Annotated in this window: 52 protein-coding genes (1 of these 52 running past the window's edge); 15 read left to right on the top strand and 37 right to left on the bottom strand. The window is 46.0% G+C overall.

Translation table 11 applies throughout. The annotated features are described in order from the left end of the window. Both KI655_RS13560 and KI655_RS13555 read left to right on the top strand, forming a co-directional pair. Positions 1 to 500: the final stretch of an MFS transporter gene (locus KI655_RS13560; RefSeq protein WP_285405917.1), read on the top strand. The gene continues 1,375 nt to the left of window position 1, outside the view; the window shows 500 of its 1,875 coding nt (coding positions 1,376-1,875); its start codon lies off the left edge, out of view; its stop codon occupies positions 498 to 500. Positions 501 to 650: 150 nt separating this feature from the next. After that, positions 651 to 1,571, top strand: a complete 921-nt coding sequence (locus tag KI655_RS13555) for a YeiH family protein (RefSeq protein ID WP_285405915.1) — start codon at positions 651 to 653, stop codon at positions 1,569 to 1,571. A 113-nt stretch (positions 1,572 to 1,684) separates the two neighbouring features. Here KI655_RS13555 and KI655_RS13550 read toward each other — a convergent pair whose 3' ends face one another. From KI655_RS13550 to KI655_RS13520, 7 genes are all read right to left on the bottom strand, one after another. Next, positions 1,685 to 1,849, bottom strand: coding sequence for a hypothetical protein (locus tag KI655_RS13550; RefSeq protein ID WP_285405913.1), 165 nt, complete (start codon positions 1,847 to 1,849; stop codon positions 1,685 to 1,687). Between the two features lie 119 nt (positions 1,850 to 1,968). Next, positions 1,969 to 3,504 (bottom strand): o-succinylbenzoate--CoA ligase, encoded by a 1,536-nt coding sequence (gene menE, locus KI655_RS13545; RefSeq protein WP_285405911.1) that lies wholly within the window; start codon positions 3,502 to 3,504, stop codon positions 1,969 to 1,971. Then, positions 3,441 to 4,448, bottom strand: a complete 1,008-nt coding sequence (gene menC, locus KI655_RS13540) for an o-succinylbenzoate synthase (protein WP_285405910.1) — start codon at positions 4,446 to 4,448, stop codon at positions 3,441 to 3,443. Before menC ends, menE begins: the two co-directional genes overlap by 64 nt. A 75-nt stretch (positions 4,449 to 4,523) precedes the next feature. After that, a complete protein-coding gene (gene menB / locus KI655_RS13535) occupies positions 4,524 to 5,390 on the bottom strand; it encodes a 1,4-dihydroxy-2-naphthoyl-CoA synthase (protein ID WP_285405909.1) in 867 nt (288 codons plus the stop codon). 112 nt (positions 5,391 to 5,502) lie between these two features. After that, positions 5,503 to 6,303 (bottom strand): 2-succinyl-6-hydroxy-2,4-cyclohexadiene-1-carboxylate synthase, encoded by an 801-nt coding sequence (gene menH / locus KI655_RS13530; RefSeq protein ID WP_285405907.1) that lies wholly within the window; start codon positions 6,301 to 6,303, stop codon positions 5,503 to 5,505. A gap of 9 nt (positions 6,304 to 6,312) precedes the next feature. Beyond that, complete coding sequence (menD, locus tag KI655_RS13525; RefSeq protein ID WP_285405926.1) at positions 6,313 to 8,037, bottom strand: 2-succinyl-5-enolpyruvyl-6-hydroxy-3-cyclohexene-1-carboxylic-acid synthase; 1,725 nt, start codon at positions 8,035 to 8,037, stop codon at positions 6,313 to 6,315. An 11-nt stretch (positions 8,038 to 8,048) separates the two neighbouring features. Beyond that, positions 8,049 to 9,356, bottom strand: a complete 1,308-nt coding sequence (locus KI655_RS13520) for an isochorismate synthase MenF (protein ID WP_285405906.1) — start codon at positions 9,354 to 9,356, stop codon at positions 8,049 to 8,051. 291 nt (positions 9,357 to 9,647) lie between these two features. Between KI655_RS13520 and KI655_RS13515 the strand changes: the two genes are divergently transcribed. The 3 genes from KI655_RS13515 (at position 9,648) to KI655_RS13505 (ending at position 12,930) form a co-directional block, all read left to right on the top strand. After that, positions 9,648 to 10,865: a pyridoxal phosphate-dependent aminotransferase gene (locus KI655_RS13515; protein ID WP_285405904.1), complete on the top strand. Its 1,218-nt coding sequence runs from the start codon at positions 9,648 to 9,650 to the stop codon at positions 10,863 to 10,865. A gap of 91 nt (positions 10,866 to 10,956) precedes the next feature. After that, positions 10,957 to 11,541 (top strand): 5'-deoxynucleotidase, encoded by a 585-nt coding sequence (gene yfbR / locus KI655_RS13510; RefSeq protein ID WP_285405902.1) that lies wholly within the window; start codon positions 10,957 to 10,959, stop codon positions 11,539 to 11,541. Positions 11,542 to 11,613: 72 nt separating this feature from the next. Beyond that, positions 11,614 to 12,930 carry an anti-phage deoxyguanosine triphosphatase gene (locus tag KI655_RS13505; protein ID WP_285405925.1) on the top strand — a complete coding sequence of 439 codons (1,317 nt, stop codon included), beginning with the start codon at positions 11,614 to 11,616 and terminating at the stop codon, positions 12,928 to 12,930. Positions 12,931 to 12,955: 25 nt separating this feature from the next. Here KI655_RS13505 and KI655_RS13500 read toward each other — a convergent pair whose 3' ends face one another. Then, on the bottom strand, positions 12,956 to 13,573 hold the full coding sequence (locus tag KI655_RS13500; protein ID WP_285405900.1) for a tRNA-uridine aminocarboxypropyltransferase: 618 nt from the start codon (positions 13,571 to 13,573) through the stop codon (positions 12,956 to 12,958). 9 nt (positions 13,574 to 13,582) lie between these two features. Here KI655_RS13500 and rrtA point away from each other — a divergent pair, with 9 nt between their 5' ends. Next, positions 13,583 to 14,116 carry a rhombosortase gene (gene rrtA / locus KI655_RS13495; RefSeq protein ID WP_285405897.1) on the top strand — a complete coding sequence of 178 codons (534 nt, stop codon included), beginning with the start codon at positions 13,583 to 13,585 and terminating at the stop codon, positions 14,114 to 14,116. A 28-nt stretch (positions 14,117 to 14,144) separates the two neighbouring features. Here the strand turns inward: rrtA and KI655_RS13490 are convergent, their stop codons facing one another. The 7 genes from KI655_RS13490 to tig form a co-directional block, all read right to left on the bottom strand. Further along, complete coding sequence (locus KI655_RS13490; protein WP_285405894.1) at positions 14,145 to 14,441, bottom strand: helix-hairpin-helix domain-containing protein; 297 nt, start codon at positions 14,439 to 14,441, stop codon at positions 14,145 to 14,147. Between the two features lie 184 nt (positions 14,442 to 14,625). Then, on the bottom strand, positions 14,626 to 16,491 hold the full coding sequence (ppiD, locus tag KI655_RS13485) for a peptidylprolyl isomerase (protein ID WP_285405892.1): 1,866 nt from the start codon (positions 16,489 to 16,491) through the stop codon (positions 14,626 to 14,628). Between the two features lie 216 nt (positions 16,492 to 16,707). Then, complete coding sequence (locus KI655_RS13480) at positions 16,708 to 16,980, bottom strand: HU family DNA-binding protein (RefSeq protein ID WP_004736083.1); 273 nt, start codon at positions 16,978 to 16,980, stop codon at positions 16,708 to 16,710. A gap of 192 nt (positions 16,981 to 17,172) precedes the next feature. Beyond that, the gene (gene lon / locus KI655_RS13475; RefSeq protein ID WP_285405787.1) at positions 17,173 to 19,524 is read right to left on the bottom strand and encodes an endopeptidase La; all 2,352 of its coding nucleotides are present in this window, start codon (positions 19,522 to 19,524) and stop codon (positions 17,173 to 17,175) included. Positions 19,525 to 19,656: 132 nt separating this feature from the next. Next, a complete protein-coding gene (clpX, locus tag KI655_RS13470) occupies positions 19,657 to 20,937 on the bottom strand; it encodes an ATP-dependent protease ATP-binding subunit ClpX (RefSeq protein ID WP_032549603.1) in 1,281 nt (426 codons plus the stop codon). Positions 20,938 to 21,019: 82 nt separating this feature from the next. Continuing rightward, positions 21,020 to 21,646, bottom strand: coding sequence for an ATP-dependent Clp endopeptidase proteolytic subunit ClpP (gene clpP / locus KI655_RS13465; protein WP_032549604.1), 627 nt, complete (start codon positions 21,644 to 21,646; stop codon positions 21,020 to 21,022). Between the two features lie 105 nt (positions 21,647 to 21,751). Further along, complete coding sequence (gene tig, locus KI655_RS13460) at positions 21,752 to 23,050, bottom strand: trigger factor (RefSeq protein WP_032549605.1); 1,299 nt, start codon at positions 23,048 to 23,050, stop codon at positions 21,752 to 21,754. Positions 23,051 to 23,678: 628 nt separating this feature from the next. On the opposite strand from tig, the gene KI655_RS13455 reads away from it, so the two are divergent. The 3 genes from KI655_RS13455 (at position 23,679) to KI655_RS13445 (ending at position 27,114) form a co-directional block, all read left to right on the top strand. Then, entirely contained in the window at positions 23,679 to 25,493 is a 1,815-nt protein-coding gene (locus KI655_RS13455) for an ATP-binding protein (protein ID WP_285405783.1), read from the top strand. 10 nt (positions 25,494 to 25,503) lie between these two features. After that, positions 25,504 to 26,838: a sigma-54 dependent transcriptional regulator gene (locus tag KI655_RS13450; protein ID WP_285405780.1), complete on the top strand. Its 1,335-nt coding sequence runs from the start codon at positions 25,504 to 25,506 to the stop codon at positions 26,836 to 26,838. Between the two features lie 96 nt (positions 26,839 to 26,934). Next, on the top strand, positions 26,935 to 27,114 hold the full coding sequence (locus KI655_RS13445; protein ID WP_285405778.1) for a hypothetical protein: 180 nt from the start codon (positions 26,935 to 26,937) through the stop codon (positions 27,112 to 27,114). A 41-nt stretch (positions 27,115 to 27,155) separates the two neighbouring features. On the opposite strand, the gene KI655_RS13440 is transcribed toward KI655_RS13445, so the two are convergent. From KI655_RS13440 to prmB, 6 genes are all read right to left on the bottom strand, one after another. After that, on the bottom strand, positions 27,156 to 28,517 hold the full coding sequence (locus tag KI655_RS13440; RefSeq protein WP_285405776.1) for a TRAP transporter large permease: 1,362 nt from the start codon (positions 28,515 to 28,517) through the stop codon (positions 27,156 to 27,158). Between the two features lie 2 nt (positions 28,518 to 28,519). Further along, complete coding sequence (locus KI655_RS13435; protein ID WP_285405774.1) at positions 28,520 to 29,254, bottom strand: TRAP transporter small permease; 735 nt, start codon at positions 29,252 to 29,254, stop codon at positions 28,520 to 28,522. 66 nt (positions 29,255 to 29,320) lie between these two features. After that, positions 29,321 to 30,316, bottom strand: a complete 996-nt coding sequence (locus KI655_RS13430; protein ID WP_285405772.1) for a TRAP transporter substrate-binding protein — start codon at positions 30,314 to 30,316, stop codon at positions 29,321 to 29,323. 261 nt (positions 30,317 to 30,577) lie between these two features. After that, complete coding sequence (locus KI655_RS13425; RefSeq protein WP_285405771.1) at positions 30,578 to 32,041, bottom strand: protein adenylyltransferase SelO; 1,464 nt, start codon at positions 32,039 to 32,041, stop codon at positions 30,578 to 30,580. 430 nt (positions 32,042 to 32,471) lie between these two features. Continuing rightward, positions 32,472 to 33,113, bottom strand: coding sequence for a LysE family translocator (locus tag KI655_RS13420; RefSeq protein ID WP_285405769.1), 642 nt, complete (start codon positions 33,111 to 33,113; stop codon positions 32,472 to 32,474). Positions 33,114 to 33,401: 288 nt separating this feature from the next. Beyond that, positions 33,402 to 34,334, bottom strand: coding sequence for a 50S ribosomal protein L3 N(5)-glutamine methyltransferase (prmB, locus tag KI655_RS13415; RefSeq protein ID WP_285405767.1), 933 nt, complete (start codon positions 34,332 to 34,334; stop codon positions 33,402 to 33,404). Between the two features lie 62 nt (positions 34,335 to 34,396). Here prmB and smrB point away from each other — a divergent pair, with 62 nt between their 5' ends. Beyond that, entirely contained in the window at positions 34,397 to 34,927 is a 531-nt protein-coding gene (gene smrB / locus KI655_RS13410) for an endonuclease SmrB (RefSeq protein WP_285405765.1), read from the top strand. A 100-nt stretch (positions 34,928 to 35,027) separates the two neighbouring features. Here the strand turns inward: smrB and sixA are convergent, their stop codons facing one another. Continuing rightward, positions 35,028 to 35,492, bottom strand: a complete 465-nt coding sequence (sixA, locus tag KI655_RS13405) for a phosphohistidine phosphatase SixA (protein ID WP_285405763.1) — start codon at positions 35,490 to 35,492, stop codon at positions 35,028 to 35,030. Between the two features lie 305 nt (positions 35,493 to 35,797). Here sixA and KI655_RS13400 point away from each other — a divergent pair, with 305 nt between their 5' ends. Continuing rightward, positions 35,798 to 38,575, top strand: coding sequence for an insulinase family protein (locus KI655_RS13400; RefSeq protein ID WP_285405761.1), 2,778 nt, complete (start codon positions 35,798 to 35,800; stop codon positions 38,573 to 38,575). 289 nt (positions 38,576 to 38,864) lie between these two features. Here KI655_RS13400 and fadJ read toward each other — a convergent pair whose 3' ends face one another. Then, positions 38,865 to 41,030 carry a fatty acid oxidation complex subunit alpha FadJ gene (fadJ, locus tag KI655_RS13395; RefSeq protein WP_285405923.1) on the bottom strand — a complete coding sequence of 722 codons (2,166 nt, stop codon included), beginning with the start codon at positions 41,028 to 41,030 and terminating at the stop codon, positions 38,865 to 38,867. 41 nt (positions 41,031 to 41,071) lie between these two features. Continuing rightward, positions 41,072 to 42,379, bottom strand: a complete 1,308-nt coding sequence (gene fadI / locus KI655_RS13390; protein ID WP_285405759.1) for an acetyl-CoA C-acyltransferase FadI — start codon at positions 42,377 to 42,379, stop codon at positions 41,072 to 41,074. A 558-nt stretch (positions 42,380 to 42,937) separates the two neighbouring features. Here fadI and KI655_RS13385 point away from each other — a divergent pair. The 4 genes from KI655_RS13385 to KI655_RS13370 all read left to right on the top strand — a co-directional run bounded on the left by KI655_RS13385 (position 42,938) and on the right by KI655_RS13370 (position 47,301). After that, on the top strand, positions 42,938 to 43,486 hold the full coding sequence (locus tag KI655_RS13385) for a sigma-70 family RNA polymerase sigma factor (protein ID WP_285405922.1): 549 nt from the start codon (positions 42,938 to 42,940) through the stop codon (positions 43,484 to 43,486). Continuing rightward, a complete protein-coding gene (locus KI655_RS13380; RefSeq protein WP_285405757.1) occupies positions 43,479 to 44,207 on the top strand; it encodes a DUF3379 domain-containing protein in 729 nt (242 codons plus the stop codon). The genes KI655_RS13385 and KI655_RS13380 overlap by 8 nt, the downstream gene beginning before the upstream one ends. Positions 44,208 to 44,505: 298 nt before the next feature. After that, entirely contained in the window at positions 44,506 to 45,738 is a 1,233-nt protein-coding gene (locus tag KI655_RS13375; RefSeq protein ID WP_285405754.1) for an outer membrane protein transport protein, read from the top strand. A 300-nt stretch (positions 45,739 to 46,038) separates the two neighbouring features. After that, entirely contained in the window at positions 46,039 to 47,301 is a 1,263-nt protein-coding gene (locus KI655_RS13370; RefSeq protein ID WP_285405752.1) for an outer membrane protein transport protein, read from the top strand. An 80-nt stretch (positions 47,302 to 47,381) separates the two neighbouring features. Here KI655_RS13370 and KI655_RS13365 read toward each other — a convergent pair whose 3' ends face one another. From KI655_RS13365 to KI655_RS13305, 13 genes are all read right to left on the bottom strand, one after another. Beyond that, positions 47,382 to 48,170 (bottom strand): VacJ family lipoprotein, encoded by a 789-nt coding sequence (locus KI655_RS13365; protein ID WP_285405750.1) that lies wholly within the window; start codon positions 48,168 to 48,170, stop codon positions 47,382 to 47,384. A 123-nt stretch (positions 48,171 to 48,293) separates the two neighbouring features. Further along, the gene (gene ccmI, locus KI655_RS13360; RefSeq protein WP_285405748.1) at positions 48,294 to 49,514 is read right to left on the bottom strand and encodes a c-type cytochrome biogenesis protein CcmI; all 1,221 of its coding nucleotides are present in this window, start codon (positions 49,512 to 49,514) and stop codon (positions 48,294 to 48,296) included. Continuing rightward, on the bottom strand, positions 49,514 to 49,999 hold the full coding sequence (locus KI655_RS13355) for a cytochrome c-type biogenesis protein (protein ID WP_285405746.1): 486 nt from the start codon (positions 49,997 to 49,999) through the stop codon (positions 49,514 to 49,516). Before KI655_RS13355 ends, ccmI begins: the two co-directional genes overlap by 1 nt. Continuing rightward, the gene (locus KI655_RS13350; protein ID WP_285405744.1) at positions 49,996 to 50,547 is read right to left on the bottom strand and encodes a DsbE family thiol:disulfide interchange protein; all 552 of its coding nucleotides are present in this window, start codon (positions 50,545 to 50,547) and stop codon (positions 49,996 to 49,998) included. The genes KI655_RS13355 and KI655_RS13350 overlap by 4 nt, the downstream gene beginning before the upstream one ends. Then, positions 50,547 to 52,517, bottom strand: a complete 1,971-nt coding sequence (locus KI655_RS13345) for a heme lyase CcmF/NrfE family subunit (RefSeq protein ID WP_285405742.1) — start codon at positions 52,515 to 52,517, stop codon at positions 50,547 to 50,549. The genes KI655_RS13350 and KI655_RS13345 overlap by 1 nt, the downstream gene beginning before the upstream one ends. After that, complete coding sequence (gene ccmE / locus KI655_RS13340; protein WP_285405740.1) at positions 52,514 to 52,996, bottom strand: cytochrome c maturation protein CcmE; 483 nt, start codon at positions 52,994 to 52,996, stop codon at positions 52,514 to 52,516. The genes KI655_RS13345 and ccmE overlap by 4 nt, the downstream gene beginning before the upstream one ends. Beyond that, the gene (gene ccmD, locus KI655_RS13335; RefSeq protein WP_032549636.1) at positions 52,993 to 53,199 is read right to left on the bottom strand and encodes a heme exporter protein CcmD; all 207 of its coding nucleotides are present in this window, start codon (positions 53,197 to 53,199) and stop codon (positions 52,993 to 52,995) included. Before ccmD ends, ccmE begins: the two co-directional genes overlap by 4 nt. A 14-nt stretch (positions 53,200 to 53,213) precedes the next feature. Next, positions 53,214 to 53,954, bottom strand: coding sequence for a heme ABC transporter permease (locus KI655_RS13330; protein WP_285405737.1), 741 nt, complete (start codon positions 53,952 to 53,954; stop codon positions 53,214 to 53,216). Between the two features lie 134 nt (positions 53,955 to 54,088). Beyond that, complete coding sequence (ccmB, locus tag KI655_RS13325) at positions 54,089 to 54,757, bottom strand: heme exporter protein CcmB (RefSeq protein WP_285405735.1); 669 nt, start codon at positions 54,755 to 54,757, stop codon at positions 54,089 to 54,091. Between the two features lies 1 nt (position 54,758). Beyond that, complete coding sequence (gene ccmA, locus KI655_RS13320) at positions 54,759 to 55,376, bottom strand: cytochrome c biogenesis heme-transporting ATPase CcmA (RefSeq protein WP_285405733.1); 618 nt, start codon at positions 55,374 to 55,376, stop codon at positions 54,759 to 54,761. A gap of 275 nt (positions 55,377 to 55,651) precedes the next feature. Continuing rightward, positions 55,652 to 56,158, bottom strand: coding sequence for a DUF2802 domain-containing protein (locus KI655_RS13315; protein ID WP_285405731.1), 507 nt, complete (start codon positions 56,156 to 56,158; stop codon positions 55,652 to 55,654). Continuing rightward, positions 56,158 to 56,652 carry a chemotaxis protein CheW gene (locus KI655_RS13310; protein WP_032549641.1) on the bottom strand — a complete coding sequence of 165 codons (495 nt, stop codon included), beginning with the start codon at positions 56,650 to 56,652 and terminating at the stop codon, positions 56,158 to 56,160. The genes KI655_RS13315 and KI655_RS13310 overlap by 1 nt, the downstream gene beginning before the upstream one ends. 37 nt (positions 56,653 to 56,689) lie before the next feature. After that, positions 56,690 to 57,671 (bottom strand): chemotaxis protein CheW (locus KI655_RS13305; protein ID WP_285405728.1); only part of this gene is annotated, 982 nt, incomplete at its 5' end.

The raw sequence follows: 57,671 nt of genomic DNA, 5'->3' as shown, positions 1-57,671 counted from the left end.
TTTGTAACCATGTCAGCTATATGGATGCCTTGTTGTTGAGTGCGGTTTGTCCACGCTTAATCCGATTTGTGATGGAAGAAGACTACGCCAAGCTGCCTCCACTGCGCCGTTTCTTGAAACGAGCTGGCGTGATCCCTATTTCGGCGACCAACCGACGCTCTATTCGTAATGCCTTTAACGAGGTCGAACAGGCTCTGCACGATGGACACATTGTCTGCATCTTCCCAGAAGGGCGTTTAACGTCAGATGGAGAGGTCGGTGAGTTCATGCGCGGTATGGAACTGATCATCAAGCGTTCACCCGTTCCAGTCATCCCTATGGCACTAAAAGGCTTATGGGGGAGTTACTTCAGCCGTTACAAAGGACGAGCGTGCAAAGGCTTGCCAACACGATTCTGGACTAAGCTTGAAATCGAAGCGGGTGATGCCATTGACCCTAAACAAGCGTCATGCGATGTGTTGCGCGATAAGGTCGTAAAACTTCGAGGCGAATTTCGTTAAAGCTCGCTCAGATTAATAGGTACGATAGTGACAACGAACAAACGTTCAGTTTTTCTTAACGTTTGTTCAGTTCATTTAGACTTACTTATCGATCGTTTAAACGTATAGTGCTCTCTAATTCACCCTATAATAATCGAACACTGATATCACATGAGCTTCAACAAAAGCATCCCCTTTTATCTTGCTGCCCTTTTCTGCTTAACCCCGTGGGTAAGCTCCCCCACTGCGCTTGTTATCGGCTTTCTATTGGCGAGTCTGGGCTTGGTACCAGAACACCTACAGGTCGGTAAAATCACCAAAAAGTTACTTGCCTACTCCATCGTCGGACTGGGCTTTGGAATTCAATTTGAAAAAGCCCTAGCAGTCACGGGTGACGGCATTGGACTGATCATCACAACCATTATTGGCACGCTGGTTATCGGTTGGTTCTTAGCCAAGCGTATGGGCCTCGACCGCACCACTGGCTATCTGATTTCATCGGGCACGGCGATTTGTGGTGGTAGCGCAATTGCTGCAGTCGCACCTGCAATTAAAGCGGATGATGAGCAGATTGGTCTAGCTCTGGCAACTGTGTTCGTATTGAACTCAATTGCGCTGTTTATCTTCCCAATGATTGGTCACGCACTAGAGCTTAGCCAACACACCTTTGGTACTTGGGCTGCGATTGCCATTCATGATACCTCTTCAGTTGTGGGCGCAGCTTCTGCCTATGGTGAAGAAGCATTAACAACCGCAACCACACTGAAACTGGCTCGTGCTCTTTGGATCATTCCAATTGCTCTTGTCAGTGCGATGATCTTCAAGAGTGAAGAGAAGAAAATCACCATTCCTTACTTCATTTTCTTCTACTGTGCAGCCATTGCAGTCAGCGATTTACTGCCACAGTTTGAGATGGTGTATCAAGGGATCTTTGATATTTCTAAGCGTGCATTAGTTGTATGTCTGTTTTTGATTGGCTGTGGCATCTCTGTTGAGAAACTGAAAGCGGCTGGCCCGAAACCACTTATGTTTGGCATCACCATGTGGGTGTTGATCTCTGTTGGCTCGCTAAGTTGGCTCCTCTTCGCCTAACCTAAAATCCAGCTCAAAGACGCCCAGCTCAAAAACGAAAAACCCTCACCATTGTTACCACAGTGGTGAGGGTTCTTTTTTCGAGGCGCTTTCTTAGACGGATTGATTGACGCTTACTGCGTGACTGTCGTCTTGGACTGTTTTTCCTTTCTCTGCATCATCACTAATACTACCACCAATACAAATGCTGTCAGCTCAGCAAGAGAGCGAGTTAATCCATGCGAGATGAGAGCTTGTCCTAGTTGCAGCAGAACTGCAAAGATAAGAGCAATTTTCATGTCTGAAGCCTTATTCAATAGTCCCTTATAATCAGGCTTCATTATGATAGATAGTTATAAAGATAATAAATTCTGTTTTGAACTATTTCATACCCATTTCGACTAAGCTACTGCTCTGGTTAACTCGTCTTACTTTTGAGCCAGTCCGCCAACTGCTTCCTCGAAACCTTAATACCTTCTTGTTTCAGTTGTGGCATTGCATAGTAGTTCTTAGGAATTTTGAATTTCTCTAGATATTTCAACAGAAACGCCTGATAGACATCGGCACTTTCTAACTGGTCGCAGTCGATGATCGCTACTGGACGCTGTCCGAACTCTTTATCATCAACTGGAACAACAAAGGCTTGTCGTATCGCTGAGTGCTTGTTGAGGGCTGACTCTATCTCTTCACAGTGGATATTCTCACCGCCAGAAATGAATTGGTTATCCGCTCGTCCAATGATGGTGATGCGCTCACCTTCCCACCTACCGAGATCTTTGCTATCGAACCACCCCTGCTGATTTTTCAACGGCGTAATTTGCCCCTGATGATAGTAACCACTCGCTAAGGTGTCGCCGCCTATCCAAATTCGGCCTTGGTCAATCTTAATTGCGCGATTTGGCAACACGCATCCCGCATCTGAGTGTGCATCAACTGGCTTTGCCGTTACCGTTGATGCCGCTTCCGTCATGCCGTAACCGATCCAAGTTTCGATACCGCGTTGGTTGGCTTCCAAAGCAAGTTGATTTGGAATATGACTGCCACCAAGCAATACATAACTCAGCGAGAGTGGACACTCACTATCAAGCAAGCGTCTAAGCTGAGTCGCGACCAGTGATGCATGAGTACAACCCTTGATGTCACTCTCTAACCCTTGATGACCCACTTTCAGCGTTGCACCCGCCACCAGCCAACGATAAATAATCGCCAACCCAGAGACGTGATACATAGGTAAGCTCAAAAGCCAAGAGTGTGTTGAACCAAACTCGAACTGCGCCAACAGTCCACTCGCCGATGCGATGTGCTGCTCAGAGGTATGCGCGACTGCTTTGGGGTTGCCCGTCGAACCCGATGTGAACACGATAGAGGCAAGGTCACTTTTCTCGCTATGTCTATCGAGACTCGTAGAGCATTCAAAGCTAGCAATCGCATTTAAGCTCGGTAGCTCGATGAGTTGAGCATCGAGGTCAGCCATTTCTGATTGGGTGTCAGTAAAGGCGACAAAGCGGCGCTGACCTTGACGATACAGAGTCGTCAACTTCTGCTCAAGCTTGGATGGCGGCTGAGGCATGGTCATCGCCACCAATACACCCAGTTTTAGTGATGCCAGATAAGCCACCACTAACTCACAGCTGTTTCTGCCCACTACAGTCAGTATGTCGCCGTGAGACAGTCCTTGCGCGTGCAGATAACCAGAATAACGTTCAACCAAGTCACTAAACTGAAGCCAATTGATTGTTTGAGAAGCGGTAATTAAAGCGCAGCTATTAGGAGTCGTTTTAGCCCAGTGCTGCCATAAGGATTGAGTAGAGTTCACGAGTGCACTTGATGAAGAAGTTAACAGCTCATCAGAGTTTGATGAGCTGTATTGATGTTGAGGATGCAAACCGCTTACGACTGCCAGATCAGCAGCTGATTTTCTAACGGCTCTAGTGGTAGATCGCTGTTCGGCCATGCCACTTCAAGTTGAGATTGGAACAGACCGATGGTGTCTAAGCCCGGAACCTCATCAGGCAGGTATTGATGCGCTAGGCGTGCAATTTGTGTCAGGCCGAGACTAGTTTCAATGCTGGAGCTAAGAACCGGCTTAATACCCAGCTGTTTTGCTCGCTCAATGATGGCCACGCAGCGTTCAACAGAACCAATTAGAGTCGGCTTAATTACCACCGCTTTAGCACCCGTGAGATCACTGAGATTGAAATCAGAACGCTTAACCGCATCTTGCAAGGTTTCATCCCAAGCAATGGCAACGCCGTTATCAATCGCAAACGCTAAGCTGTCTTCTGGTTGCTGGCACGGCTCTTCGATAAAGCTAATACGCTGACGCAATGACGGCGAAATGTACTTAATGAACTGTTTGGCTTTCTCTGGCTTCCAAGCGCGGTTGGCATCAAGACGTAGGCTCAGATCAGGAATTGATTCTAAAAACAGGCTTACTAGCATGCCATCACGAATCGCCTCATAGAGGCCGACCTTAACTTTCGCGACCTTCTCACCTTCCATCTCATTAAGTACAGGTATCAATTCATCAGGGTCACCCGTACACAGTGGCGCAGCGCGGTAGTTGCCCTGCTCTCCCAATTCACCCTCAAGCTCCATCATCGCCATCGACAAACCGAAAGCAACCGACGGGTAGAGGTCTTCATAAGGGGTGAGCGGCTTATTGTGGCTCCACAACTCTAACTGCTCTTGCAGCTGAATACCCGCTTGCTCTGTATCTTCCAAGCTAAAACCCGGCAGTGGAGAAACTTCTCCGAGCGCTTGCTTCCCGTCACTCTCTAATTGAATCACGTAACCGATACGTTGACTCAACTTGCTATCACGTAGCACCACACCGCTATCCATAAGTAACTGATAACGATAGAGTTTGGCAGTGCGTATTGTATTGATCGTGTTCATAAGCCTTCCTAGTGAACAAAAGCTTTAAAAACACAATGAGCCGCATTATGCGACTCATTGTGTTGTTTGAATGGGTTATGGGTTACGAGGGAACTTGTCGAAGTCGGGGCGACGTTTTTCGTTGAAGGCATTACGACCTTCTTGGCCCTCTTCCGTCATGTAGAACATCATAGTGGCATTACCTGCTAGCTCCTGTAGACCCGCTTGACCATCACAGTCTGCGTTAAGTGCCGCTTTCAGGCAGCGCAGTGCCATTGGGCTGTGTTGTAGAACCTCACGACACCAACGTACCGTCTCTTTCTCTAGGTCTTCTACAGGAACAACCGTATTCACTAAGCCCATGTCCACCGCTTCTTGAGCGTCGTAGAAGCGACATAGGAACCAGATTTCGCGAGCCTTCTTCTGACCCACGATACGAGCCATGTAAGAAGCGCCCCAACCGCCATCAAATGAGCCTACTTTCGGGCCAGTTTGACCAAATTGTGCATTTTCAGCGGCGATCGTTAGGTCACACATCATGTGCAGTACGTGACCACCGCCAACAGCCCAACCAGAAACGGCAGCAATGACAGGCTTAGGACACGTGCGGATTTGGCGTTGGAAATCTAATACATTTAAGTGGTGTGTGCCTGAATCATCTTGGTAACCGCCGTAATCGCCACGGATACTTTGGTCACCACCAGAACAGAATGCTTTCTCACCCAAGCCAGTCAGAATAATTACGCCTACTTTCTCGTCGTAACGAGCGTCAGCCAGTGCGTTAATCATCTCTTTTACGGTTTGTGGACGAAACGCATTATGAACTTGAGGACGCGCAATCGTGATCTTCGCAATACCGTCGTCTGACTTGTGGTATTGGATGTCTTCATATTGACTGCCTTCATCGCTCCAGTTTACTGCTGCGTAAAGTTCTTCTTCGGTGATGCCTACTGTTTTCGCCATGGTGGTTCCCATTGTTATATTCGTGATCGCTGCCGATTCATGACAGCGTCGCAATGACTGTATCAATTGCTATCTACATAAAGCGTTTTTACGTAATGCTCTGACTACGAGTTCAATCATGCTTATTAATGCATTGGATGATCAAATTGGAAAATAGTTCAGGTTGCTCAAAATGGACGTTATGTCCTGCATGATCGACCTGACTAAATTCAAAGCCGCTACTCTCTGCCAATTCAATGAATTTACGATCTTTTTTACCGCAAATATAATGCAGTTGATGCTCACAAGATTTCAATGTGGCACGTAAATCCGGTTGCTTAGCGAGTGATGTAGATAACAACATATTTGCTACGGATACTCCAAGGTTACCACTACGCTTTATGACCAAAGTTTGTCTTTGCTCATGATTTAGTGAAGAAAAGACGCTTTGTTGATACCAATCGTCTAAAACATCTTCAATTGATTGCTGTGCAAAGCGTACCGCCCACTGGGTATCGTGCACTAGACGTTGCGCTCTTGCATCGTCACAATCGAGGCCAAAGTTGCCGCCTTCCACCACCACCTTCACCAAGTTTAACCCCTCAAACTTGTGGCTAGTGACGCCATACATGGCTAAGCGGCCGCCGAGTGAGTAACCAATTAAAACAATGGGATAGTCTTCTGGGAGCTGATATTGCTGCAGCTGAAACTGCACATTCTGGACGATTTTCTCACAACAGTGATCAAAGCCTACCGGGTCAACAAAACAGCTCTTGCCGTGCCCGGGTAAGTCGATACACAATCGCGGATATTCAGATAGATATGAGTGACATGCACTCCAATCCTCTCCGCTTCCGAGTAGACCATGCAAAAATACAAGCAAAGGCTTCTCTGATGAGGTTTGCTCAGCGGGATAATAGGTGGAGAAAAGCATGTCGACTCCTTAGGCTAACGCCTCTTTTAACATTGAATTGAACTGCTTCAATAAACTAGATGCCTGCTCTGGCGGGGTTTTGACCTCCACCAGTAGTGCACCACTTCCCTGCTCAAAATGTGATTCAATAACATTCTGATATTGAGTGAGGGTTTCAGGGGCTGCGTATTGCAATCGGAACTGCGCCGCTGCGTGTTCAAAGCTATACCCATGAGGCATCTGATAGAGAGATTGTTTCTGTTGCTGAGGAACGGGTAGTAAGTCAAAAATTGCACCGCCATCATTGTTGGTCACCACAATAACCATAGGTGTTTCAGATTCGCTAAGCAGAGCCAAAGAGTTCAAGTCATAGAGCAGAGAAGTGTCACCAATCAGCATCAACATCGGTTGTTGATTGACTTTGAGTGCACCCGCCGCTGTAGCGACCAATCCATCGATTCCTGACGCGCCACGATTACTGTAAACAGAGCGGCTTGGCACTGCCGACAACATATCCACCAATCTCACCATTAGGCTGTTTCCAACAAACAACTCTCGCCCTCTAAGTCTAGCCGACAAATCGACCGCGACACTGAGCTCTGTTAATTGGTCGTCGTTCATGAGTTGAGCGTGCGCTTGCTGAGCCACGCACTGAGACACGGCTTTGACACTCTCTGCCCAGCCAGCATAGTGTGCGTGTAAGCTCGGCAATGTTTGGCTAGCAACCCACTGAACAGGCTGCGCTACAATATGCGTTTGAGGGAGGTGATCTTGGTTGATGCAGTGACTGTCTGAAGATATGACAAGGTACTGCTGCGGAGTAAATGCTCTCGCTTGTTGCTTCATCCACTGGTTCAGGCGCTTAGATACAATGCGTTCACCAAATTGAATAATACAGTCACACTCGCTCAAGCCGCGCGCAGCTTCTGGGATTTGCAACCACAAGTCGTAATACTGCCATTCACTCTCCAAGCCAGATTGTGGGTCACACAACACAGGCCAACCCAACGATTCAGCGAACTGCTTTGCTGCTTTAGCTTGTTCAAGTTCCAGCGAACCTATGACTACAACACCGCGGCGTTCAAGATAATCACACGGTGATACGTTAGGCGTTGTCGCAGTAAGGCGATAGGATTTTGAGGTGTAGGTTTTTTCGCTCTCCTGCCAATTAGCCACCGATGCGCAGTAGTCACGATAGATATCCGCAGACTCGTTAGAATAGAGCGGCTCTGGATATGGACAATTAATGTGAACAGGGCCGCCATGAGCACTTTGTCGCGCTAACACGTCATCGAGAGAGCTCAACAACCAGTTCAATGATACTTGGGTCGTTGGACTTGGCAGGTTAAGTGCGCCTTCAACGTGCTGCGAAAAAATCCCCAATTGCTGTATCGCTTGGTTTGCACCGCAATTGACCAATTCAACGGGCCTATCTGAGGTCAGTAAAATCAATGATTCACAAGTTAATCCCGCTTCAGCCACAGCCGGTAAAAGATTGGCAACCGCGGTACCAGACGTCACGATAACCGCCACTTTTCCTTGCGTCGCTTTGGCTAAGCCGAGTGCAAAAAAGCCAAGGCCACGCTCATCAAAATGCGTGTGGATAGTCAATTTGGTGTTGGCTTGTGCTTCTAAAGTTAGCGGCGTAGAACGCGAGCCTGGCGCAATACAGACATGCTCTACCCCACTGCGCGCTAGCTCTTCTAGCAGCGTCGATGACCAAATTCGATTGAGAACGGCTTGGTCATGATTCAAAGGTTGTGAACTCATGATGCCACACCCAATGGCGGGTGCTCAGAGATCAAACTCAACAGCGTCGACATCTTCTTGTTCAATTCTTGCCATTCGTGCTCGGCAACAGATCCGGGTACGATCCCCGCACCAGCAAACAGCTGTACCTGATCGTTGACGATCAAAGCGCTGCGAATAGCGACACAGAATTCAGCACGTTGATGACTGATATAACCCACAGAGCCCGCATACCAGCCTCGAGCAAACGGTTCATGTTTCAAGATAAAGTCCATTGACTCTTTGCGAGGTAAACCCGCTACAGCGGCAGTGGGTTGCAGCGTGCCGAGTAGTTGTACCCCGTTGACCCCGGCATGTAGCTGTGCATGAATATGACGTTTTAAATGCTGTACTTTACGAAGGCGAACCAATCGAGCCTCTTTCTCGACGTTCACAGAGTGAGAATACGCTGTTAAGCGGTCCACAATGTCGTCCACCACATACTGGTTCTCGTTCAGGTTCTTCTGATCTTGAGTAAGCCAATTGGCTAGCTCCATATCTGAAGAGGCGCTGTTACCACGACCTATCGTACCCGCCAGTGCTTCTGTATCTAGCTCAGTGCCATGACGGCTGTACAACCTTTCAGGTGTCGAGCCAATAAAACTGTGTTTCGAGTCGAGAACCAACATAAAGTGAAAGCTGTTGTGGTTCTTTTGATAGCTGGCTTTGAGAAGCTGCGCGGCACAAATCGGTTCATCAAGCTGCACTGTGGTTTTTCGAGCCAACACCACTTTCTTGAAATCGTCGTTTTCAATACCGGTTAGGACTTTTTCAACAAGGCCGTTCCACTCAGGCTGTTCTGGAGTGTGATTGATTTGCTCAATATGAGCGGTCAATGGTGACAATACGGCTGCGTCTGCCGATAACTTTTTCAAAGCATTAATCGACGTAATACGATCAGGCGTTAAGTTCACCGCCAAAGACCATTGGTCATCAAAGCGGATCAGCTCAATTTGTGGCAGGAAGAAAAACGACTCCATACAGCGTCGATTCTTTTCAGTGTGCCCATCAAAAGAGCGGCCACCCCAGATGCGTTGCTCTTCACCGAGGATTGCATAAGCGGGAGCGGGATCAGAAAAGGTATGAAGTTGTCCTAGCGCAACGACCTCTTCTCGAGTGTCACGAGACTGCCAGTAGAATTTGGGGAATAGCGGTTGAGCATGAAGCCAATCAATAAATGCAAACGGTGGTTTTTGCTTAAGAACTTCAACACAACGAACTTCGCCAGCTTGGGCATTTTGAACTCGCTCAATCAAAGCGGAGATGGTTTGTTGGAAATGTGACAAATCGACCTCGTTCACATCTAATTTATTATTATATTAGTTTGATACTTTATGGGTAGCACCTACTTAGATCAAGAATGTCTAAAATCTTTTCGGTATTCCTGTGATTTTACGCGCCTCCGCGCCTGACTTGTAACGCTTATGTCAGCATTTATGAAAACCCTCTCCTCACCGCCAGAAAGTCCATTGGCTAAAGGTTATCCGGAATTATCTTATTGTTCAGATTTTTATTCTATCAAACGCCAATTTAGGGTACTTTAATAAAGTATTTAAATAATTTTTAGGAAATCGGCAATGCAAAATATCGGGATGTCGTCAAAACTCAACAGTGTATGCTATGAGATCAGGGGACCTGTACTAAAACATGCTAAACGCATGGAAGAAGAAGGACATAAAATCCTGAAGCTAAATATTGGTAATCCGGCCCCGTTTGGTTTTGACGCCCCAGATGAAATCCTCGTTGACGTAATCCGCAACCTTCCGACATCTCAAGGTTACTGCGATTCGAAAGGTATCTACTCTGCACGTAAAGCCGTGGTGCAGCACTACCAAAAGAAAGGACTGCGCAACCTAGACGTTGAAGATGTGTACATCGGAAACGGTGCATCAGAGCTTATCGTAATGTCGATGCAAGCACTGCTAAATAATGGCGATGAAATCTTAGTTCCCGCTCCTGACTACCCACTGTGGACAGCCTCTGTTGCGCTATCAGGCGGTAAAGCCGTTCACTACATGTGTGATGAAGAGAACGACTGGTATCCAGACCTAGATGACATGCGCGCTAAGATCACGCCAAAGACGCGCGGCATTGTTCTTATTAACCCAAACAACCCAACCGGTGCCGTTTACAGTCGCGACTTCTTATTGCAAGTGATCGAGATTGCTCGTGAACACAAGTTGATGATCTTCGCCGATGAGATCTACGACAAAGTGCTTTACGACGGTGCAGTACACACCTCTATTGCAACACTTGCCGAAGATATCCTAATGGTGACCTTTAACGGTCTATCTAAAGCTTACCGAGTCTGTGGCTTCCGTGGCGGTTGGATGTTCCTAACGGGTCCTAAACACCTTGCGAAGGGCTATGTAGAAGGCCTCGAAATGCTCGCGTCCATGCGTCTGTGTGCAAATGTGCCGATGCAGCACGCGATTCAGACAGCATTAGGCGGTTATCAGAGTATCAACGAACTGATCCTGCCGGGCGGCCGCCTGTTAGAACAGCGTGACCGAGCTTGGGAGCTGATCAACAAGATCCCAGGTGTGTCATGTGTGAAACCAAAAGGCGCGATGTACCTGTTCCCGAAAATCGATACTGAGATGTACAACATCAAGGACGACCAGAAGTTCGTACTCGATTTCCTCAAGCAAGAGAAAGTACTGCTCGTGCAAGGTACTGGCTTTAACTGGCCGAAACCAGATCACTTCCGAATCGTGACCCTGCCGCACATTGAAGACTTGGAAACCGCGATTGGTCGCCTTGAGCGCTTCCTATCGACCTATAGCCAAGAATAATTCATAGATAACAAGGCTTTAATTTAGCCTGAATCGCTTCTATTCTTAAAAGGCTCCTACTGGAGCCTTTTGTCATTTAGGAAGGAAGCGTATGACTCAAAGCCATTTCTTTGCTCATCTTGCCCGCATGAAGCTGATTCAACGTTGGCCTCTAATGCGTTCTGTCTCTACCGAAAATATCTCTGAGCACTCCTTACAGGTTGCGTTTGTCGCCCACGCATTGGCTGTCATCAAGAACAAGAAGTTTGGGGGCCAGCTCAACCCAGAGCACATTGCCTTACTTGGAATGTACCACGACACTAGTGAAGTTCTGACGGGTGATCTCCCTACGCCTGTGAAGTATTACAACCCAGACATCGCCAACGAATACAAAAAGATAGAAGCCGCTGCCGAACAGCGCTTATTGTCGATGTTGCCTGAAGAATTTAGAGAGGACTTTGCACCATTTCTACTCTCTGGAAGCGCTAATCAAGATGAGCAAAGCATCGTCAAGCAGGCCGACACCATCTGCGCCTACCTCAAATGTTTGGAAGAGCTCAGCGCCGGCAACCATGAGTTTGAACAAGCCAAAAGGCGCTTAGAAGAGACCCTTTCACAACGCGCCAGCCCAGAAATGGATTATTTTTTAACGACTTTCGCGCCAAGCTTCGAATTATCACTAGACGAGATAAGTTAGCTAGGTATAAGTTGTGACTATCACTCCTAACCAATAGGTGCTCATTTGACGGTTTCAAACACACCGACTCTGATGCTTGCTGAACAGTGGCAGGCACGCAACGACGACGAACATAAAATCCGTAGAGATGACCACAGAAGTCCGTATCAACGTGACCGAGCTCGTGTGCTTCACTCTGCAGCCTTTCGACGATTGCAAGCGAAGACCCAAGTTCACGGAACCGCCATCAACGACTTTCACCGTACGCGCCTTACTCATTCTCTTGAAGCCGCACAGTTGGGTACAGGTATCGTTGCCCAACTTAAAAAGAAGCAGCCTGAGTTTCGTGAACTATTGCCCTCTGACAGTTTGATTGATTCTCTATGTCTTGCCCACGACATTGGACATCCTCCCTATGGGCATGGTGGTGAAGTGGCGCTTAACTATATGATGCGTGACTACGGCGGCTTTGAGGGTAATGCTCAAACTTTTCGTATCGTGACCCAGCTAGAGCCTTACACTGAACATCACGGTATGAATCTATCAAGACGTACTCTGCTCGGCCTGATTAAATACCCATCATTGATCAGTCAGATCAAAGCCAAGTCGATGCACAAACCGGTTAAGCACCAAAGACAGCTAAGAGCCAAAGATTGGATGCCCGCCAAAGGGATCTACGACCACGACGAAGCTCTGTTTGATTGGGTACTTGCACCGCTCTCTGACGGCGACCAAGCACTGATTAAACAGCCGAGACAAGCCGAAGTGGGCGCTTTTGAGCACAATAAAACCAAGTTTAAGTCTTTAGACTGTTCAATCATGGAGTTGGCCGATGACATCGCCTACGGCGTCCACGATTTAGAGGATGCGATTGTGTTGGGTTCGGTGACTAAAGCCCAGTGGATGGAGTCAGCCTACCCTCAGCTTCAAGATGCCGATGACCCTTGGATCGCTCGCCATCTAGATTCGATTACTGAGATGCTCTTTTCTGGAGAGCAATACCGCCGCAAAGATGCGATTGGCGGAATCGTCAATGCCCTACTGACCAGTATCTCGATTAAGCCTGTTGATGCGAACTTCGAGAACCCATTGCTCTCTTACAACGCCTATCTTGAACCGAGCATGGATCTAACATTAGATAAGCTCAAGCACTTCGTGAGTGAGTACGTCATTCAAGTACCGCAAGTTCAGGTCATTGAATACAAGGGACAGCAGATCATTATGGATATGTTTGAAGCCTTTAGCGCCGACCCTGAGCGTCTATTGCCGCTACCTATTAAAAAACAGTGGCAAGCACACACTGAAGAGTGTCGTAAGATGAGGGTGATTGCGGACTATATCTCATCAATGACTGATGATCTTGCCCAGAAAATGCACCAACAACTGTTCTCGGCACATACCGAGTTCTAACAAGCTAAGCTTCACTGAGACGCACCTAGCCTAAGTAATTTTTCTCAAACACACCCGGCGGCATTTGGTCGATTTGAAACTGAATCATTCGATCAAATGCTGTAAGCAGAGGGGTAAAATCTCGTGATGGCTGAAGTAAGCTCAACAAGTGATAGCCAGCTTCAACCGTCGAGAGGCTATTCTCACTTGGCGCTTTGCGAATCCTATAGTTACCTTTTAGCTCTTTAGGCAGGTGTAGGGTATCGAGTCGCTGTAAGTTAGAAGACACTTGCCACATCTTGAAGGCTTTCTTCCAAGTCCCGTCGAGCAAAATCACACGCAGTTTTTTATTCGCTCTACCACCCGAACTATTTTCAGTCAGCTGTTCGACCGATAGAGAAGACTCTCCAGGATACAAAATCGCGTGGTGATAACCCTCGTCGCTCAATAAACGGTTAAGCAATTCATGGTCAGAAAAATCTTCACCAATCAAAGTCACACTATTTTCGAGAGACAATGACAAGATACGTGCGGTACCCATCGGCCTGTGCTCTTCTGATGGGTGCTGAAGAATGATAAGCTCAACATCCGATTCGAGTGGAGTTATCCACTGGCAAATACACGCTTTCAAGGCCTTACGGCACTGGGGGCAATAACGAGACATGGATTTACGGTGTACCCTGCTTTAGTTTTTACTTCACTGATGTGTGTGCTGTTCCAGTTCGACCCGATTCAATCTTGGGTCGTTTGGGATCATAATGCGATCGCCAATGGACAATGGTGGCGCATCGTAACAGGAAACTTTTCCCATACCAACCTTTCGCATTTGGCAATGAACCTTGCTGGATTATGGGTGATCTGTTTTGTATTTCAACCAAGCCGAGTACGACTCCTAGCTTATCTGTTAATTGTCAGCCTATTTACCGGAACGGGACTTTTAGCGACCGATATCCAAAGTTATGTCGGTTTATCTGGAACCCTACACGGGCTGTTTGGTGTATTCGCACTGACAGAGGCGCTGACAGGGCGACGCTCAAGTTGGTTACTGGTTGCAGGGCTAGTTGCGAAAGTCGCATGGGAGCAGTTTGTGGGGCCTTCTACTACAACAGGCGCATTGATCAATGCTCGTGTTGCGATTGAAGCCCATCTCATTGGGGCGATAGGTGGTTTTCTGTTGGCTTGGGTTAAGGTAAAACGAAGAATATGAAGGGCTCACCCCTTCATATTTAGTCCTATTACAGCTCAATTCTTTTACGGTTCTTCTCAACCGTTGCCGAGCCAATACCTTTTACATTGGCGAGGTCTTCCGGCTTTTCAAACGCGCCATTTTGGTCGCGATACTGCACAATTTCTTGCGCTTTCTTGTTACCGATTCCCACCAACAAAGCAGACAACTCTTCTGCTGTAGCCGTATTTATATTTACCGTAACTTCAATTCCCTCATACAGCTCGGCTTTAGACGGGCTATCTGCCCAAACTGAAGCACTAAAGGCAATCACAAAAGACATTAAGAGAGTATGTAGGTATTTCATTTTTCGCTCCGTTTCATGATATGAAAACTTAACGTTACTCTGTCAGAAATAGCCACTGTAGTTTGTATAGATAAAAATAAAGCGGGCCACCTAAGTGACCCGCTTTGAGTTACATCTGATTTTCATTGTCGTGTAGGCTGACTCGCAAACCTACTCTTCAAGCTATCAATCACGTACCTTGCTATTACTGACCTTGACCTACGATGTAGTATTCAACGTCTGCATTCTTACGAAGTACGTTCAGAACGTTCGTTAGGTCTTGTTGATTACCAACACGCTCTAGTTGTGCACCGATTTGAGTGCTGTAAGCTGGGTTGATATCTGCAGTCACCTTAGAAAGCTCTACAACAACGATGTTGCCGTTCTGGTCTTTCGCTTGACCAAATACCGCTTTATCCGCTTCAGGCTTCGCAAATGCAAACACAGAGCTTGCTAGTGGAGAGCTACGGTCAATCGTTTCAAGTTCGCTAAACGCTAGGTCATTTTCAGCCAGTACCGCTTCGTTACCCGCTTTCAGCTCATTAACTAGAGAAACGCCCAGTTCAATTGCTTGCTGCTCTGCTTTCACGTTAGAAAGTGCTGCTACAACTTGGTCATTCACTTCTTCTAGCGGTAGAACGGTTTCGTCACGCGTTTCTTCAACACGAACGACGATAACATGCTCAGGTGCCACTTCGATAACTTCCGAGTTTAGACCGTCTTCTTTCACTTCTGGGCTAAGAATCGCTTGCATTACTGATGGCGTCTTAAGAAGCTCAGGCGCATCGATTTGAGAAACGAAATCCGTTGTATGGATTTTAGCGTTAATCGCTTCTGCAGAGTCATCCAGTGAATCTGGGTACTCAAATGCAACTTTCTCAAGTTCAGTCTGTAGCTCGTAGAACTGGTCAACCGCTTCTTGGTCTAGCAGCTCTTGCTTGATTTCAGCTGCAACTTCAGAGAATGGTTGTGCTTTAGAGTCTTGTAGCTCGTCTAGCTTGATGATGTGGTAACCAAACTCAGACTTAACTAGGCCCGTTGTATCACCTACATTTTGAAGTGCAAAAGCTGCATCTTCGAAAGCAGGGTCCATCACATCACGCTCGATCCAACCTAGGTCACCACCAACATCAGCGCTACCGAAATCGTCCGACTTCTCTTCTGCTAGTGCTGCAAAATCAGCACCTGCGTTTAGCTCGTCAAGAATCGCTTGTGCTTTCGCTTCGTCGTCACCTTGAACAAGGATATGGCTTACTTTGCGTTGCTCTTCTGTCGAGTACTTGTCTAGGTGCTCGTTGTAGTACTGCTCAGCTTGCTCGTCAGTTACGTTGATTTGACCTTTCAGTGCTTCAGCAGAAAGTTCAATGTAAGACACCTTAGCTTGCTCTGGGCGAGTGTACGCTAGAGGGTTTTGCTGGTAGTACTCTGCAATCTCTTCTTCTGTTAGCTCAACGTTTTTCGCCAGTTCAGCAACAGATAGCGTCACCGTGCGGATATCACGAGTTTGAGCAATCAGTTTGCTTTGCGTGTCGATCTCACCTTGTAGAACAAACTCACTGCCTTGTAGTGCAGTTACCAGTTGGTTGCGCATTAGGTCACGACGCATGTACTCAGCAAAACTTTCTGGACCAAAGCCTGCACGACGAAGTGCCGCTTGGTAAACTTCTTGATCAAATTGACCCGCAGTTTGGAACTGTGGCATCTCAAGAATCATCGTACGGATTTGTGAATCGCTGATGCGTAGGCCAAGTGATTCAGCTTGCTGCTCAAGCAGTACGTCGTTGATCATGCGATCAAGTACTGATCTACGGAAAGACTCTACGTATGCAGGGTCTGCAAGCATTTGAGAGAAGTAATCGCCAAGTTGTGATTGCATACGATTACGCTCGTTTTGGTAAGCTTGTTCAAACTCACCACGACCGATTTCAGTATTACCAACTTTCGCTGCCGCGTTGTTACCGCCACCTGTGATGTAGCTGCCTACACCTGCGAATACGAATGACAGGATAATCAACCCAAGGATAATTTTTACCGCGATGCTATTCACGCCTTCGCGTAATCGATCCATCATAATTTAAGTGCTCTCCGGATATGAAGCATGGGCTTCAACATAAAAATCTTATTCACGCGATATTATCAGAAAAAGAAATGCGCATCAGTAGGATGCGCATAATTTAAATTAGTTCAATGTGCTTTGCACAATAACTGTTTAAGAATGAAACATCATTTTTCAAACAGCTAACGCATCTTGCTACCTTGGCTTAACGAGCGCCTAGGTACCGCAATATTAGTTACATGCGTCTTTTAGTGCTTTACCAGCTTTAAAGCCAGGTACTTTTGCTTCTGCAATTTGGATTTCTTCACCAGTCTTAGGGTTACGACCTGTGCGAGCTGCACGAGTACGTACACTGAAAGTACCAAAACCAACAAGTGCTACTTGGTCACCTGATTGAAGTGTTGTGCCAACTGCTTCGATGAATGCGTCTAGAGCGCGGCCAGCTGAAGCTTTAGAGATATCTGCGTTTTCTGCGATTGATTCTACTAGTTGTGTTTTATTCACTGTGTTTCCCCTCTTTGTCATCTGCGACTAATTTAGGATGACGGTACGTTCCATTTTGGTTTTAATTTAGCCGAAAGCCTTATTGCAAAAGGGCTTGCGGCTTTAGTCAATTAACTTAGCGCCCAAAAAAAACGCTGACAAGCCTTTTTAAGCTCATCAGCGTAATTCTTTACTTATTTTTGCTGCTCATCACTATTTTTCAGCGACAAACTCGACCCCTGACGGATCTCGTTCTAGTGCAACTTTCAGTACTTCATCAATCCACTGCACTGGAATCACTTCCAGATCAGCGATTACGTTGTCTGGAATCTCTTCCAAATCACGCTCATTATCTTTTGGAATCAGTACTGTTTTGATGCCACCACGGTGTGCAGCAAGCAGTTTTTCTTTCAAGCCACCGATAGGTAAAACTTCACCACGAAGGGTAATTTCACCTGTCATACCGACTTCAGCTTTCACAGGGTTACCCGTTAGGCTAGACACCAATGCTGTACACATTGCGATACCCGCACTTGGGCCATCTTTTGGTGTCGCACCTTCAGGTACGTGAACGTGGATATCACGCTTCTCGTAGAAATCTGAGTTGATACCCAGTTTTTCTGCGCGAGAACGTACCACAGTCATCGCCGCTTGAATCGACTCTTTCATTACGTCGCCAAGAGAACCAGTCTGCGTTAGCTTACCTTTGCCCGGCATCGCTTCTGTCTCGATAGTCAGAAGATCACCGCCAACTTGAGTCCACGCAAGGCCAGTTACTTGACCAATTCGGTTGCTCTCGTCCGCTTTACCAAAGTCGTGGCGCTGAACACCTAGGTACTCTTTCAAGTTATCCATAGTGACAGTCACAGACTTAAGATCGCTATCCAGCAGGATGTTCTTCACTGCTTTACGACAGATCTTAGAAATCTCACGCTCTAGGCTACGTACACCCGCTTCACGCGTGTAGTAACGGATAATACCGATGATTGCTGAATCTTCGATAGTGATCTCGGTTGGCTTAAGACCGTTACGCTTCACTTGCTTATCAACAAGGTGACGTTTTGCGATGTTTAGCTTCTCGTCTTCGGTGTAACCTGATAGACGGATAACTTCCATACGGTCCAGCAGTGGGCCCGGAATGTCCATCGAGTTAGACGTAGCAACAAACATAACGTCTGACAGATCGTAATCTACTTCTAGGTAGTGATCGTTAAACGCATTGTTTTGCTCTGGATCGAGTACTTCTAGCAGCGCTGAAGATGGGTCGCCACGCATATCAGAAGACATCTTGTCGATCTCATCCAATAGGAACAGTGGATTCTTCACGCCAACTTTAGACATCTTCTGGATAAGCTTACCCGGTAAAGAGCCAATGTACGTACGACGGTGACCACGAATCTCTGCTTCATCACGCACGCCGCCTAGCGCCATACGCGTGTACTTACGACCTGTAGCAGCCGCGATAGAGCGACCTAGCGAGGTTTTACCTACACCAGGAGGACCAACAAGACAAAGAATTGGACCTTTCAGCTTGTTGATACGGTTCTGTACCGCCAAGTACTCAAGAATACGTTCTTTAACACGCTCTAGACCGTAATGGTCTTCGTTTAAGATCTCTTCTGCTTTCGCTAGATTCTTCTTAACTTTAGAGCGCTTCGCCCAAGGCACACCAACCATCCAGTCAATATAGCTACGAACCACTGTTGCTTCTGCCGACATTGGCGACATCATCTTCAGCTTTTGCAGCTCTTGCTCGGTCTTTTCACGCGCTTCTTGCGGCATTTTTGACTCTTCGATCTTCTTCTTCAGAGTCTCGAATTCGTCTGGAGCATCGTCCATCTCGCCAAGTTCTTTCTGAATCGCTTTCATTTGCTCATTCAGGTAGTACTCACGCTGAGATTTTTCCATCTGCTTCTTAACACGACCACGGATGCGTTTTTCTACCTGCAGGATATCAATTTCTGATTCCATTTGGCCCATCAGGAACTCTAGACGCTCAGTCACATCTAGAATCTCTAGTACGTGCTGTTTGTCTACCAGTTTAAGTGGCATGTGTGCTGCGATGGTATCCGCTAGACGAGCGGCTTCATCAATCCCATTCAGAGACGTTAGTACCTCTGGTGGAATCTTTTTGTTTAGCTTAATAAAGCCTTCGAATTGATTGATCGCGCTGCGAACAACCACTTCTTGTTCTTTTTCGTCAAGTTCTGAGGTGACAACGTATTCTGCATCTGCAAGGAAGAATTCACTTTCTTTGAATTGGTGAATTTTCGCACGCTGCTGACCTTCAACAAGCACTTTTACAGTGCCGTCAGGTAGCTTTAAAAGCTGAAGAATCGTAGCAACGGTACCTACTTCGAATAGGTCGTCGATTGAAGGCTCATCAGTATCCGCTTCTTTCTGCGCCACTAGTAGCACTTGTTTGTTAGCTTCCATTGCCGATTCTAGGCAAGTAATCGATTTTTCACGACCAACAAACAGTGGAATAACCATGTGTGGGTAAACCACTACATCACGTAGAGGCAGCACGGGGATCTCGATACGCTCGGAACGTTCCAAGTTCATATATTTCTCTCTTCCGCTTTAACTTATAAAGCAGTATATGGGGCTTAAACGACTGGATTCAATGGAAGAATAAAAAAAAGGAGGTAATTGCTTACCTCCTTTTGGAATTTGAGTCACTAGTCTAAAAAAGACCTACTCTGCAACTGCCGCTTGGTTCTCTGAATTGCTGTAGATAAGAAGAGGTTCAGACTCTCCATTAATTACAGACTCATCAATCACAACCTTGCTTACATCTGTTGATGATGGCAGTTCGTACATGGTTTCTAGTAGCACGCCTTCTAAGATAGAACGTAGACCACGAGCACCTGTTTTACGGCTCATTGCTTTCTTAGCAATTGCGCGCAGTGCGTCTTCGCGGAATTCAAGTTCTGTGTCTTCAAGTTCGAATAGCGCAGCGTACTGTTTAGTCAGTGCGTTCTTCGGCTCACATAGAATTTGAATTAGCGCTTCTTCGTCTAGTTCTGTCAGTGTGGTTGTCACCGGTAGACGACCAATGAATTCTGGAATTAGACCGTACTTCACTAGATCTTCAGGTTCAACTTGAGTGAATAGCTCACCAATTGTTTTGGTTTCATCTTTTGAACGCACTTCTGCGCCAAAGCCGATACCAGAACCTGTTTCTACACGTTGCTCAATCACTTTATCTAGGCCAGCAAATGCACCGCCACAGATAAATAGGATCTTAGATGTGTCCACTTGCAAGAACTCTTGCTGTGGATGCTTACGACCACCTTGAGGCGGTACTGAAGCGACTGTGCCTTCTACAAGTTTTAGAAGTGCTTGCTGTACACCTTCACCAGACACGTCACGCGTGATTGATGGGTTTTCAGCTTTACGAGAAATCTTATCGATTTCATCGATGTAAACAATGCCACGTTCCGCTTTCGCAACGTCGTAATCACACTTCTGTAGCAGCTTCTGAATAATGTTTTCTACATCTTCACCCACGTAACCCGCTTCGGTTAGTGTGGTTGCGTCTGCCATAGTAAATGGAACGTCTAGGAAACGAGCCAGTGTTTCTGCAAGTAGCGTTTTACCACTACCTGTAGGGCCGATAAGCAGGATGTTACTCTTACCTAGCTCTACGCCTTCAGCTGTTGTATCACCATTACGTAAACGCTTGTAGTGGTTATATACTGCAACTGCTAGCACTTTCTTCGCATACTCTTGACCGATTACATAGTCATCAAGGTGCTCTCGAATCTCACGCGGCGTTGGCAGCGCTTCCGACTCTTTCTTAGGAAGAACATCTTTGATTTCTTCACGAATAATGTCGTTACAAAGGTCGACACATTCGTCACAAATGTAAACAGAAGGGCCTGCGATTAACTTGCGAACTTCGTGCTGGCTTTTGCCACAGAAAGAGCAGTAAAGCAGTTTACCGCTACCACCCTCTTTGCTTTTATCTGTCATTCGCTAACCTCTTAGCCTTTACTCTCTATGTTTGAGTGTATATCAAATTCAATCAATTTGCGTTAAACAATTGCCGTGGCAATTACTCACCGCGGTGATTAAGAACTGAATCCACCAAACCGTACTCTACAGCTTGTTCTGCAGACATGAAGTTGTCACGATCAGTGTCACGCTCAACGATTTCTAGAGGCTGACCCGTGTGCTCTGCCAATAGTTTGTTTAGCTTCTGTTTGATCGTTAGGATCTCTTGCGCGTGGATTTGAATATCAGACGCTTGGCCTTGGAAGCCGCCAAGTGGCTGGTGAATCATTACACGAGAATTTGGAAGTACATGACGCTTACCAGGCTCACCACCAGCAAGTAAGAATGCACCCATCGAGCAAGCTTGACCCATACATACTGTGCTCACGTTTGGCTTAATGAACTGCATTGTGTCGTAGATAGACATACCCGCTGTTACGCTGCCGCCAGGTGAGTTGATGTATAGATAGATATCTTTGTCTGGGTTTTCTGATTCCAAGAAAAGCAGTTGAGCCACGACAAGATTTGCCATGTGGTCTTCCACTTGACCGGTTAAGAAAATGATTCGTTCTTTTAAAAGACGAGAATAGATATCGTAAGAACGTTCACCACGGGAAGTTTGTTCAACCACCATTGGAACTAGTGCGTCCATAATCGATGGCATTGTATTTTTTTCTTGGTAGCTCATATTCTTATGTCCCTAAAATAAATGGCCCGAATGATTAAATCATACGGACCATTGTTAGCAGAATTGTCGACCGTACGTCAACCTTCTACGTCAGATATTACTATATTAAGCAGGTTGCTGATTCATTAGCTCGTTGAAGCTAACTTCTTTCTCAGAAACTTGAGCTTTAGCGATGATTGCATCAATAGCTTGCTCTTCTAGAGCAACGTTGCGCATGTTGTTCATCATTTGCTCATTTTGCTCGTAGTAAGCAATAACTTCAGATGGATCTTCGTATGCAGTAGCCATCTCTTCGATGATTGCTTTTACTTTCTCATCGTCAGCTTTTAGCTCTTCAGACTTGATTACTTCACCAAGTAGAAGGCCAACAACAACGCGACGTTTAGCTTGCTCTTCGAACAGCTCACGTGGAAGTTGGTCAGCAGCTTCAGTGTTGCCACCGAAACGTTGAGCAGCTTGTTGACGTAGAGTACCGATCTCTTGGTCGATAAGTGCAGCTGGAACATCGATGTCGTTTTCTTTAACTAGACCGTCGATAGCTTGCTCTTTGATGCGGTTCTTAACAGCTTGCTTAAGCTCACGCTCCATGTTCTTACGAACTTCAGCTTTAAGACCTTCAACGCCGTCAGTCGCGCCGAACTTAGCAACGAATTCTTCGTTTAGTTCTGGAAGTTCACGAGCTTCAACTTTGTTTACTTTGATTGCAAACTTAGCTGCTTTACCTTTTAGGTTTTCAGCGTGGTAATCTTCTGGGAAGTTTACGTCGATTTCGAATTCCATGCCTTTAGTTTTGCCAACGATACCGTCTTCAAAACCAGGGATCATGCGACCAGCACCCATCTCTAGTGGGAAGTTCTCAGCTTTACCGCCTTCAAACTCTTCACCGTCGATAGAACCAACGAAATCGATAGTTGCGCGAGAACCTTCTTCTACAGCTGCATCAACTTCAGTCCAAGTTGCTTGTTGCTTACGTAGAGTTTCGATCATCTCTTCAACGTCAGCTTCTTTAACTTCTACTGCTGGTTTCTCAACAGAGATGTTTTCAAGACCTTTCAGCTCAACTTCTGGGTAAACTTCAAAAGTTGCGTTGAATACTAGATCTTCGCCTTCTTTGTTTTCTACTGGTGCGAAAGTTGGTGCGCCAGCTGGGTTGATCTTCTCTTTAACGATCGCTTCGATGAAGTGGCGCTGCATTACTTCGCCCATCACGTCTTGACGTACTGCTTTACCGTACATTTTAGCAACCATCTTCATTGGCACTTTGCCTTTACGGAAACCATCGAAACGACGGTTTTTCGCGATGTTGCGTAGTTCAGCTGTAACTGCATCTTCGATGTTAGCAGCAGGAACAGTAATATTAAGACGGCGCTCTAGGCCTTCTAGCGTTTCAACAGTAACTTGCATTATATAAAACCTCAAAACTGGCTCAGATAATCTGAGCATATGAGCCGTAACGTGCATTCCTTGGGAACGCGTGTTGTTGGCTGCATCCTTGTGTAGTGCTCTATCCGAACACCTAATTTAAAATTGAGCATTGATGCCTGAGTGATCATTCAATCAAACACCAGACTAATCAGCGATATCTTTTTTCTATGTTCTTCAGTGAAGTTCATAGCCTGTTTTACAAAAAGGAAAGGTATCTCCGATTAGCCTCAGGACAGAAATTTTAGACGCGACATTCTAGCGATCTGTTTAATCTCTGTCGAGCCAATCACCTCAGCTTGATGATGAATGCTCTAAATTCGTCCGCCTAAGTGAGTCAGATTCAATCAAAACATCACTCGACACATCGGAAATGGGGACAATAGCGGCTTTTTCAAGGGAATCGAGGGCTTTTTTTCCGAAAAAGCTTAAAAAGAGATCTTGCTCTTGTTTTACCCCTCAGAGTCGATAACTTTTTCAACAATCTGCGTTACAAAGCCTTAACCTATAACTATCTGTCAGCCCTCATTTTTTGAACTTTTTATGACACTTTGAGCGTTTCAGGTACATGACACGCTTTTCTACACCGTAATACACAGCGAGATCTCTTATGTTTCAACCTTCCCGCCTACCCATTCTGCTGCTCATCACCTATGGGTTGCTGATGATTCTCGGCGGTCACTGGGTGTGGAAAATAAGTCATCAAAGTTTGCTCGAAGATCACCAATCAAAGCTTGACCGTTTCTCTGTACATATCGCCAGTCAACTGGATAAATTCGCCCACATTCCAGAGCTGCTTTCTAAAGACAAAGAGTTGATCGATGCGCTACACGCTCCTGATAACTCTGCACAGATAGAGCTAACCAATCGCTACCTGGCACATGTGAATCAGGTAATACAAGCCTCTGACACTTATTTGCTCGACCATATCGGTACCACGATTGCGGCCAGTAACTGGAATCAAAGCCACTCATTTGTTGGTCGTAACTTTGCTTTTCGTCCCTATTTTCAGAACGCGTTCAATGGGCAAGAAAATCAATATTTTGCTCTTGGCTCGACTTCGGGGAAGCGCGGTTATTACTACTCCTACCCAGTCTCTTATGCCGCGGAGATCATTGGTGTGATTGTGGTGAAGATGGATTTGTCTCTGATTGAAGCAAGTTGGAAAGGAAAACAAAGCTATTTTGTTGCTGACGATAAAGACCACGTGGTGTTTATGTCGAGTAACCCCGACTGGCTATTTAAAAGCTTGCAACCATTGAACGATGCGCGTAAACGTGAGATCCAAGAGGGAAGACAGTTTCTTGATACCAACATTGAGAGCCTGAACTTCAATGGCGACCTAGACTCATCCACCAGCACCATTCAATCTCTTCATCCTCTGGTTCATGAGCAGTTTTTTGTCTCTTCACGCTTTATTGAACAACCGAGATTAACGGTCAGGGTACTCTCCCCTACTCATTTGGTGTGGTGGGATCTGATCTCTTATCTGGTGGTACTGAGCTTGGTGTTTGCCATCATTTATCTCGCCCTACAGCTCAATCTAAACCGCATCCATCGTCGGGCTCAGATAGACAGACTGCAATCTGAAGCCAAACAGAAGCTCGAGTTTTTGGTATTGGAAAGAACATCAGAATTACACGCAGAGGTTCTGCAACGCACCGAAACAGAAAAGGTGTTAAGGCAGACCCAAGATGAGTTAATCCAAGCCGCGAAACTGGCGGTTTTGGGGCAGATGTCCGCAAGCATCAGTCACGAGTTAAACAATCCGCTCGCTGCGATTCGCAGTTACGCCGATAACGGGCGTCTATTTTTAACCAAAGAAAAGTTCGAACGTGTTGATGACAACCTATCACGCATCTCATCACTGACTGACCGCATGGCCAAGATCAGTCATCAGCTTCGATCGTTTGCCAAAAAATCAAATGCGGAAGACCTATCGCAACTCCAATTACTTCCTCTGCTTCACTCCTCTATCGAGTTAATGAAACCTCAATTGAAGGCAGAAAGAGTGGCGATATCCCCCCTTCCGGACAAGCTAGATGCGCTCATTCAAGCCAATGCTATCCAGCTAGAACAGGTGATCATTAACCTTATCACCAATGGTATGCAGGCCATGGAAGGGCAAGAGATTAAACAGCTTAATCTCGAGTTCGAACACCACACCAACTCAAACTCAGAACAATGTATTCAGCTACATATTGACGATAACGGCCCCGGCTTTGCGCATGACACGCCGCAACAGTTTTTTGAACCATTCCATACCACCAAGAAAAATGGTTTAGGACTTGGACTATCAATCTCACAACAGATTATAAGAGGCATAAATGGCGAACTCACCCACGCCAAAAGCCCATTAGGCGGAGCAAGATTTACTATTTGTCTGCCGTTAATTACAGAACAACAAAATAACAATAACGATTAAAGGAACCATTATGTGCCATGTCTATTTCATTGATGATGAGCCAGATCTGCGGCTAGCCAGTGAACAGAGCTTTGAACTGGCAGACATTGATGCTCAATTTTTCCCTGACGCAGAATCAGCGTTGATTGCTATTCAAGAGCACGGACTGCCTCATGTGATAATCACCGATATCTGTCTTCCCGGGTTATCTGGCCACGATCTGTTGAATACCGTCATTCACAAAGATAAAGAGCTGCCAGTGATCATGATTACTGGGCACGGCGACATCTCAATGGCGGTGAAATCAATTCATGATGGCGCTTATGATTTTATCGAGAAGCCATTTGCCAATGAGAGGCTGATCGAAACCACCAAACGTGCCATCGAAAAGCGTCAGCTGATCCTCGAAAACCGCGATCTCAAACAATCACTGAAAGCGAGTCAAACCTTAGGGCCACGCATTATCGGCGACACACCAGTTATCCAAGAACTGCGTTCGACCATCACTCATGTCGCTGACACTAGTGCCGATATCTTGCTGTTTGGAGAAACTGGAACGGGTAAAGAGTTAGTGGCACGCTCGCTTCATGAACAAAGCAGTAGACGTGAACAGAATTTTGTCGCAGTTAACTGTGGCGCGGTACCGGAGAACTTAATTGAAAGCGAACTCTATGGTCACGAAAAAGGCGCCTTTACTGGTGCTGAAACCAAGCGAGTAGGCAAATTTGAACACGCTCAAGGCGGCACTCTATTCCTTGATGAGATTGAATCCATGCCGATGCAAGCGCAGATCCGCCTGCTGCGTGTGTTACAAGAGCGAGTGATTGAGCGTATTGGTTCTAACCAGTTACTCCCCTTAGATATACGTGTCATTGCAGCTACCAAGGTTGACCTTAAGAAAGCCGCGGCGGAGGGCACGTTTAGACAAGATCTCTATTATCGCCTTAATGTTGTCACACTCGACTTGCCACCACTTCGTAGCCGCAAAGAGGACATTGCAGCCCTCTTCCACCACTTTCTGTTGGTTGCTGCTGCTCGCTATGGCAAAACGGCACAAGCATTGCCAAGCAGCGATCTTCATAAACTTATCGCGCATGACTGGCCGGGGAACGTACGAGAGCTAAGGAATACCGCAGAACGCTTCATCTTACTCGGTAAACTAGCGCAGCTCGGAGATACGGTTGAACATGAAAGCTGCTCCAGTCTCGCAGATCAGGTCGCAAGCTTTGAAAAATCCGTCATTGAACAAGCCCTCATCGACAATGAGGGCAGTATCAAAATGACGATGGAACTGCTTAACGTTCCTAGAAAAACGCTCTACGACAAGATGCAGCGTTACCAAATCGACAAAGACAATTTTAAGTAATGCCCCTCTGTTGATTTATGCTCTAAGTTGGCAGAGACGCATGAGCTCAACCATACTTTCAGCATCCAATTTGACAACAGCAAGTCCAGTTAAGCCATGAATGAGAAAACAACAGTTCCTGCGATATCCGATACCGTTTTGATCGACGGACATTACGAAGAAGAGAAGCGTTCGGGGCGCGAGCGACGCAAGAGTAACGTTCGTTGGAAGGGTTACGACAGAAGAAACAAAGCCACTCGCCGTGACCCGGGCAAAAAAATAGATGAAGAGGTTTAGCTCTTCATCTATCTGTTAGGGGGAAATTGTACTTAATTGTGTTACTTGGTGATTATTTCCGGCCCCATCAAAGTGGTCGGTAGCCAAGTCGATACCCAAGGCACGTAAGTTACGATTATCAAGAACAGGAACATGACGCCAACCCACGGCAGTGCCGCTTTCACCACGTTCATCATCGACATCTTCGCCACCCCTGCGGTCACAAACAAGTTGAGACCCACTGGCGGCGTTATCATCCCTATCTCCATGTTCACCACCATCATGATACCAAGGTGGATTGGGTCAATACCCAGCGCAATTGCGATTGGGAAAACCAGCGGAGCAACGATGATCAGAAGGCCTGATGGCTCCATGAACTGACCACCAATCAATAGCAGTACGTTAACCACAATCAAGAAGGTAATTGGACCAAGACCTGCCGATAGCATCGACTCGGTGATCATTTGTGGAATGCGCTCTTCTGTTAGCACGTGCTTAAGAATTAGAGCATTCGCAATGATAAACAACAGCATAATGGTCAGCTTACCGGCGTCATACAAAGTATCTTTGGTGTCTTTATGCACAAAGGTTTGCAACGCTTTCACCAGCATCGGCTTTTTGTTTTCTTTATCTGCGAATGGGCCCATGTCTTTATAGACGAAGTTGGCAATAAAGAACGCGTACACGGCGGCGACTGCCGCCGCTTCTGTTGGCGTAAAGATACCACCATAGATACCACCAAGAATGATGACGATAAGCAGTAGCCCCCAGCTTGCATCTTTAGCGGCTGCGAACATTTCGCCCCATCCAACAAACGGCTGTGCAGGAATCTTTTTGATACGTGCAGCGATGTAGATAGCAATCATCAGCATCACACCGGCTAGTAAACCTGGGATAACACCACCCAAGAACATACGCCCAACCGACACGTCAGTTGCTGCAGCGTATACCACCATTACGATGGAAGGCGGAATCAAGATGCCCAAAGTACCCGCGTTACAGATAACACCTGCTGCGAACTCTTTTGAGTAGCCATTTTTCACCATACCTGCAATTACGATACTACCGATCGCAACAACCGTTGCCGGAGAAGAACCAGACAGTGCTGCAAACATCATACACGCCACAACCGACGCCATTGCTAAACCACCGCGGAACCAGCCAACCATTGCGATTGCAAAGCGAATGATTCGTTTCGCCACACCACCGGTCGACATAAAGCTAGAAGCCAAAATGAAGAATGGGATTGCCAGCAAGGTATAGTGTCCGGCGAAGGCATTAAACAGCGTTTGCGCTACAGAGGCCAATGACGCATCAGAGTGCATCAGCAAAAATAGAATACTGGATAGACCCAGTGAGATAGCAATCGGCACGCCCACCAGCATGAAAGCGATTACCATCAAAAATAGAAATAACATCGCCATGATTAGTCGTCCTTGCTTTTCGATTGTTGATTAGATGGCTTTTCGTCTTCCGTTTTCACGGAGTTTTGCGAATCCAAAATCGCAGTCGCGTCTTCGTCACTTCCCGCTTCCACCTGAGCTTTCAGTGCATCCAAATCTTCTTCGGCTTCGTGACCTGCGATCATGCGGTCAATCTTGCCCGTCGCTACTTGATAGGCTATTTGTGCAAATCGGAATGTAAGAAGTGCCATACCAATCGGTAGTGCCATGTAAGGGATGAATCTAGGCAGTTTCTCGTATCGCTCACCTTCATTTAGCCAGTCAGCGAGAAACTGAAGCATCTCCGGCATTGGAATATCGTCGGTTTCGTACCATGCGCGATCGGTCGCGAACGGGTACCAATAGTTCCAAGAACCAATCAAAAGAAGGATAGAAAACGCCAGACAACAAGTGACAGCGACCAAGGCATACACTTTTCTCAGCTTCTCTGGTGCTAGGTTGATAACCACATCAACACCGATGTGGAAGTGCTTTTTAACGCCGTAAGAAGCGCCAACTAGCACCATCCATGCAAACATGAATACGGTGAGTTCCAATGCCCATAAAATGTTGTCATTGAACGCGTATCGAAACACCACGTTCGCAAAAGTAAGTAGGGTCATTGCACCCAGAAAGAAAGCAATCAAAGACTCTTCAATTGCGTCGGTAACTCTCCCGACTTTGGAAAATAAAGACTGTTCCATTTGAGACTGTTCCATAAAATGCTCCGCTTATAATTGTTTTAATAAAGGGCGGCGGTAGGGAGCCGCCACCCAATAGCGGTATTACTGGTTAGAAGCCAGTGCAGCTTCGATTAGATCAGAGCCGATGTCTTTCTCAAACTTCTTCCATACTGGTTGAAGCGCTGTTACCCAAGCTTGACGCTGTTCAGGTGTCAGAGTACGAACTTCACCACCAGCTTCGATGATGTTGTTTTTGTTCGCTAGGTTAACTTTCGAAGACTCAGCGTTACGTGTTTCAGAAACCTCTTTAACGATAGTGCCTAGCTGATCACGAACGTCATCAGGCAGTTTTTTCCAGAAGTCGTTAGACGTTACCACTAGGTAATCCAGAATACCGTGGTTGGTTTCTGTCACACCGTCTTGTACTTCGAAGAATTTCTTACCGTAGATGTTTGACCATGTATTCTCTTGGCCATCGATAACTTTAGTTTGCAGACCGCCGTATACTTCTTTGAATGACATTTTCTGAGGGTTAGCACCTAACTGCTCAAACTGTGCCACCAATACGTCAGACGCTTGCACACGGAACTTCAGACCTTCTGCATCAGCAGGGCTGATAAGTGGCTTGTTCGCCGACATCTGCTTCATGCCGTTATGCCAGAACGCTAGACCTTGAAGGCCACGACGCTTCATTGCATTCTTCAGCTTTTCACCAGATTCTGAGTTTTGGAAACGATCAACGGCTTCTACGTCTTCAAACAAGAATGGAAGGTCAAAAATGCGGTATTTCTTAGTGAATTTTTCAAATTTGGACAGCGAAGGTGCCGCCATTTGAACATCACCGTTTAACAGGGCTTCCAGTACCTTGTTGTCATCGTATAGCGTTGAGTTAGGGAAAACTTGCATACAAGCTTTGCCATTCATTTCGGTGTTTACTCGCTCTTCTAGTAAAGAAGCAGCAATGCCTTTCGGGTGCTTATCGGTATTCGTTACGTGGCTGAATTTGATAACAATTTCACCCGGATCACAGTTCGCAGCAGCATTAAAACTTGTGAGCGCAAGTGCAGAGACAGATAGCAGGGTAAGAGGCTTAAACATTATTATTCTCCTTAGTAAACAAAGCAGCCCATCAATGGGAACTGCGTGCTTTCACTAAGGCAATTAGCGAGCCAGCTAGCTACATTTATTTAACAACCCTTTAACCATAAGGCTTGAGAGAAAAATGAACGGGGAAGCAAAGTGGAAATGAATTTTCAAATGGGTGGAAAATGACACATCCCATTTTATGAAATGTGTCATTTCTCGAACATTTAAATTAAGCGCTTATTTTGAGCTGAGCACTTATTTTGAATAGAACACTTATGAAGAACAGCTGATCTCCATCTCTTTGCCCCACTCTGGTGGCAGTGCTGCTAAATATTCATAGTCAGGGTGCTCGGAATACGGATCGGCAAGCACAACCATTAACGCATCTACCACACTGCTATCGCCCTCTTCCGCTTTATCAATTGCCAACTGAGCCAGATAATTACGCAGTACATATTTAGGGTTGATTGCACGCATTTTCTCACAGCGCTCTTCGGTACTTTCCTGTTCCAGTTCACAGCGCTTAAGGTAACTATCGACCCAAAGCTTGGCTGCTTGCCGATCGATGACTAGATCAATCACCTCTTGCTCAGATTGCGTGTCGAGATCCGATAGCGCTCTGAAGAAACGAGGATAATCGACTCGGTTTTGCGACATCAACTCAAACATCGATTCGAACAGACGACTATCCCCTTCTTGCTTCGACAACAGTCCTAACTTTCTGCGCATCAACTGGCTAAAGTAACCATTCATCTGCGGCTCGTACATCTCTAGCGCGGCTTCTAGATCTGGACGCTCAATCAAAGCTGAAAGTGAATGCGCCAATGCGGACAAGTTCCACATACCAATGCGCGGCTGCTGGTTGAAAGCGTAGCGACCTTGGTAATCCGAGTGATTACAGATAAGTCGAGAGTTGTACTCATCCATAAAGGCAAAGGGCCCGTAATCAAAGGTTTGCCCAATGATCGACATGTTATCGGTGTTCATGACACCATGAGCAAACCCATTAGCCTGCCACAAGGCAATCATCTCTGCGGTACGATCGACGATCTGATTAAACATCGCGACATAAGGTTTTTCTTCATCTAAACACTCAGGGAAGTGCCACTCGATGACTTTATCTGCAAGCAAACGCTGCTCCGCCAATTGATTGGTATAGAAAAGGTGTTCAAAGTGACCAAAACGAATATGCGTTTCCGATGCCCTCACTAGCAACGCGCCCTTCTCCTGCTTTTCGCGATAAACAGGCGTATCACTGATCATCATTGCCAGTGCGCGCGTGGTTGGAATCTTCAAACCCGCCATCGCCTCACTACATAGATACTCCCGAACTGTTGAACGGATAACCGCTCGACCATCACCCATTCGAGAATATGGCGTTTTCCCCGCACCTTTAAGATGTAAGTCGAACGTTTCGCCACTTTTAGCGACAACTTGTGCCAGTAGTAAACCTCGACCATCGCCCAAATCTGGGTTGTAAGCGCCAAACTGATGGCCTGCGTACTTCATCGCAATCGGATCAAAATTGACGTTATCCACCAGCCCCGAGAGGGAATTAAGCAGGTCAGGATCTAGTTCAGTAATATTGGCCGAAGGAAAGCCAAGTTCAGTGGCAAAATTGCTATTCCATGCCAACCATTGAGGGTTGAGTAATGGTGTTGGATGAACACGCGAGTAAAAGACTTGAGGAAGTTCAACAAATCGATTGTTAAAAGAGAGAGAATCCCAAACAGACATAACGACACACTTTGAGCAAATAATAGTGTCAGATTATCACAGTTTGGTAACAACTTCTGGAAAGGTTGAGTGGCTAACTACAGGGTCTTGGCTGGTTGCTAAGGTAGAAAGCCACGATCAATGTTGAGATAAGGTTGAGCGATAAGATCGTGAAAAACAGTTATTCATAACAATTTTCGAGTTGCGTAAACCTAATTAGATTAGAGCTAGAATAGCGATTAGAGAAACTGATGCGAAAAGCCATGTACGACCGATAACGCCAAAATGAGAGTGTTGGATCATTTCTTGATGCTGCATAAATGCGCTCCTTAACTATATATACCGTGTATATACAATATATCGACAAGCGACCAAAATCGGCAAGCACATTAATATTAACTTTTTATTACAGCACCAAGAAACTTTCGTAACAATTGAGATTTTTTATGCTTTAAGCACGAGTTGTCGTCGATAAAAGCGCGCCAGCACCGATAAATACACCTCCGGTAACTCGGTTAAACATCTTGGCTCGCCCTTTAGCAAACAACCAGTTAGACGATTTTGCGCCCAAATAGGCGTACATCAATAACCAAGACAGCTCCATCACAGCAAAAGTGCTCGCGAACACAACAAACTGTGGAAGCAGTGCGGCAGTTGGGTCAATAAACTGAGGGAACAGTGCGGTGAAGAACAAAATCGCTTTAGGGTTGCTCGCTCCGACAATAAAACCACTGAGATAGTGCTGAAGGTAACTTCCTCTGTTTTGCTGGTTTGCCGCTTTATCTTCATCATCAAGCTGATAGCTCTGCTGATCAGAGCGAAGCGACTTCCAACCCAAATAGATCAGATACGCAGCACCTGTCCATTTAATCACATTAAAGACTACCTCTGATGAGGCGATAATGACCCCAAGGCCGGTAAAAGAAAGACTCAGTATCGAGGTGATGGCCGTTAGGCTCCCCAGCGCAGTAAAAACCGAGAGACGAAAGCCCGATTGCACTGCTTTAGTCATGCACAGCAGAGAGCTTGGCCCAGGTGAGGCTGTCAGTACCAATACCGCCAGAAAGTAGTAAAACCAAATATCAAAACTCATCGTGAATCCTCCCTAACTCACTAACTAACTAACTAACTAACTAACTAGAATGTATAAAATTTAGACTCCAATATGAATGAGATGTGCAACTTGATCAACTTACCTCAGGCCAAGGGCGATAAGTAAAACAACACGAAAGAGACGTGCAACAAGCTAGAGAAAGAGTGAAGTACTAATTTCTCTCAATTTCATGATTGTTTTATTCAAAGATGTTGTGGCAATAAGTATGAATCTCCAAAAACAAAAAAACCGCACTAATAAGCGCGGTTTTTAGCGATTGAACTCAACTTAGTCTTTGTAAATTGAGAACTCGTCAGCACAAGCAACCATCTGCTCGCGAGTGATCATGAATACACCGTGACCACCATTTTCAAACTCAATCCACGTGAATGGAATGTGTGGGTACTGTTCCATCATGTGAACCATTGAGTTACCTACTTCACAGATAAGAATACCGTTTTCAGTCAAGTAATCTGGTGCGTTTGCAAGAATACGACGAACCAGTTTCAGACCATCTGTACCCGCAGCCAAACCTAATTCAGGCTCATGCGTGAATTCGTCCGGTAGGCTGTTCATATCTTCCTCGTCAACGTACGGCGGGTTAGAGACGATCAGGTTGTACTTCTCTTTTGGTAGATCGCGGAACAGATCAGAACGGATTGGGAACACTTGTTGCTCCATACCGTGGTCTTGAACGTTTTGCTCTGCCACTTGAAGTGCATCCGTTGAGATATCAATGGCATCCACTTCTGCTTCAGGGAATGCGTGTGCACAAGCGATAGCAATACAACCACTGCCCGTACATAGATCCATGATGCGAGTTGGCTCTTCTGTTAGCCAAGGTTGGAATTGCGCTTCGATCAGTTCACCGATTGGCGAACGTGGCACAAGTACACGCTCATCAACGAAGAACTCCAGGCCACAGAACCAAGCTTTGTTGGTTAGGTAAGCCGTAGGCGTGCGCTCGTTGATTCGTTTAATAACGCGCTCAACAATACGTAGACGCTCGCTGCTGGTTAGACGAGAATTCAATACGTGTGAAGGAACGTCGATCGGCAGATAAAGGGTAGGTAAAATTAGTTGTACCGCCTCATCCCACGCATTATCTGTGCCGTGACCATAAAATAGGCCCGCTGCATTGAAGCGGCTAACAGTCCAACGAATCACATCTTGAAGCGTGTGTAGTTCTGATACCGCTTCTTCTACAAAAATCTTATCCAAAATCATCTCCGAAAAGCGCTACAATACTGCTAATTACGTTTCAATTTAGAACTTATAACCTGATGAGCAAAAAAGACACCGATATCGATGACGATTTCGCCCTGTTCAGTGAAGCAGTAAAGGGCGTTAAAAAGTTGCAACAGGATACCATAATCCAGCAGCCAAAAAGAAATACCAAACAAAAAGAAATTACGCGCACGGCACGACAAGCCAGTGACAGCGAGTTTTATTTTTCAGATGAGTTTATTCCTCACCTCAGTACAGATGGCCCAACGCGCTACGCTCGTGATGATGTCTCTAAATATGAAGTGAAAAGACTACGTCGCGGTGTCTACGTACCTGACGTTTACCTCGACATGCACGGCATGAGCCAGCAAGAGGCTAAGCGCGAACTCGGTGCGATGATCGCGCACTGTGTAAAAGAAGGCGTCTCTTGTGCTTCTGTGCAGCACGGCATTGGTAAGCATATTCTAAAAGAGAAAGTGCCATTGTGGCTGGCTCAACATCCCGATGTGCTCGCCTTTCACCAAGCCCCACTTGAGTTTGGCGGTAACGGTGCCCTACTGGTTCTGATTTCTATCCCAGAAAAATAAAGCTCGAAAAACTACGTAACAGACAGCAAAAAGGCACATCACATGATGTGCCTTTCTCTTATTCGACTTTTGGCGAATGGGCTCTCAGAGCAACCCTCAATTAAGGGTTAATATTCCAATCTAGCTCACCTTTTTTGGTCTCTAAATCAAAATCGATACAGACCAAACCCGATGTTGGGAACATAGGCGGCGCCATGCCCGTTGCGAACTCTGCAGTTAAATAGCCGACGAGAGGTAAGTGTGATACGAATAGCACGCTCTCTAGATTTTCCACTTCTGCCATTGCGACGGTGTAATCGAAAACTTGGTCAGACACACCATACGGGGTGATGTCTTCGCTCGTCTCTACCTTGTCGCCGGAGAACACTTGTGAGATCTCTAACCAAGTCTCTTGAGCTCTCAAATATGGGCTGACCAACACCTTATCAAACTGGCTTACCCCTTGTTCAGCGGCGGCTTGAGCCACTGCAAGCGATAACTTCTTACCACGCTTGGTGAGCGCACGTTCTGCATCTGAGTTTGCAAAATGTTCTGCTTCACCGTGACGCATTATGAATATTTTCATGTTCTATCCTATCTATGTAGCCTTTGAAAGCTGAGCAACCAAATGGGTTACCTGAACGCTACTTAGGGCGTGACTCTAAAGTTAGAGAAACTTTGTTCGATGTAAATAATTATACCAAGTCACTTGCCAAAGAGTTCGACTTTCTTAACAATCTTATTAAAAGAAAATAAATCACTGATAAAAATCGATAAAATCGATTTCAAAATCAACAAAAAGCTCTTCATATCCCAAAATGGGATCACAAGGTTTGCACCGATTTACATCGGGTACATAATTTAAACACTACCTTCTCTGGAGATACGCGTGTGCATCTAAGTCCAAACGACGAACACCAATATCGCTATTTAACGCTTAATAATGGCCTAAGAGTGTTGCTTGTTCATGACCATCATGCTCAAAAAGCCGCCGCCGCACTCGCCGTTAATGTTGGGCATTTTGACGATCCAAGCGATCGAGAGGGTTTGGCTCATTACTTAGAGCATATGCTTTTTTTGGGCACTGAAAAGTATCCAAAGGTCGGAGAGTTCCAAAGTTTCATCAGCCAGCACGGTGGCAGTAATAATGCGTGGACAGGCACAGAGCACACCTGTTTCTTCTTCGATGTCGAACTCGATGCCTTTGAAAATGCACTCGACCGATTCAGTCAATTTTTTACCGCACCTTTATTTAACGAAGAAGCTCTCGATAAAGAGCGCCAAGCTGTAGATTCTGAGTATAAGATGAAGCTCAATGACGACTCGCGACGCCTCTATCAAGTCACCAAAGAACTGGTCAACCCAGACCATCCATTTGCAAAATTTTCAGTCGGTAACGTAGAGACGCTTGGGGATAGAAACGGTCAAACCATTCGTCAAGAGATCCTCGATTTCCACCAGCAGCAATATTCAGCGGATCTCATGACGCTGACGCTTTCTGGCAACCAACCGCTTGAACAAATGCAGCAGTGGGTGGAGCAGAGATTCAGCTCTATCACCAATCACAAGCGACAAGGTAAAAAGGTAGAGGTGTCCATCATTGGTTCAGAGAGCACCGGCGTTCAGGTGTACGTTGAGCCAATCAAAGAGATTCGTAAGCTAATTCTCACCTTCCCTATGCCAAGCATGGACGAACACTACAGTATTAAACCCCTCTCCTTCTTTGCGCACCTATTAGGCTATGAGGGTGAAGGCAGTTTGATGATGCAGTTAAAAGAGAAGGGTTGGATCACCTCCCTCTCTGCCGGCGGTGGTGCCAGTGGCAGTAACTATCGCGATTTCACTGTCAGCTGTTCGCTCTCAGTCGATGGTCTTGATAAGGTTGATGACATCACTCAAGCGGTATTCCAATACATTAAGTTGATTGAAAAAGAAGGGATGCAAGAGTGGCGTTATCTAGAAAAGCGCGCAGTACTTGAATCCGCCTTTCGCTTCCAAGAGCCTGCACGACCAATGGATGTCGTTAGCCACCTTGTGATGAACATGCAGCACTACCCTGAACAAGACGTGGTCTACGGCGATTACAAAATGGCGAACTACGATGAAGCGCTGCAACGTTCATTACTCAGCTATTTCACTATAGATAACATGAGGTCGACCTTGATCGCTCAAGGTCTAGAGTATGACCGAAAAGCCAAGTGGTACTTCACGCCTTACTCGGTTAGGCCTTTCAGCGAACAGCAAAAACAATCCTATCAATGTATCAATCCTGGATGGGAATTTGAACTGCCCGGTAAAAACCCATTTATCTGTTACGACCTCGATCCAGCAGAGCTAGAAGGCTCAAAAACGCACCCAAGCCTATTGCAAGAGCTAGACGGATTTAAACTATGGCATTTACAGGATACGGAGTTCCGTGTCCCTAAAGGCGTGGTCTATGTGGCGATTGACAGCCCTCACTCCGTGGCCAGTCCAAGAAACATTGTAAAGACGCGATTGTGTGTCGAAATGTTCTTAGATTCACTCGAAAAAGAGACATATCAAGCTGAAATTGCTGGAATGGGTTACAACATGTATACCCACCAAGGCGGCGTGACACTGACGATTTCTGGCTTTAGCCGTAAGCAGCCACAGCTACTCAATATGATCTTAGAACGTTTTGCATCGCGTCAATTCAGCCCTGCTCGTTTTGATACCATCAAGAGCCAACTGCTGAGAAGTTGGAGCAACGCTTCGCAGGATCGTCCTATATCCCAGCTCTTCAATGCTATGACCGGATTACTGCAGCCCAATAACCCACCCTACTCGGTGTTGATCGAGGCGCTAGAAACCATTCAAGTTGATGAGCTCTCTTCATTCGTGCAGGCCATATTAGCCGAACTGCACGTCGAGATGTTCGTGTATGGAGACTGGTGTCAAGACGATGCCGTGCAGATGGCAGAATCGCTCAAAGATGCTCTTAGAGTCAAAGATCAGGCGTATGAAGAGTCGCTTCGCCCGTTGGTCATGCTGGGTGAAAATGGCAGCTTCCAGCGTGAAGTGGTGTGCAATCAGGATGACTCTGCGATTGTGGTCTATTACCAATGCCCAGATATTTCACCGCAGAGTATTGCCCTCTATTCTCTGGCGAATCACTTAATGTCGGCGACCTTTTTCCACGAGATTCGCACTAAGCAACAGCTCGGTTATATGGTCGGTACAGGTAACATGCCGCTCAATCGTCACCCGGGTATTGTGCTCTATGTGCAATCTCCGAACGCGGCACCAGTCGACTTGATTGCGTCCATCGATGAATTTCTCAATGCCTTTTATATGGTATTGCTGGAACTCAACGACTATCAATGGCACAGCAGTAAGCGGGGTTTGTGGAACCAGATATCAACACCAGACACCACTCTGCGAGGCCGAGCTCAGCGTCTATGGGTCGCGATTGGTAACAAGGATACGGACTTCAATCAGCGCGAGCGTGTTCTCGAAGAACTAAAAGGCTTATCTCGCAGCGACATGATTCGTTTTGTGGTCAATCAACTCAAGCCACGCACCGCAAACCGCTTAATCATGCATGCTCAAGGTAATGCTCACCAAGAAGCAATGCCGCTATCAATGGGGGTTGAGATTGGCTCTATCGAAGAGTTTCAGCTTCGCCCGAAAGATACGAAACTTGGTTAAGCAATCACCGGTAGGACTCAAAGGTTGATGTTAGCGCATCAACCTTTTTTGTATCTGGCACGCGCCAAAAGAGATCTCCTACTACGCTCCTTCGTCGCTTTAGGAGATGGCGATAGGGTCGTTCTTCTTCCATAGAACTCACTTAGACTACCAATTAGTATCGTTCCTCGTCATTCCCGAGAAGGAGGTTCGACTGAGTCGGGAATCTCATTCTTCTGGTCGTGTTCCTCCTAAAACAAAAAGCCCGTATCTCAAGGTGATACGGGCTTTGTCATCAACTCAGTTCATCTTACTTATAGAACGGCTCATCCAAGCCTGCGCGAGTCAGTAGGCCATCACACGGTGCAAAGCGATCACCGTATTTCACAGCGAAGTCGTTCATCATATCTACCAGTGCCTTAACGCCAATCTGATCCATATAACGGAACGGACCGCCGAGGAATGGAGGGAAACCAATACCGAAGATAGCACCGATATCACCATCACGAGGGCTACGGATAATGCCTTCATCAAGACAGCGAACGGCCTCATTCAGCATTGGTAGCACACAACGCATCGCAATATCGTTATCGCTCAATTTAGGATCTGGCTGAAGTTTCAGCAGCTTGTAAACCGACTTATCGACTTCTTTCTTCTTACCTTTGTAGGTATAGAAGCCTTTACCGCTCTTACGGCCTTTACGATTGTCATTCAACAACACGTCGAACACATCTGGCCCTTGGAAACGCTCTCCAAGCTCATTAACAAGAATCGGCATGATCTTCGCGCCAATATCGACACCCACCTCATCCAATAGCGTAATTGGACCAACCGGGAAGCCAAAATCAAGCAGTGCACTGTCGAGCTTCTCAATCGGCTCATTCGCCAATAGCAGATGCGCCGCTTCGTTCATATATGGAGCAAGAATACGGTTTACATAGAAGCCTGCTCTATCTTTTACAACGATCGGGGTCTTGCCTTGCTTTTTCGCCAGCGCCACGACCGTTGAAATAGTTTGCTCAGACGTACCTTCGTGAGGGATTACCTCAACCAATGGCATCTTCTCAGCAGGACTAAAGTAGTGAAGACCAACAACATTCTCTGGGCGCTCTGCTTTCTCAGCGATCTTATGGATCGGTAGCGAAGAAGTATTAGTAGCGAAGATAGTCTCTGGCTTCGCGTTCTCTTCAATATCTGCAACCATCTTCTGTTTAAGATCGAGATCTTCGAATACCGCCTCGATCACCACATCAATATGGTTGAAGCTAGTAAAATCGATGCCACCTGATAGCTGTAGCATTTTGCTTTCTAAACCAGCACGGCTCAGAATGCGGCGTTTCTTCTGCTTATTGAATAGCTTGTAGTTGTAATTCAAAGCGTTCAGAACACCATCGTTCGATACATCTTTGATGCGAACGGGTACCTTGGCTTTCGCAACGCTCACATGGCTGATGCCTGCACCCATTAAACCGCCACCGAGTACGCCAACACGACCTACACGATTTGGCTCAGCATCAGCACCATTCTCTTTCTTCATTTCGGTAGTCGCGAAGAAGATTGAGCGTAGCGCTTTCGATTCATCGCTCATCACCAACTCAGAGAAACGCTGCGCTTCATACTTCAAGCCTTTCTCAAAGCCGTTCTCTAAACCATGACGAATCACGTCTAGAATTGCGTCAGCGGCTGGGTAGTTACCACGCGTTTTCTGGTTCGTTTTCTTAGCTGCTTGCTCAAAGATAACCTTGCGGCCTAGGCCATTACGAGAGATAAGCTTCTCTTTGGTCGAGGCTTGGCTCTTAGATGCAAGGCGTTTGCCCTTCTTGTTTCCAGAGTTCTTCTCGACCAAATCTTTTGCAACTTTAAGCAGGATCGTTTCAGGAACACAAGCATCTACCACACCTAACTTCTTAGCTTTTTTGGCGCGAAGTTGTTTGCCAGTTAAAATCAGATCCAATGAAGGTAGCAAGCCAATTAAGCGTGGTAATCGCTGCGTTCCGCCAGAGCCTGGTAATAGACCAAGCTGCACTTCTGGAAGACCTAAACGTGTTTTGTCGGAATCAGTACAAACGCGGTAATCACACGCCAAAGCAAGCTCTAAACCACCACCTAAACAAGGGCCATGAATCGCTGCAACCACTGGATATGGTAAGTCAGACAGCTCTTGGAACATCTCTTGACCTTGTCTTGCAAGAGACTCGGCTTCACTAGCGCTGGTGCACGCGTCTAGCATTCGAACATCCGCGCCCGCGATAAAGTTATCAGGCTTCAATGAATGAACGATCAAGCCTTTAACGCTACTCTGCTTCTCTTTAAGCTGCTCGAAGATACTTTTCATCTCTTCTGCAAAAGCAGCTTGTAAGGTATTCATTTTCTCGTTTGGTACATCGATAGCCAACCAAGCAATGTTTTGATCATCAATATTGAGTGAGAAAGCTGTTTTGCTTGTTACAGCGCTTGGTGCAGATTCATTATCCATTACCGCTTCGTTCTCTGTATTTACTTCAACGTTATTAGACATTACTCCACCTCCAAGATCATTGCTGCACCTAGACCACCAGCCGCACACGCTGTATTCAATGCTAAACCACCACCACGTCGTTTCAGTTCACGCAGGGTCTGTGTCATCATACGCGCACCCGTTGCCGCAAATGGGTGACCATAAGCGATAGAACCGCCCAGCACGTTAAACTTCTCCATATCGATCTCACCAATCGCTTGGCCTCGACCTAAATTCTTCTGAGCGAACTCATCGCTGGCAAACATTTTCACGTTAGCAAGCGCTTGTGCAGCAAAGGCTTCATGCATATCAATCAGTGTTAAATCTGAAAGCTCCAAGCCTGTATTTTCTAAGACTTTAGACGTTGCGTAGGTAGGCCCCATCAACATATCGGTTTCAACACCAATAGCTGAGAAAGCAAAGCCACGAATGTAGCCCAATACCTCAAGACCAAGCTCTTTCGCTTTGCCTTCGCGCATCAACATAACCGCGGCGGCTCCGTCTGTTAGCGGCGTCGCGTTGGCAGCCGTAACGCTACCGTATTGGCGGTCAAAAGCAGGACGCAGCTTAGCGTAGCCCTCTAATGTCGAATCTTTACGGATGTTGTTATCTTCAGAGATGTACTTCTTGTACGGCGCAGGGAACGCTGTCATCACTTCGTCTTGAATCTTGCCATCTTGCCATGCTTGAGCAGCAAGTGAATGCGAGCGATGCGCTAAGGCGTCTTGTTCTTCACGAGTGATACCGTGCGTTTTTGCCATCTGTTCTGCGGTTTGGCCCATAGACAGGCCTGTTGAGTACTCCGCGACCGCAGGCGGCACTGGCATTAAATCTTTAACCGATAGGCTCTTCAGTATTTTGAGTTTTTGGCCCAAGGTTTTGGTTTTGCTTAACGCAAGAAGGTTGGCAGCGAGTTTTTTCGAAACACCGATTGGTAGTACAGAAGAAGAGTCTGCACCGCCTGCGATACCAACATCTATTGTTCCTGCCATGATACTTTCTGCAACATTCGCAGCAGCTTGGAAACTTGTCGCACAAGCACGTGTCACACTGTAGGCATCAGTATGAATGTTCATTCCCGTGCCCAATACAATCTCACGCGCAATGTTTGGCGCTTCTGGCATCTGTACTACTTGTCCAAACACCACTTGTTCAATAAGCGCAGGATCGATATCTGTTCTCGCAAGCATTTCGCTTACGACCATTTTTCCTAGATCCACCGCAGGCACTTGGCTAAATTCTGTACTTTGGCGAGCGAATGGGGTTCGTAATCCAGCGACAACGGCAACACGCTCTCCCGAACGAGTTTTGACTTCCTGTTTGCCCATGGTTTCTCCTTAAGGTTGAGAGGTCTGACCTGATGCATTGTAAAGAAGTTGTTAATTTAATCAAACAGCCGTTTAAATAAACGTGACGGGAGTAGAAAGCCCTGATTAATAAGAAGTGTGATATCGAATCGAACCTTTACGATTATTAATGCTCAAATAAAAGCTAAACTAATGAGAGATACCAGATTTATAAGTGGCAAGGAGTTCGCCTATCACCGACTGATTGTCTTTAGGCAAAAAAAAACCACACAAAGCTGTGTGGTTGGAATGTTTTAAAGCAATTAACTTAACGCCAATTGAAAATAATCAGTTTCCTGATTAGGAGAAAGTAAAGTCAGCCTTCAAAAGGAAGTGTCGTCTTGCTCAACATGTTAGCCACAAGGACTAACTAGACGACAAGATGTACTATAGCCTGTTCGAAGTCTTAGATTTTGAAGTAGATCAATTTTAATGTGATTTTACGCTTTCCGGCTAACAACAACTTAGAAAACAAAGCACAACGAATAAAAACACTCTATCCACAGAGCAAGTATGGAGGCTCATGTGTCGATAATAAAAATGTTTGGAAAGAAAACAGCCAAGCGTCCGGTCAACTCTGATATGGACAAACAAAGAAAATACGAAGCACTCGTGCGAGCGTATCATCGTGACCTATTTCGCTATGCCTATTGGTTATGCAAAGACAAAAGCATTGCGGAAGATTTGGTGCAAGAAACCTGCTTAAGGGCGTGGAAATCACTCGATAGCCTGCAGGATGAGAAGGCAGCAAAGTCATGGTTGATCACGATTTTGCGTCGCGAGAATGCTCGACGTTTTGAACGTAAACAGTTTGATCTGGTTGATATTGATGACCATGGCAATGATGCTAAAGTCAGTGACGATCCGCATCATCAGCATCAATGGCTACAAGCTCAGATCATGAAATTGGAAGTCGATTACCGAGAACCACTCTTTCTACAAGTGATTGGTGGGTTTAGTGGTGAAGAGATCGCAGAGATCCTCGATCTAAACAAAAACACGGTAATGACACGATTATTTAGAGCTCGAAATCAGCTGAAAGAGATGCTGGATTCCGAAGAGTCAGAAAGGGGGCAACATAATGGATGATTTAGAATTCCGTCGTCGTATATTGTCGGAACCGAAACAGAGAAATCAAGACATCATGGATGCTGCTGCAAATAGTGAGGCGAACAGTAAATTCTTGGATGATGTGCTTGCTCTGGATAAGCAAATTCATTCAGCCATGAACGTGGATGTGCCTGACGATCTTGCCGATCGCATTCTATTCAATCAAACCTCGACTGAGGAGAGCAAAGTGGTGAAACCGACTTTTGCTCGACGTGCGATGGCGATGGCCGCTTCGGTTGCGTTTGTAGCCGGGTTGCTGGTTGGTCAGATTAATTGGGGGAACGCTTTAGTCTCCCCAGCGCAAGCGAGCTTAGCAGACACCGCTCTAAAACATGTGGTGACTGAAAAGCCATTTGTTGACGTGTTAGACGAGAATGTATCGTCTGATCAGATCAACACAAAAATGAACCCGTTTGCGTATCAGTTTGATGATACCTTCCCGTACCATGTTTATTACCTCAACCATTGTGGTTTTGGTAAGTCGAATGCGATGCATATGGTATTTCAAGGTGAAAAAGGCAAGGTAACTCTGTTCTTAACCGGTATCCCTTCAGACGAAAACATCAACTTTGAAGAAGATGGAATGTCAGGTTCCATCACACCGATTGACGAAAGCAGTTTGATTCTCGTCGGCATGGAAGGTGAAGATGTCGATAAAATTGCCGAAAAGCTAACTAAAATGATTAAACCTATGGGCTAATCTGCTACTCAAACGCCCATAAACACTGAGCCCAGCACTATATCACTGATATTGCTGGGCTTTGTTTTATAAATAAAATCCAAACCATTCATAAAAAACATAACACTAGAGTTAAAACTCTAAAAAACAGCGTTTCGTACCATTTTCCTGTCAGATAGGCGTCATTTCCGTAATTTTATGCTCAAATTTCCCAATGGTCGGATTTGTATACTCTATACTAACGCTTAGGATCAGCCCCCATTGAGCAAAAGCTCAAATAAATCGCCCTGTAGAGGCGGATACATAAAGGAATTAATAAATGACAAACAACACGCGTCTGTTTAAAAAGTCTCTTTTAGCAGTAACAATTACGACAATTACACTCGCCTCTTCACAAGCAATGGCAGCCGGTTTCCAACTTAACGCACAATCTGCGACTGGTCTTGGTCGTGCATTTGCGGGTGATGCAGTAATCGCAGATAACGCTTCTGTAATGGCTCGTAACCCAGCAGCAATGGCGCTATTTGACAAAACTGAACTTTCTCTTGGTTTTGAAACCATCACATCAATGATTGAAGTGAAAGATGCCAACTATGCTGGTAGCGATATTCCTGATGTTGACGATGTTGGTGATACATCAGTTGCTCCAAACATCCATCTTATTGTTCCAGTGAACGATAAGTTTGCATGGGGTGTTAACGCTTATACCAACTTCGGCACAAAAACCGAGTTTGCAGATGATTACCCAGCAGAAGTTTACGGTGGCTTGACTGATGTTATGAGTATCAACTTTGGTCTTGCTGGTTCTTATCGCCTGAACGAGCAATGGAGCTTCGGTGCGGGCTTAGATTTGATCTACGGTGAAGGTACGATGAAACGCTCTGCACCGGGTAGTCAAGGCTCAGTGTACTTGTTAAACGTTGACAAGGCCGATGGTTGGGCTGTTGGCTTCAACTTAGGTACGGTATTCGAATTAGATGAGAACAACCGTTTCGGCTTGGCCTATACATATAGCCCAGAATTTACAGCTGAAGATGATAAAGGACAGGAAATCACCCTGCCTTTACCAGATATGCTTGAGTTTTCTGGTTACCACAAAATTGAAGACACAAAGTTTGCCGTGCACTACTCCGTTCAGTGGATTGGTTGGGGTGACTTCGATCAAATTGAATTCAGAAACTTAGATCTAGCAACATCTCCGATTGGTGGTGTAAACGGTAGTTATGACAAAGAGTATGCGTGGCAGGATGGCTGGCACTACGCTATTGGTGGTACTTACTACCTAAACCGCGACTGGACCCTTCGTGCAGGTTACATGTACGATACAAGCGCTCAGGATAATGTAACTTCTATTTCGGTTCCAGATTCTGATCGTCAATGGTTCTCTGCTGGTTTTACTTACCACATTGATACAGCCTCTAATGTAGACTTCGGCTTTACTTACCTAATGGGTGACGATGTTGAGGTGACTGAAAATTCTGCAGGTCCATTAACAGCTACTACTCACGCGGACGCATTACTATTCGGTCTACAATACAGCCGCAGCTTCTAATCAAAACTAAGCTTAAAAACATCAAAGGGTCGCTATTCGCGGCCCTTTTTTATATTGCACAAACGCAACACTCCTCTCTCAGTTAAGCTTACAGTTGTAGCCTCTAAAGGGCATATATCACTACAAGTGTACGCTCAAAATTCGTAACACCCTCGAAACATTCAGTTTTTTTAACTGCCATCAACCAGTTTTTAATCATTTAATACCTAAAACAGTGTTTTATTCGAATTTCATTTTTAAAGTAATAGCTCTAAAAGTAAAATCACTGACCTTAATACTTATGATTCAGCGAACATAATAATGAAAATGAATAAGACTCTCCTATCTGCTGCAGTGGCAGTTGGTTTACTTTCTACATCAAGCATTACACACGCTGCAGGCTTCCAACTTGCAGAATACTCAGCGACTGGCCTTGGTCGTGCGTACGCTGGTGAAGCAGCAATGGCGGACAACGCTGGCGCACAATGGCGTAACCCTGCAATGCTGACATACCTAGAAGGTACACAAGTGTCTGTTGGTGCGATCTATGTTGATCCAAACATTGATATCGAAGGTACATCTGGTGCAAATACTCCAGCAAATAGCGAAGACTTCGCTCACAGCGCTGTGATTCCTAACTTTTACGTATCTCACCAGTATTCAGAAAAGTTAGCAATCGGCTTCGCTGCAGGCACCAACTACGGTATGGAAACTGACCTAGGCACTGACTTTGCCGGCGCTAACCACGGCAACGAAGCAAGCGTGATCAGCATGGAGCTAAACTTAAATGCGGCTTACCAAGTTCTAGAAAACGTATCTGTGGGTGGTGGTATTCGTTACGTAATGGCGGAAGGTAGCTTTGGTGCAACAGCTACTGGTACTTTGCCTGTGGGCACAACACTTAAGTATATGGAAGGTGATGATACTGCGTGGGGCTGGCAAGTGGGTACGGCATGGCAGATCAATGAAAATCACCGCCTAGGCTTTACCTACAAATCTGAAGTTGATCTGACCCTTGAAGGTCACGCAAAAGGCTTTGCTTTCAACATGGCAAACCCAAATGCGCATAAACCTGGCTCTATGGATCTAGCATTACCAGCGACAGCTGAAATCGCTTCTTTCCATCAACTAACAGACAAAGTTGCCGTTCACGCTAGCGTCAACTGGACTGACTGGAGTAGCTTCAAAGAACTAGTAGCAGACTTCCCAGGTGAGCCGTCAGACTTAATCAAAGAAGAAAACTGGGAAGACAACTACCGATTTGCGATCGGTACGACTTACCAAATGACCCCAAAACTGGCTCTACGCTCTGGTATTGCTTACGACACGTCAGCAGTAAGCGAAGAGCACCGTACAGCGACAATCCCAGAAACAGATCGTACTTGGTTGAGTATTGGTGCTGGCTATCAATGGTCTGAACAATTAACTCTTGATGCTGGTTTCACTTACATCCTAGCGAAAGATGCTAAGATGCATGAGAGTGATCCTGGCTTTGGTGGCGCTGATATGTTTGGTGGCAGTTTCGAAGGCGAAGTATCTGGCAGCATTTGGCTCGTAGGTGTTCAAGCCAACTACCGCTTCTAAGCTATTCAAATACAAAGCAAGATCAAAAAAGCTCGGCACTTACCGAGCTTTTTTATATCAGATTGAAAATTGAGGTCTAATTAGAAATCTTCTAAGTAACCGTCAATCAAATCTTCTTCTTCTAGGTCGACCTCTTCCGGCTCGATTTCTGCCTTAAAATCACGACGCTGGATATAGATATCGCGGGTCAGAGCATATGGATCCGGTGAGTCGTCAAGTAACGCTTCTTGTGATACAAGCTGAGCACGTGATTCCATGCCTTCTAATGCCCACTTACCTAAACCTGCCCAGAAGTTAAGTAGTGAAAGTGGTAAGTACAGGCCATCGACCTGCTCTGTGACTTCACGAGTGGTAACAGGACCATAACCTGGAACCATAAAGTAAGGGCCGTTCCCTACCCCATAGTGACCGATAGCATCAGAGAAAGACTTATCGTCATATTTAGTGATACCGGCTTCACTCGCAATATCAATTAAACCGACTAAACCAAAGGTGGAGTTAATCCAGAAACGGTTAAAGTGGTCGAGTGCCTTCTCCCCGTTACCCATAATCAAGTTATTGACCATGCTTGCGGGTTCGTCCAAGTTAGCTAAAAAGTTCGAGATGCCGGTACGCACTGGTACAGGAGTGTAGTTTACGTAAGCAAGAGAGACTGGACGCACAAGGTAAGGGTCTAAGTACTCGTAGTTAATATCCCACATCGCACGGTTGAACCCTTCAAAGGGGTCATTGGGATGAGGTTCAACTTCATACTCACTCGTCTGTTGATCATTGGTGCTCGCGACGTCTTCGTCAGGCACGCTTGAACAGCCAACCGTAACGCTTGCAGCAAGTAACAAACCAGAAAGTCTTAATGCGTTGATAGACATATCACCTTTTCCATAAGGAATTACAATAATAAAAAAGGCCAGCAATCGCTGGCCTCAATTGTTTGCGTAAGTCTATAACGTTTCTCAAGAAATCGGAATAGCCACGCTTGTGCAATTCGCTTATTAATACTGCTGATCAATGCTCAGTGTTACTGGAGAACCTAGCTCTACCACTTCACTTTCACCGTACCAATCGCCTTCGCGAGTTGCAACGTTGCCATCTGTATCAAGCCTAGCGCGAACCATCAGAGTTTCAAGGCTAGAGAGTTTGATACCTTCCATCATGCTATTGCCATCATCAAGCACAACAGTACGTGGGAATGCACCTAGCGGGTAACGAGCGGCAGCAACCGGCATTGGAGAGCCATCTGCACGGTGCACAGATACGATTAGAACCGCATCCGGATCCGCATTCACTTGCTCACCAAGCTCAAGCGTCACAGCCACACTCTTACCTTCTGCTACGCCCATCAAGTTGCCCATTTTTTTCTGAGCACTTTCGATACTGCGAGAAAGCATTTCATAACGGCTGTCCTGAGGACCAATCATCTGCTGCATAATGCTCCAGTACTTCACTGCTGATGGGTAATCTTGACGCTCAAACGCATCAAACGCCAACAGTGAGAAAACGCGCAAATCAACATAGTCTTTCTGAACCAATCGGCTTAGTAGTAGACGGGCTTGGTTCTGTTCCGCTTCATCCGGAGATAGCATTAACGCTTGCGCAAAACCAAGTTGAACATCTTCATTATTCGGCTCAAGCTTGTAGGCTCGTTCCATAGCATCAATCGCAGTTTGTGCATCGCGGTTTGCTAGAGCGATACGGCCAAGCAGCAACCAGCCCGTTGAGTCTTGTGGTTGATAATGCAGACGAGTACGAAGTGCAAGAGTCAGATCTTCCAATTCGTCATCAGTCAGCGCACCGCCTTCCGCAGACATCAGCTTTTTCGATAGCTCAGGTAAGTTTGCACTCACTTGTTGCCAGTGCTGAACGTCGTCCATCGCACCAAACTTGAAGTACATACCATAGCTGAGCACCAAAGTGATGATGACTGAAGGCACAACTACAGCCACGCTTGAGATCTGCGTTTTCTTAGCTTGCTTCTCAGCAGGAACATCATCCAACAGAGACTGTTTTAGGTCAGCGATCAGCTCTTGCTGGTCATCAACTAAACCTTCTTCTGCTTCAACTTCCAGCTCATCAAGACGATCTTTATAGAATGCTTTATTGAGCTCATCGCGAAGCACTTCGTCGTTGTTGGCTTTCTTGTTCACAAACGGCAGCACAATCAACACGACAGCAGCTAATGATAGGATAATTGTAGAAATCCAAAATAGAGTCATTACTTCTTGTCTCCGTCGTTCTCTTCATCGAGTAACGCTTTTAAACGTGCTTCTTTGTCCGCATTCCAATCATCATTTGTCTCTGTAGCTTTTGCCTTAGACTTTCTGCTTCGAAGAACAATAAGAGCAAAGCCGAACACCACAACGGCAAATGGACCTACCCACAAAATCGCTGTCGCGAACGTCAGTGGCGGGTTGTAAGTTACAAAGTTGCCATAACGAGCGATCATGTAATCAATGATCTCTTGCTCAGACTTGCCCTCTTTCGTCATCTCATACACTTTCTGGCGAAGGTCGACGGCCAATTCGGCATTCGAGTCACCAATAGTGTTGTTTTGACATTTAGGGCAACGCAGCGTGCTGCTCAAAGTTTTGAACTGCTGCTCTTGTTGCAAGTTATCAAACTCATGAATTTCAATCGAAGCCGTTGCTGTCAGAGAGATAGCAAAAGTCGCTAACAGCGCAATCAGTGCGTGTTTAATCATTTTGCTTCCTCCAACAAGTCTTGATACATAGGCTCAAGCGTTGATGCCCAGTTTGTCGGGTTCACATCACCAACATGGCGGTAACGAACAACACCGTTAGCATCGATAAGGAAAGTCTCTGGTGCACCGTATACACCGAGATCTAGGCCTAGCATGCCGTTGCCGTCAAACAGGCTGATTAGGTAAGGGTTACCCAACTCGTTAAGCCATCCCACAGCCTTGTTTCGGTCATCTTTGTAGTTCAGACCAATAATCTTAACGCCTTGCGCAGCCAGCTTGTTTAAGTACGAGTGTTCTGCATAACACGTTGGGCACCACGTTGCCCAAACGTTCAACAGCAGAGGCTCGCCTTTAAATACAGCTTGATCGTAGAGCTTACCCGGCTCCGCTAGATCTTCTAGGCGGAACTCAGGCACTTCTTTACCAATCAATACTGATTCAAGCTTAGTCGGGTCATCGCCCGACTGATTGCGTACCAACTGAGTTGCAAAAATGACAGCCAATGCCATAAAAGCAATCAATGGAATGAAAAGTATCTTCTTATTCATTAAGCCTCCTGCTTTTCGGCTGTCTTTTTCGTTGGCTTGCGGAAACGGTAACGACGGTCACTGATCGCAATAGCACCACCGATCGACATGATCAAAGAACCTGCCCAGATCCAACGTACGAATGGTTTGTAGTAAACACGCACAGCCCAAGATTTGTTGTCATCAAGGCGTTCACCCATCGCAATGTAAAGGTCACGAGTAACACCGCGATCAATCGCTGCTTCCGTCATCATAGACTTAGCTGTGGTGTAGAAACGCTTCTCTGCATGCAGAGTATTGATGTACTTACCGTCTTTCGTGATCTCAAAATCAGCGATGTAGCCATCGTAGTTCGGACCATCTTTGTCACGAACACCAACAAAGTAGAAATCGTACTCTTCAAGTTGGTAGTACTCACCTGGAGCCAAACGTACATCACGCTCGATGCTGTAGTTTTGCACCATAGCGATACCTATAACGGTAACGGCTAGGCCAAGGTGACCCAACATCATCGCCCAGTGACTGCGCTGAATCTTAGTTAAACCAGTCCAGAAGCTATGACGGTGCGTCGCACGTTCATGCAATTCAAAGCCATGCATGAAGATGATCCAGAATGCCATCACCCAACCAGCAAACGCTGTACCGCTGAAGTATTCAGCAAGCACGCTCACCATCAACCAACTCAGACCAAGTGACAGCACACCAGACACAATCATTGGTTTAGCAAGCTTCGACAAGTTGTCACGCTTCCAACGGATCAGTGGACCGATACCTAGTAGGAATGAGAATGGAATCATTAGCCAGAAGAACAGCATATCGAAGAATGGTGCACCGATAGATACTGAACCAAGACCGATTTGCTTATGTACTAGTGGCAATAACGTACCCACCAGCACAACCACAAGCGCTGCGATAAGTAGCACGTTATTAGCAAGTAATGAGTTTTCACGAGACACTAGATCGAAGTTACCACGAACTCGTACCGCTGCACCTTTCACAGCAAACAGCAATAGAGAGCCGCCAATAACAAAGACTAGGAAGCCTAAGATGAACATGCCGCGAGCAGGGTCTGAAGCAAAGGCGTGAACCGATACCAAGATACCTGAACGAACCAAGAAGGTACCTAGCAAGCTCAATGAGAATGCAGAGATTGCCAGTAACACAGTCCACGCTTTAAATGTACCGCGCTTCTCTGTCACTGCTAGAGAGTGCATTAGTGCAGTACCTGCAAGCCAAGGCATGAATGATGCGTTTTCTACTGGATCCCAGAACCACCAGCCACCCCAGCCAAGCTCATAGTAAGCCCACCAAGAACCTAGTGCGATACCTAGCGTTAGGAACAACCAAGCCGCGATAGTCCAAGGACGAGACCAACGAGCCCATGCCGTATCTAAGCGACCGCTCATCAGAGATGCGATAGCAAAAGAGAATGCAACCGAGAAACCTACATAACCCATGTAAAGCATTGGCGGGTGGATGATCAAACCTGGATCTTGAAGAAGCGGGTTTAAGTCACGACCGTCAACTGGGAAGAATGGCAAGGTACGTAAGAACGGGTTAGAGGTCACAATGATGAACAGCAAGAAGCCGACAGTAATTAGACCCATAATCGCCAGAACGCGTGCTACCGACTCTTGTGGCATACCACGGCTGAATACCGCTACCGCCACTGTCCAACCTGCTTGGATTAATACCCAAAGCAGCAGTGAGCCTTCGTGCGCACCCCAAACTGCCGTAATACGGTAGTACCAAGGAAGCTGGCTGTTCGAGTTACTCGCAACATACTGGACAGTAAAGTCGTTGGTATAGAACGCGTAACATAGAATAAAAAACGAAATCGCTAGGAAGATGAACATACCCCATGAGAGTGGGCGGGCACTGTTCATCAATAAAGTGTTATTGCGAGCTGCTCCATATAGGGGGAGCACACTCAGCAACAATGCCAATCCTAGCGATAGGATCATGGCAAAGTGGCCGATCTCGGCTATCATTGAGCACTTCCTTCTTTTTGTTCAGTCGAGTATTGCAAAGGCTCGTGGGTCTTTTTCATCGCTTCAGCAACTTCAGAAGGCATGTACTCTTCATCGTGCTTCGCAAGAACTTCAAACGCTTCAATTGTCGTCGCATTTTTCAATACGCCCTGAGCAACAATACCTTGTCCCTCACGGAAAAGATCAGGAAGAATACCATCATACAGAATCGTTACTTTAGGACCGACATCCGCTAAGTCGAAGCTCACGCGCAGTGATTCGTTATCACGCTTCACAGAGCCCACAACAACCATGCCACCAATACGTAGGCGCTGGCCCACTTCTGGCTTGTGGCCGTCTTTACCGTTAACCAATTCCGTTGGTGTGTAGAACAAATCCATGTTTTGATTCAGTGCGTAAACCATCAGGCCGACAGTCGCACTAATACCAATAAAAATAGCTAGGACAATGCCCAGTCTCTTTTTACGCCTTGGGTTCATAGAGTGTTCTCCATTTTTTTCGCTGCGTCGATACGCGCTTGGCGATCAACTTTAGCTTGTACTTCATTGAGCAATTGCTTACCACGACGAACGCTGACTACCAGCAAGATGATCATCGCAAGAAAAGTGATTCCAAATGCACTCCAAACGTAAGAGGCGTAACCGCCCATCGCAAAGAAATCACTGAGAGATTCAAAATACATAATGACCTACCCGATTACGCTTTTTCGGCCGCAAGTTTGCGGACCCACGGACGATGACCTTCTTTGCTGATGATCTCGTTACGGAAACGAACCATAGTCACAGCGCCGAAGAAGAAGGCAAAACCGAAAATATTAAGAAGCAGTGGCCACAACATATCGCTTGAGATCGATGGTTTATCGAACTTAGTGATTGTTGCGCCTTGGTGTAGTGTGTTCCACCACTCTACCGAGAAGTGAATAATAGGTAAGTTAATCACACCGACAATAGCAAGAATGCCTGCTGCTTTTGCCGCTGTTTTCTGATCATCAAAAGCGTGGTGCAGAGCGATAACGCCCAAATACAAAAATAGTAAGATCAGTTCAGAAGTTAGACGAGCATCCCATACCCACCATGCGCCCCACATAGGCTTACCCCATACCGCACCGGTTAACAGAGCAATAAAGGTAAACACAGCACCGATAGGCGCCATTGCCAGAGATGCCATGTCTGACAATCTTACTTGCCACACAAGGCCAATAAAGGCGGCAATTGCCATTGACATGTACACACCCATCGACCAAATAGCTGACGGTACGTGAATGTAGATAATTCTAAAGCTATCACCTTGCTGATAATCTGAAGGCGCAAATGCAAGCCCCCAAACGGTACCAACGGATAGGCACAATAGTGCTAGAACTGAGAACCATGGCAGAAGTTTACCAGCAAGCTGATAAGACGTTTCCGCTTTGGCGTAGGGATGGAGCCATTTCCACATGTTGTAATCTCACTTTTACTCATATTACTTACAGCTGTTAAAGCTATAGTTATTATAATTTATTTACGGTTGCTTTCCGTATGGCGACTCTAAGAGTCTTGCGGTGTCTATTAGTTCACACCAAATTTGTTTGTTTAGTTCACGCTCACACGCAGCGCTGCACTAATCGCAAATGGCGTCAGCGTCATTGCACCCATTAACATGGCACCTAACACCGCTAATTGTCCGTTATACGCAACACCTAGTGCCGCAGCATCAATTGCTGAGGTAGCAAATATCAAAATTGGGATATAGAGCGGTAGGATGAGCAGACTTAAAAGGACACCGCCCTTCTGTAACCCAACAGTTAAAGCCACACCGATAGCACCAATAAAACTCAATGCAGGTGTCCCTACCAGCAAGGTCAACACAACTGAGAGCCATGTATCAAAATCGAGTGATAACAAAACAGCCAATAGCGGGCTGATTAAAATTAATGGTAAACCAGTCAATAGCCAGTGTGCTATGACCTTGGACAATACTACCAACTGCAACGGGATGGGCATCAGCATCATCTGCTCAAGCGCTCCATCCTGAAAATCATCACGAAATAGGCGTTCTAAAGAAAGCAAAGCAGATAACAGAGCTGCAACCCAAACAATGCCTGCAGAAATGCGCGCAAGCAGATTTGGCTCAGGGCCAATGCTCAGCGGGAACAGTGTGATAACAATAATAAAGAACCACAGAGGGTTGAAAATATCCGCTTGGCGACGAAACGCGATAAGAAGCTCACGTCGGATAATCATAGTCATTGAAGAGATCATATTATTCACCCAGCTTGATTTTTCTTAGTTTCGGGCTGTCAGCGAACATATCTTGGTGTGTTGTCAGTAACACAATTCCGCCGTTGTCTGCATGCTGTGAAAACAAATTCTCGAGAACTTTCACACCTTGCTTATCGATTGCCGTTAATGGCTCGTCTAAGATCCACAGCATCTGTTTGCTCAACCACAAACGCGCGAGTGCTACACGACGCTGTTGCCCCGCAGACAACTGCCCTGCCGGAACGTCTTCTCGTCCAGCTAAGCCCACTTGAGCAAGTGCGCTATAAAGTTCTTCTTTAGTCGCTTTACCACTGTGAATCGCTTGGTAAAAGCTCAGGTTTTCGTACGCACTGAGTTCGCGCTTAACACCTGTTTGGTGGCCAAGGAACAAAAGATTTTGATGATAAGCGTCTCGATTGGACTCAATTGACTGCCCATCCCAAGAAATCGTCCCCTCATCTCGGTCACCTAAACCCGTAATAATCCTAAGTAGTGTGGTCTTGCCGGTGCCATTCCTTCCTTCAACTTGCACCAGTTCTCCGGCTTTAAGTTGAAAAGACAAAGATTCGAATAGAACTCTTTCGTCACGAATAGCAGTTAAATTTGAGACTTCTAACATAGGAAATTTGGGTCCAATAATAAGAGGGGTATAGTAGCACACCATTATGGTGACAAAACAGGACTAGGTCTTTGCGAAAGAACAAACTCAGTAAGAAACTGTTAACGCTGTGTCAAAATTTACACATTTTATCTTTAAAGCATAATCTCTCAAAGATACAAACACTTAGAGATAGCGTTCTATAACTTAGATTTTGCAATTTCACTAAACTTTGGACACAAAAAAAGAAGCCTAAGCTTCTTTTTAAAATAGCGGTTTCGCGCTTAACTTAATTTTTAGCGACGCGGTGGCTTGCGGCGGTCATGCGGCTTAGGCTGATCATCATAAGATGATGGGTTACTACGAAGCGATGGGATCTTCTCTTTACCCGCTAACTTATTCTGTAGAGACATCATTAGCTCAGCTTCCGCTTTTGGTAACTCACACTCTTCGATTAGCTCGTTGATGCCGGCACCCAGTTGTACCATTTTCGTCGCTCGAGTATAAAGTCGGCCGTCTGTATCGGCGTGTTCTAACTCAACAATACGCTCATTGAGATGCTTAATCACATCCTCTTGCTCTGTCACTTTTTGGCCAAGGCCAACCACCACAGAGCGAACCTCTAGCAACTGCTTGCTCGATTTTTGGAGTTCTTTCTCCAGGCTACGAACTTGCGCGCGCGAGTGGTCGAGTTGTTTTTGTAGGACACTTTTCACTTTGCCCAACAACACAACAATAAATAGCGTAAAACACCCAACTCCAATAATCAGTGCAGCTGGGGTTAAAGGAAGCGCTTCAAACATTATAGGTGAGCCATCTCATCCCATTCGTCTTCGCTAAGTAGCTTGTTCAGGTCAACCAAGATCAGAAGCTTACCGTCACGGTTGCTTACGCCTTGGATGAACTTAGCACTTTCATCGGTACCCACGCTTGGTGTTGTATCGATTTCAGAAGAACGAAGGTAAACCACTTCCGCTACGCTATCTACAAGGATACCAATGACTTGACGCTCAGATTCGATCACGATGATACGTGTGTTGTCTGTGATTTCGCCTTGCATTAGACCAAAACGTGAACGTGTATCGATAACTGTTACAACGTTACCACGTAGGTTAATAATACCCAGTACGTAGTCTGGAGCACCTGGTACTGGAGCAATCTCACTATAACGAAGAACTTCACGCACCTGCATTACATTGATGCCGTAAGTTTCTTCCTCAAGTTGGAATGTCACCCATTGAAGTACTTCATCATTGGTTTGATCTTTTCTTACTTCAACTTCACTCAATTGAGACATATTCAATCCTCTTGCCGCCGTTACCGGCTCACTATTACTAACCTAATGCTTTTACATCTAACCCTGCATTTAGCATGGCGATCAATGCTTCAACATGAATCAAAGCACACATTTTTTCTTTAACCATACCTGCGAGCCATGGACGTTTTCCTGCCATTTCTCGCCAGCGTACTTTATCTGTATTTAGGAGCTCGGTGCCTTTGAGTTCTGTACTGGCCAGCCCCCACATGCTCTCACCCAACATCACTATATATTGATAGTTTTCTTTGTATTCGTCACTGGTTAACTTCTCAGACATCACCCATTTTGCGGTATCGACCACATCTAATTGATTATCTCTATTAGATTGAAGGCCTAAATACCAATCTGGACGACCAATTAGGTGACTCAACTCTTCCAAGCGATGTATGCCACCCAGCTCATCCAATGGAACTGCGAAAGTCACACCATTAACATCAAAGTAGAGCACTTGAAAATCTTCACTGCGAACCGTGCTCTCCCACGATGTGAAGTTATTCACCCCACCCGCTTGAGTTTCTGGCTCAACTTGTTGCTCTACCGTTTCTAAGTCTTCCTGAACCGCAACCGTCTCTTCAACGGTTTCAACACTCGGCTGATAGACAGGTTCACTGAAAACTTGAGGCTCAGCTTCCGCAACCGTTTCGGCTACATTTTCAAAAAGGGGCTCTTCAATATCCCAGCTTTGAATCTCTTCTTCAGCTTGCTGCTCTGCAATATCTGGCTCAGGCGTCGCAACCTCAGCGGTTGGCGCAGCCATTTCCATCTGCGGAGCCAAGTTAGTTTCCGGCGCCACCTCGACATTTGTCGAATGCAAAGCAATCTGCTGAGTGTTCTGATCCATTAAGTCGTCGAGGTTTAGCTCTTCAACGACATTGGTTGACTCTAATTGACTCAGTAATTTCTGAACGTCTTCAAGGTTAGGTACCTCGAATTCCGCAGATCGAATCTCTGAGTAAGTCGAATACTCTGCCAGTTTTCGTTCTGGCTCTGGCTCTGGC

Origin of the sequence: Vibrio sp. D404a (genome assembly GCF_030248535.1) — a bacterium.
Taxonomy (GTDB): domain Bacteria; phylum Pseudomonadota; class Gammaproteobacteria; order Enterobacterales; family Vibrionaceae; genus Vibrio.
The sequence above is the reverse complement of the archived record's forward strand: the minus strand, read 5'-3'. Positions and strand labels throughout refer to the sequence as shown.

Excerpts from the sequence above, each read along its gene's own strand:
- KI655_RS13555 (WP_285405915.1), top strand. The coding sequence starts at position 651 with ATGAGCTTCAACAAAAGCATCCCCTTTTATCTTGCTGCCCTTTTCTGC.
- KI655_RS13550 (WP_285405913.1), bottom strand. The coding sequence starts at position 1,849 with ATGAAAATTGCTCTTATCTTTGCAGTTCTGCTGCAACTAGGACAAGCT.
- menE (WP_285405911.1), bottom strand. The coding sequence starts at position 3,504 with ATGGCCGAACAGCGATCTACCACTAGAGCCGTTAGAAAATCAGCTGCT.
- menC (WP_285405910.1), bottom strand. The coding sequence starts at position 4,448 with ATGAACACGATCAATACAATACGCACTGCCAAACTCTATCGTTATCAG.
- menB (WP_285405909.1), bottom strand. The coding sequence starts at position 5,390 with ATGGCGAAAACAGTAGGCATCACCGAAGAAGAACTTTACGCAGCAGTA.
- menH (WP_285405907.1), bottom strand. The coding sequence starts at position 6,303 with ATGCTTTTCTCCACCTATTATCCCGCTGAGCAAACCTCATCAGAGAAG.
- KI655_RS13515 (WP_285405904.1), top strand. The coding sequence starts at position 9,648 with ATGCAAAATATCGGGATGTCGTCAAAACTCAACAGTGTATGCTATGAG.
- yfbR (WP_285405902.1), top strand. The coding sequence starts at position 10,957 with ATGACTCAAAGCCATTTCTTTGCTCATCTTGCCCGCATGAAGCTGATT.
- KI655_RS13505 (WP_285405925.1), top strand. The coding sequence starts at position 11,614 with ATGCTTGCTGAACAGTGGCAGGCACGCAACGACGACGAACATAAAATC.
- KI655_RS13500 (WP_285405900.1), bottom strand. The coding sequence starts at position 13,573 with ATGTCTCGTTATTGCCCCCAGTGCCGTAAGGCCTTGAAAGCGTGTATT.
- KI655_RS13490 (WP_285405894.1), bottom strand. The coding sequence starts at position 14,441 with ATGAAATACCTACATACTCTCTTAATGTCTTTTGTGATTGCCTTTAGT.
- ppiD (WP_285405892.1), bottom strand. The coding sequence starts at position 16,491 with ATGATGGATCGATTACGCGAAGGCGTGAATAGCATCGCGGTAAAAATT.
- lon (WP_285405787.1), bottom strand. The coding sequence starts at position 19,524 with ATGAACTTGGAACGTTCCGAGCGTATCGAGATCCCCGTGCTGCCTCTA.
- clpX (WP_032549603.1), bottom strand. The coding sequence starts at position 20,937 with ATGACAGATAAAAGCAAAGAGGGTGGTAGCGGTAAACTGCTTTACTGC.
- clpP (WP_032549604.1), bottom strand. The coding sequence starts at position 21,646 with ATGAGCTACCAAGAAAAAAATACAATGCCATCGATTATGGACGCACTA.
- tig (WP_032549605.1), bottom strand. The coding sequence starts at position 23,050 with ATGCAAGTTACTGTTGAAACGCTAGAAGGCCTAGAGCGCCGTCTTAAT.
- KI655_RS13455 (WP_285405783.1), top strand. The coding sequence starts at position 23,679 with ATGTTTCAACCTTCCCGCCTACCCATTCTGCTGCTCATCACCTATGGG.
- KI655_RS13450 (WP_285405780.1), top strand. The coding sequence starts at position 25,504 with ATGTGCCATGTCTATTTCATTGATGATGAGCCAGATCTGCGGCTAGCC.
- KI655_RS13445 (WP_285405778.1), top strand. The coding sequence starts at position 26,935 with ATGAATGAGAAAACAACAGTTCCTGCGATATCCGATACCGTTTTGATC.
- KI655_RS13440 (WP_285405776.1), bottom strand. The coding sequence starts at position 28,517 with ATGGCGATGTTATTTCTATTTTTGATGGTAATCGCTTTCATGCTGGTG.
- KI655_RS13435 (WP_285405774.1), bottom strand. The coding sequence starts at position 29,254 with ATGGAACAGTCTCAAATGGAACAGTCTTTATTTTCCAAAGTCGGGAGA.
- KI655_RS13430 (WP_285405772.1), bottom strand. The coding sequence starts at position 30,316 with ATGTTTAAGCCTCTTACCCTGCTATCTGTCTCTGCACTTGCGCTCACA.
- KI655_RS13425 (WP_285405771.1), bottom strand. The coding sequence starts at position 32,041 with ATGTCTGTTTGGGATTCTCTCTCTTTTAACAATCGATTTGTTGAACTT.
- KI655_RS13420 (WP_285405769.1), bottom strand. The coding sequence starts at position 33,113 with ATGAGTTTTGATATTTGGTTTTACTACTTTCTGGCGGTATTGGTACTG.
- smrB (WP_285405765.1), top strand. The coding sequence starts at position 34,397 with ATGAGCAAAAAAGACACCGATATCGATGACGATTTCGCCCTGTTCAGT.
- sixA (WP_285405763.1), bottom strand. The coding sequence starts at position 35,492 with ATGAAAATATTCATAATGCGTCACGGTGAAGCAGAACATTTTGCAAAC.
- fadJ (WP_285405923.1), bottom strand. The coding sequence starts at position 41,030 with ATGGATAATGAATCTGCACCAAGCGCTGTAACAAGCAAAACAGCTTTC.
- fadI (WP_285405759.1), bottom strand. The coding sequence starts at position 42,379 with ATGGGCAAACAGGAAGTCAAAACTCGTTCGGGAGAGCGTGTTGCCGTT.
- KI655_RS13385 (WP_285405922.1), top strand. The coding sequence starts at position 42,938 with ATGTTTGGAAAGAAAACAGCCAAGCGTCCGGTCAACTCTGATATGGAC.
- KI655_RS13380 (WP_285405757.1), top strand. The coding sequence starts at position 43,479 with ATGGATGATTTAGAATTCCGTCGTCGTATATTGTCGGAACCGAAACAG.
- KI655_RS13375 (WP_285405754.1), top strand. The coding sequence starts at position 44,506 with ATGACAAACAACACGCGTCTGTTTAAAAAGTCTCTTTTAGCAGTAACA.
- KI655_RS13370 (WP_285405752.1), top strand. The coding sequence starts at position 46,039 with ATGAAAATGAATAAGACTCTCCTATCTGCTGCAGTGGCAGTTGGTTTA.
- KI655_RS13365 (WP_285405750.1), bottom strand. The coding sequence starts at position 48,170 with ATGTCTATCAACGCATTAAGACTTTCTGGTTTGTTACTTGCTGCAAGC.
- ccmI (WP_285405748.1), bottom strand. The coding sequence starts at position 49,514 with ATGACTCTATTTTGGATTTCTACAATTATCCTATCATTAGCTGCTGTC.
- KI655_RS13355 (WP_285405746.1), bottom strand. The coding sequence starts at position 49,999 with ATGATTAAACACGCACTGATTGCGCTGTTAGCGACTTTTGCTATCTCT.
- KI655_RS13350 (WP_285405744.1), bottom strand. The coding sequence starts at position 50,547 with ATGAATAAGAAGATACTTTTCATTCCATTGATTGCTTTTATGGCATTG.
- KI655_RS13345 (WP_285405742.1), bottom strand. The coding sequence starts at position 52,517 with ATGATAGCCGAGATCGGCCACTTTGCCATGATCCTATCGCTAGGATTG.
- ccmE (WP_285405740.1), bottom strand. The coding sequence starts at position 52,996 with ATGAACCCAAGGCGTAAAAAGAGACTGGGCATTGTCCTAGCTATTTTT.
- ccmD (WP_032549636.1), bottom strand. The coding sequence starts at position 53,199 with ATGTATTTTGAATCTCTCAGTGATTTCTTTGCGATGGGCGGTTACGCC.
- KI655_RS13330 (WP_285405737.1), bottom strand. The coding sequence starts at position 53,954 with ATGTGGAAATGGCTCCATCCCTACGCCAAAGCGGAAACGTCTTATCAG.
- ccmB (WP_285405735.1), bottom strand. The coding sequence starts at position 54,757 with ATGATCTCTTCAATGACTATGATTATCCGACGTGAGCTTCTTATCGCG.
- ccmA (WP_285405733.1), bottom strand. The coding sequence starts at position 55,376 with ATGTTAGAAGTCTCAAATTTAACTGCTATTCGTGACGAAAGAGTTCTA.
- KI655_RS13315 (WP_285405731.1), bottom strand. The coding sequence starts at position 56,158 with ATGTTTGAAGCGCTTCCTTTAACCCCAGCTGCACTGATTATTGGAGTT.
- KI655_RS13310 (WP_032549641.1), bottom strand. The coding sequence starts at position 56,652 with ATGTCTCAATTGAGTGAAGTTGAAGTAAGAAAAGATCAAACCAATGAT.